Origin of the sequence: Anoxybacillus sp. FSL W8-0104, assembly GCF_038004465.1 — a bacterium.
In the GTDB taxonomy this organism is placed as follows: Bacteria; Bacillota; Bacilli; order Bacillales; family Anoxybacillaceae; genus Anoxybacillus; species Anoxybacillus flavithermus_G.
Genome location: NZ_JBBOQU010000001.1, coordinates 217,501 through 275,171, shown reverse-complemented (window position 1 = coordinate 275,171; position 57,671 = coordinate 217,501). Strand labels below are relative to the sequence as shown.

The window sequence follows — 57,671 nt, the reverse complement described above, 5'->3', positions numbered from 1 at the left end:
CACAATTTCCGATTCTTATGATGCCCGAAGTAAAGCAAACCTTGGGGGCGCAGTTATTAAGTTCCTTTTCGCTATCATTATGGGAAGGAATAGCCTATGCCCTTCTAAGCTTCATCATCGTCACCATCATCGGTTCGATCTGGTTTCATCGTTGGGAAGGAAATCAACCACATGAATGAAAGTTCACTGCTCCCTCTCAATGGGATGGTAAAAAAGGAGGTTTCAGAGTAACGATGAAAAACTCTATCTTACTCCTCATGTTGATTGGAATCCTCTTTATAGCAGGTTGTTCACTTGTCAGTAACTTAAAAAGGACAGCCACACAAAATATGGAGATCGATCGGAAATTACCAAAATACGAGTTGAACAAAGAAAATTTGCAAGAAATTCACTATCAAGGCCGAACGTACATGATTCAAGCAGCAAAAGTCGATCGGAATCAATTGAACAAACCGATCGGGAAAGTAGCGGAGACGATTACCATCAATGAGCATCATCAAATCTTGAGTAAAAAAGAGCTGCGAAAGATCGAAGTCATTCCCGATCAAACGGATGAAAAACGAACTCACTTGAACTTTGGCTGGGTATACAGCATCAAAGGCGTAAACCCAGATGAAGAAGTAGCTGTTACGGTGAACCACCAATTTTTGATTGCTAAAAGAAAATAAAGGCTTAGAGACTGTCAGCTAGGGAAAGAGAAATTCCTCCCTAGCTGCATTCTCCACTCTCGATAACGGCGGAAAGCCCATAAGATTGGATGATTAATCAGATAGCTCCTTAATATAAAATTCAACCGTCGCTCCACCTTTTTCATTGTTGTAGGCCCAAATTTCACCGCCATGATGATTCACAATTCTTTTAGCAATATACAGTCCTAATCCAACATGATTTTTATACTGCTTATCCTGGTAAAAAGGCTGGAACAACAAAGACGTATCGTTTTCTTTAAATCCCGTTCCTGTATCTGAACAGCGAAAATAGATTTTCCATTCATTCCCCTCTTTCTCATCATGTACTTCCAACTTAATTTCTCCGCTTTTTGTAAACCTCAGGCTGTTGTATAAAATATTGTCCAACACTCTCATTAACATCGCTTCATCAAGTATGTAAGATGATTTTTGCAAATTCACATCAAAGCAAATGTTTATCGATTTTTGATGGTAAACCATTGTTGAGATCTCTAGTTTTTTCTCCTCAAGGATTTGCCTTACATCCACTTCTTTTCCATTCAATGAGAAGTGGTCATTCTCTACTTTATAGAGCAACGACAAATTATCTGTCAACATGGTCATCTTCCCACAGTTTTTGCGAATAATCTCTAAATGGGGAGTGACATCAAAGTGGTCCAACTTTCTCAAATCTTGAATCAAATCAATTTGTCCTTGGATGACCGTTAACGGGGTTCTGATATCATGTACGATCGATGATACCATCATTTTTCGTTCGTCATCGGTCTTTGCTAAACGTTCCACCATTTCTTTCAGTGCACTGATCATGGTATTAAAGGAATCCTGGATCTTGATAAACTCTTTTCTTCTCAACCCCGAGACTTGAAAATCAAAATTCCCGCTTGCAATGTGATCCGAAGCCTGGAGCAACAATTTGACATTATGAAACAATGATTTGTACAGCCTAGATGTAAAGAAAATCAAATAGACAATAAAAAAGATCAACGGAGAAATAAACATCACAGCATAAATCAACACGGCTTCCAAGCGATTTTGATTGTTAATGATGAACCCAAAAGGCGCTTTCAACACATATACCGCCTGAATGGCGTTATCATGCTTCAGGGGAATGAACCGATACACATAGCTTCCTTTTACAATCTCACGGTTGATCGATTGACTAATATCCACTTGATCGTCTATAATTTCTCGATCACCATACAGATGCTTACCGCTGATGTCTACAACTTCTCCCTGTATCTTTTCACTGTAACGATGGATAGGGATTAATCTCCATAGCCATCAAGTTAAGCATTTGGGCCTTTGTACACCGTTAAAAACATGGTATCCTTTCTAGCGAATACTCTTCGTTAGAAAGGATTTTTTCTATGGAAAATCAAATGCAAGCATGGATGAAAACCATCCGCCAACTTTTCTCGCCTGAGACATTGACTCATCTTGCTCAAGAAACAGGATTTATCCAACGAAAACGAGCATTAACGGCAGAAGCATTTTTGACTCTTTGTGCATGGGGAGATGGCTCACTGGCACAACAATCACTCCAACGGTTATGTACGTCTCTCACGCTCCGCCATGACTGTTCCCTGTCCAGCGAAGGATTGAATCAGCGCTTTACCGAGCGAGCCGTGGCGTTTTTGCGAGAAGTGTTTTTCCTTCTCCTCCAACGACAACGCCCATTGCTTTGGTCCACCATCCAAACCTACCGGACGTGTTTTACTCGCTTGCGGATTTTGGATTCGACCAGTTTTTTGGTTCCTGCCGACTACGGGGAGGACTACCGAGGTTCCGTCTCATCAGGAGCGAAAATTCAGTTTGAATATGACTTGTTGTCTGGTGCCTGTCTTCAACTATGCGTTCAATCGGCCAATGACTCGGACGCCCGTTTTGCCTATCATGCCCAGCACACGATTTTGCCGAATGACCTATGTATTCGGGATTTGGGCTTTTTCTCCGTTGCCGCACTAACCGAGATCGACGCCCGAGGAGCGTATTATATTACTCGGCTCCGTTCCGATATGAAAGTGTATATCAAAGAGAATAGCCAGTGGAAGGAATGGGATTGGGAATCTCTTGGGAATCAATTAAAGGAAGGGGAATCAGTAGAAATGGAACATGTATACATCGGGCATGAGCGTTTGTATATCCCACGCTTGATTTTTCGACGTTTGACGGAAGAAGAATGGCAAAAACGGATGGCGTATGTGCGAAAAAGGGAAAAAAGAAAAGGGAAGGCGCTGACACGCCAAACCCTCGAACAAAAGAAATACCACATCTTACTGACTAATTTACCACAAGAGTCGTTTGATGGGCAACAGGTTTATGGGCTTTATTCTTTGCGGTGGCAAATTGAACTGCTGTTTAAAGCGTGGAAGTCCGTTTTTGATTTGGAGAAAGTGAAGAAGATGAAGAAAGAACGGTTCGAATGCCATGTATATGGGACGTTGATTGCCATTTTGGTGACTCAAACCTTTCTGTTTCAAGCTCGAACGTATTGGCAACAAACAGAAGGGATTCAAATCAGCGAACGGAAAGCACTAGATGTTCTCCAATCCTATTGGCAACAACTGCTTTTGCGCCTATCCAAGGAAGAAATCAGCCTTTCTTCTCCCCTCCTTCTATTGAGAAAACATGGAAGAAAGGATCGAAGGAAAGGAAAAGAAACGGCATCGGATCTCTTGGTTAAATTGGGTATTTATTGATTAGATTCATAAAAACGCCAAATAACCCTCTCCAAGAGGGTTATTTGGCATACCTAAAACATGTGGTATTCTTTTTCTTCAGCTAATGATCACAAACATTGCGTATGGACACAACGACCCTTAACACTAAACTTGACGGGTATGGGATTAATCTCCCCTTGAAAATCGCCTCTTCGTTTTCTTTCACCTTTTTTTCAATCAAATCCAAATCCTTCACGAAATAATTGGTCGGTTTCACCACATCGTTCGTGGTTAATGTCATAATCAAATAGATTACGCATAAATAGGTAACGGCTGAAGAGATCACTGTTGCCAACACTACCTTCACAACCAACAAGTAAAAATCTCGTTTGATTGTTTTATCGTTTTTCATTGCTCACATCCCATTTATAGCCGAGCCCATATAATGTTTGAATATAAGAGGTTTCTGGATCGACGTCCTTGATTTTTTTTCGAATATTTTTGATGCTTTCTGTAACCGTGTCTAACTGGCTGTCGGAGTCAATCCCCCATACTCGTTCAAAGATTCTTTCTTTGGAGAAAACGACCTTTTTATTGAGCATCAACAACTTCACAATCTCATATTCTTTTTTTGTTAACGGTAATTTCTTTCCTTTACAAAAGACTTCATTAGCCAAAAGATCAATCGTAATATTTTTAGAACTCAAAAGATATCTCTCGTTTGAACGAATCCGTTCTTCCCTTCTTAAATGAGAATCAATTCTCGCCTTTAACTCCTTTAAGCTGAACGGCTTGGTGATGTAGTCATCCCCACCGATCGCCAGAGCTTGAACCTTATCTTCCTCCAGCGTTTTAGCACTAACAAATACAATAGGGTAATCAACCCGATCACGAATGATTGTACACAGCTCCATTCCGTCAATTCCTTCCATCATGATATCCAACACAATCAAATCAAAATCGTCGTTTATCATCTTCAACGCTTCTACACCGCTGTGGACCGTTTCTACCTGATAATGATGAAGCTCCAAATATTGTTTAATGGTGCAGCAAATATCTTCATCATCATCAACGACCAAAATTTTCTTGTTATTCATCTTTTGATCCCCCATACAGTTGAATCTCATTTTAACCTATTCCATCCCCATATCATGGGGTAATCTCATAACACCGTTGCGTTGTTCATAGGTGCAATGTGAAGCTTTACTCTTTGTTGCTTTTTACTAAAAAATGCGCACGTCTTGAGTGACGCCCGGGTGAAAGACACCTCTTGTCTATGAACCTTTTCCAACATATTTGATCGATGACCGATTGATCGAACAACACCCTTTTTAGGGAGTTGTTCGACCGATCGGTACGCCAAGGTATGATGGAGCCCCCTCTGCGGCTTGCCTCTAACCATCGATCAGTCGGCTTTTCCATTGTATATAAACAACATTTAAACTTCAGATAATAAAAATGCACAATCCCAAGGCGTTTTTTTCGAGTTTTGTATAGCTAATATCGTCAATAAAATTCCCGCTGTTCCATCGATTAGTCCCACATAATCATAATATTTCGTGCTTCCTTCGCTCTCCTCAATATTTTTGAAGCCAAAAGGGAATTCCTCATTATAAAATTTTATTATATCATCGACTAATTTGCAGGCGGCTTCCTTAAAATCGCTGATATTCGTTTCTTCATAAAATCTGTTGCATATATACGCAACTCCCGATAAACCATGACAGAAGGAAGGAGAAAAAATGTTGTAAAGCCGTTTGCTTGCCAGTTTCATTCCGCTGACAGCACAATCAATGTATGATTGATTATTTAGAGTTTTACCTGCTATAAGTAACGAATAAGCAACACCAGGTCCGCATCCGGTTTTTGCCCGGCGTGGATGGCGAGCGTCTCCGGGCGGAAGGTTTGTTCATTGCTCATCGTTTCCTCTCCCCTCTTTGACCCTTCGAGATTTCATATCCTACTAAATCAATTGGTTTTTTCTTATAAAAAATCTATCATTCGATCACAACGTTTGTTAATTGTATTTTTTTAATAGTGCAAAAATTTTTATTGAAAACAGAGCCTGCCGGTGGGCAGGCCTCCTATTGTTTCATTATCGTTTTCCAATTTCCTCTACTAACAGCTTATTCACAAGCGGTGGGTTGGCTTGTCCTTTTGTTGCTTTCATAATTTGACCGACTAAGAATCCGATCGCACGGTCTTTTCCGTTTTTGAAGTCTTCGATCGATTGTGGATTCGCGTCGAGCACTTCTAACACAATTTTGCGCAACGTTGCTTCGTCAGAAATTTGCACAAGCCCTTGTTGTTTGACGATTTGCTCTGGATCGCCACCTTTTTCAACAAGCTCTTTAAAGATTTTCTTCGCAATTTTTGACGAAATCGTGCCGTTTTGAATGAGTTTAATCATGCTTGCAAGACTTTCTGGCGTTAACGCAATGTCATGTAATTCTTTTTGTTCTGCGTTTAAATAAGCAGATACTTCGACCATGAGCCAGTTTGAAGCAAGCTTTGGATCCGCACCATTTGCAACCGTTGCCTCAAAAAAGTCTGCCATTTCTTTTGTAAGCGTTAATACTTTCGCATCATACTCCGGCAAACCAAGCTCTTCGACATATCGCTTTTTCCGCGCATCCGGAAGTTCTGGAATGGACGCACGTACGCGCTCTTTCCACTCATCGTCAATATAAAGCATCACTAAATCTGGTTCTGGGAAGTAGCGATAGTCTTCCGAACCTTCTTTTGTACGCATTAAAATCGTTGTTTTCGTCGCTTCATCGAAACGGCGCGTTTCTTGCTGGATCACACCGCCAGACAATAAAATTTTCTCTTGGCGCTTCGCTTCGTATTCTAATCCTTGGCGAACGAAGTTAAATGAGTTTAAGTTTTTCAATTCCGTTTTCGTACCGAACTTGTCTGAACCGATTGGGCGAAGGGAAATGTTTGCGTCACAACGAAGCGAACCTTCTTCCATTTTGCAATCGGATACGCCTGTATATTGAATGATTGATTTTAATTTTTCTAAATACGCATACGCTTCTTCTGGTGAACGAATATCTGGCTCAGATACGATTTCAATAAGGGGCGTGCCTTGACGGTTAAAGTCAACTAGCGAATAGCCATCCCCTGTATGCGTCAGCTTTCCGGCATCTTCTTCTAAATGAATGCGCGTGATGCCGATTTTTTTCTTTTTGCCGTTCACTTCAATTTCGATCCAACCATTTTGTCCAATCGGTTGGTCGTATTGTGAAATTTGGTACGCTTTCGGGTTGTCTGGATAAAAATAGTTTTTCCGGTCAAACTTCGTTTCCGTCGCAATTTCGCAGTTTAATGCCATCGCTGCTTTCATCGCATATTCAACCGCTTGTTTATTCAGCACCGGAAGAACGCCCGGATACCCTAAGTCAATGACGCTCGTTTGTGTGTTTGGGGGCGCTCCGAATGCGTTTGGGCTACTTGAGAAAATTTTCGATTTCGTTTTCAGCTCGACGTGCACTTCAAGTCCGATGACAATTTCAAAATTCATCACTCATTCCCCCCTTACAACGTTGGTTTTTGTTTATGATAGTCTGTTGCTTGTTCGAACGCATGAGCGACGCGATAAATTGTGCTTTCATCGAAATGTTTGCCGATAATTTGCAAACCAACCGGAAGCCCGTCGACAAATCCGCATGGAATCGAAATACCTGGAACACCGGCAAGGTTTACTGGGATCGTTAAAATGTCGTTTGCGTACATTGTTAATGGATCGCTCGTTTTTTCACCAATTTTAAACGCTGGCGTTGGGGTTGTTGGTCCGATAATGACGTCGTATTTTTCAAAGACGTTTTCAAAGTCTTGTTTAATGAGCGTCCGCACTTTTTGCGCTTTTTTGTAATATGCGTCATAGTAGCCCGAGCTTAACGCAAACGTTCCGAGCATAATGCGGCGCTTCACTTCGTTGCCGAACCCTTCGCTGCGCGTTTGCTTGTACATCTCCATTAAGCTTTTTGCATTGTCTGTTCGGTAGCCGTAACGAACGCCGTCAAAGCGAGCAAGGTTAGCAGACGCCTCAGAAGATGCTAACAAGTAGTATGTCGCGAGCGCATATTTTGAGTGAGGAAGTGAAACTTCTTCCCACGTTGCGCCAAGGCTTTCTAAAACTTTTAGCGCTTGTAATACCGATTGGCGCACTTCGTCTGATACCCCTTCTCCTAAATATTCTTTCGGCACGGCAATTTTTAAACCTTGAATGTCACCTGTTAAGGCAGAAACATAGTCTGGTACGTCAACATTTGCGGATGTAGAATCCATCGGATCCAATCCAGAAATGACTTGTAGTAAGTATGCATTATCTTCAACGGTGCGCGTAATCGGACCAATTTGATCAAGCGAAGACGCAAACGCAACAAGCCCATAGCGCGATACGCGGCCGTACGTTGGTTTTAACCCAACAACCCCGCAAAACGCAGCTGGTTGGCGAATCGATCCACCTGTGTCTGATCCAAGCGCAAATGGCACTTCTCCTGCTGCCACTGCCGCTGCTGAACCGCCGCTAGAACCGCCTGGCACGCGCTCTAAATCCCACGGATTGCGCGTGAGTTGAAAGCCAGAGTTTTCTGTCGATGATCCCATCGCAAACTCGTCCATATTTAATTTTCCGATCGTCACTGCGTCAGCTTCGTTTAAACGCTCTACAACCGTTGCATCGTAAATCGGGTCGAAGTTGTACAAAATTTTGCTGGCACACGTTGTGCGTAGCCCTTTTGTCACAATGTTATCTTTAATGCCGATCGGCATTCCGAAAAGTAAACCAAATTCCTTTTCTGTTCCCAATTTTTCATCTAGCTCTTTTGCCTTCATGCGAGCTTGTTCTTCGTTTAACGTTAAAAACGCCTGTACTTTTTCTTCTACTTCGGCAATCCGTTTAAACGATTCATCCACTAAATCTGAAACGGAAATTTCTTTTTTATGTAATAAACTGTGCAGTTCAGATACACGATAATCAAACAATGACATATTCTTCCCTCCTTACTCTAAAATGGCTGGTACTCGGAATTGCCCGTCTTGATGGTCTGGTGCGTTTTTTAATACGTCTTCTAACGGAAGACCAGCTGTCGGTACATCTTCACGCATGACGTTTTTCATATTTAACACGTGCGACGTTGGCGGAACGTTTTCTGTATCCAGCTCATTTAACTGCTCCGCAAACGTAATAATGGCGTCTAATTGTTTCGCAAACATTGTCGCTTCTTCCTCTGTAATCGCTAAACGTGCTAAATGCGCGACGTGTTTTACTTGCTCGATTGAGATTCGTGACATATGTTTCACCTCCGATATTGTCGACCTTTCACAATACTATGATGATACCAAACTTTCGTGCAGTGAAGCAACATTTGCCATTCATTTTAGATGAACAAAAAAACGAGATGCCCAACTGGACATCTCGTTATCGTTGGGAAAACTGTTTCAATCGCTTCTTGTGTATAACCAGATCCAGGGTTTACCCCTTTTAAATTTTCGACAATGAAACAATATACATTTTTATCGTTTATTCGACATAAATCAAGCATTGACGAGAGAACAAATAACATTGTAGAATGAAAAAAATTTTTGAAAAACAACTCGTATAATTTCGGAAATATGGTCCGAAAGTTTCTACCAAACGACCGTAAATCGTTTGACTACGAGGATTGCTCCTCGTATCGAGTTGGGGAGGAGGAACATCTATGAAACAACTTGCAGTAGCTTCCAAAAGACAAATCGCTGATATTGTTGTGAAAAACGGAAAAATCGTCAATGTTTTTACCCACGATATCATCGAAGGAGACATTGCGATTACCGACGGAAAAATCGTCGGTATCGGTACATATGACGGGCATACGATCATTGATGCACAAGGAAAATACGTTTGCCCGGGTTTGATCGACGGACATGTTCATATTGAATCATCAATGGTTACCCCAAGCGAGTTTGCTCGCGTCATCGTTCCGCACGGCATCACAACCGCCATTACTGATCCGCATGAAATTGCGAACGTCTCGGGGACAAAAGGCATTGAATTTATGCTAAACGATTCGAATAACATTCCGCTCGATGTATATGTCATGCTGCCATCGTGCGTACCCGCCACCGATTTTGAACATGCTGGCGCGACATTGCACGCCGAACATTTAGCCCCATTCTTTTCCCATCCGCGCGTGCTCGGACTTGCAGAAGTGATGGATTATCCTTCACTTCTAGAAGGAAAGCAACCTATGCTTGCGAAACTAGCCGCTGCGATGGAAGCAAATAAACTGATCGACGGTCATCTAGCTGGACTGGATGAAACAGCTGTGAACGTATACCGAAGCGCCAATGTCCACACTGACCATGAATGTGTCACAATAGACGAAGCGATCGCCCGCATTCAACGAGGCATGTACGTACTAATTCGGGAAGGTTCGGTCGCAAAAGATTTAAACAAACTACTCCCTGCTGTCAATACGTATAACGCGCGCCGCTTTTTATTTTGCACAGATGATAAACATATTGATGAGCTTGTCACAGAAGGAAGTATCGATCATCATATTCGTCTAGCGATTCAAGCAGGCATGAATCCACTGACAGCTATTCAAATGGCGACATTAAATGCGGCAGAATGTTATCGCCTATATACGAAAGGCGCGATCGCTCCTGGGTATGATGCCGACTTTTTGTTTGTAGAAGATTTGCATGCATTTTCTATTACACACGTCTACAAAAAAGGGAAACTTGTTGCTCAAAACGGGCGAGCGACATTTTCGGTAGAAAAAACTAATTCAATCGACAAAGCCATTACGCAATCTATTCATGCGAAAGAAATAACGAAACAACATATACAAATCCCATTTCTTCATGGGAATAAAGCAAATGTCATTCAAATTATCCCAAATCATTTGCATACAAAACGGCTCATGACAGAAGTGGATGTTGAACACGGGGTCTTTCAACCATCGGTGGAGCGGGATCTGTTAAAGCTTGTCGTCGTTGAACGTCATCGTGGTCTTGGCGTTGGTGTTGGTATCGTCAACGGCTTTCAACTGAAAAAAGGGGCGATTGCGTCATCGATTGCTCATGATTCACATAACATCATCGCCACCGGAACGAACGATAACGACATCATCGTTGCAATTGAACATATAAAACATATAAACGGTGGACTTGCTGTTGTCGACAATGGACATGTGTTAGCAGACTTGCCGCTTGAAATCAGCGGTCTCATGACAGCGAAAAGGTTTGAAGACGTATTAGAACGACTGCAAAAGATACACGATGCTTTAATAACGATTGGAGCATCAGACGAATTCAATCCATTTATTACACTTGCCTTTCTAGCATTGCCAGTCATTCCAGAGCTGAAATTAACCGACCAAGGCTTATTTGACGTTTCATCGTTTCAATTTATAGACGTGGAAGCATAGGGGGATTTTTTATCCCTCTTTTTTGTCGAATGATGTTATAATATGGTTGTGTGCAAAGGAGGTGAGAAAATGAGCGAGCAATTATTGGAGAAAATTTTACTCGTCGTCACAGACATCCAAAAAGAGTTGCAGGACATTCGTGAAGAACAACAAGCCATTCGCGAAGAGCAGAAAACATTCCGTGAAGAAATAAACTCGTTGCGGGAGGAAATGAATGCATTCCGCAAAGAGCAGCAACTCATTCGCGAAGAGCAACAAGCATTAAAAAATGGACAAAAAGAGCTTTACGATCTTATGAACGCTCTTCTCCATCGTCAGGACGAAACGGACGCAAAGCTTGAAGCTTTAACAATGGATGTCCATCATATGCGCGGTGAAATGACAGCAATGAAACAAGAAATCCACGCACTAAACGAAAAAATTGACTCCCACTACAAACAATTCAACGAACGTCTCAACAACCTCCAACTTGACGTTGATTTCACCGTTCATAAAACAACGATGACGGAACGCGAACTTTTCAAAATGAGAAATCGGTTGTTTTCATAGAGAGGGCATTTCCCCATACCCGTCAAGTTTAGTGGTTAGGCATTGCTGTATCCCATGCGCAATGTCTGTGATCATTAGCTGAAGAAAAAGAATACCACATGTTTTAGGCATGCCAAATAACCCTCTTGGAGAGGGTTATTTGGCGTTTTTATGAATCTAATCAATAAATACCCAATTTAACCAAGAGATCCGATGCCGTTTCTTTTCCTTTCCTTCGATCCTTTCTTCCATGTTTTCTCAATAGAAGGAGGAGAGAAGAAAGGCTGATTTCTTCCTTGGATAGGCGCAAAAGCAGTTGTTGCCAATAGGATTGGAGAACATCTAGTGCTTTCCGTTCGCTGATTTGAATTCCTTCTGTTTGTTGCCAATACGTTCGAGCTTGAAACAGAAAGGTCTGAGTCACCAAAATGGCAATCAACGTCCCATATACATGGCATTCGAACCGTTCTTTCTTCATCTTTTTGACTTTCGCCAGATCAAAGATGGACTTCCACGCTTTAAACAACAGCTCAATTTGCCAACGCAAAGAATAAAGCTCATAAACCTGCATCCGTTTTTGTCATTCTTCTTCCGTTAGACGTCGAAAGATCAAGCGTGGGATATACAAACGCTTATGCCCGATGTATACATGTTCCATTTCTACGGCTTCCCCTTCCTTTAATTGATTCCCAAGAGATTCCTAATCTCATTCCTTCCACTGACTATTCTCTTCGATATACACTTTCATATCGGAACGAAGCCGAGTAATATAATACGCTCCGTGGGCGTCGATCTCGGTTAGTGTGGCAATGGAGAAAAAGCCTAAATCACGAATACATAGGTCATTCGGCAAAATCATGTGCTGGGCATGATAGGCAAAACGGGCGTCCGAGTCATTCGCCGATTGCACACATAGTTGAAGACAGGCACCAGACAACAAGTCATATTCAAACTGAATTTTCGCTCCTGATGAGACGGAACCTCGGTAGTCTTCCCCATAGTCGGCAGGAACTAAAAAACTGGTCGAGTCCAAAATCCGCAAGCGAGTAAAACACGTCCGGTGGGCTTGGATGGTGGACCAAAGCAATGTCGTTGGAGGAGAAGGAAAAACACTTCTCGCAAAAACGCCACGGCTCGCTCGGTAAAGCGCTGATTCAATCCTTCGCTGGACAGGGAACAGTCATGGCGGAGCGTGAGAGACGTACATAACCGTTGGAGTGATTGTTGTGCCAGTGAGCCATCTCCCCATGCACAAAGAGTCAAAAATGCTTCTGCCGTTAATGCTCGTTTTCGTTGGATAAATCCTGTTTCTTGAGCAAGATGAGTCAATGTCTTAGGCGAGAAAAGTTGGCGGATGGTTTTCATCCATGCTTGCATTTGATTTTCCATAGAAAAAATCCTTTCTAACGAAGAGTCATTAGCATTGCATAAATATAGTTAGAATTTTCTGTTAATTATTTTTTGTGAATTTGTGCCAAAAAGACAAAACCTAAAGAAAGGCGGCACTGTCCATTTGGTAAATATATACAGTTAAATCAGAGCGACAACGACAAAAGGGAGATTATGGACTGGCTCGCCCATCAAATTTTCGCAACCAAACATAAGCTGGTTTCCACAGAGCTCTCTTTAACCAACGAGTAATTCGAAGTAGGGATTTCTTACTTTTCATCTCCAATTGAATGAGAACATGTAAGCAATACGTGATAAGGGCTAAGAAAATTTGATTTTGAATAGCTGTTTCACTCATTCCATAAAAGTGCTTAATTTCTACGTGTTGCTTAAGCCATTTGAAAAAGAGTTCAATAGCCCAGCGAGATCGGTAAATACCACTTATCTCTTCTGCTTTTAAATCAAATCGGTTGGTAATTAAACGAAGTAAGTTCCCTTTTGTGTCCATAACTTCTAGTAGACGATAGACATTTTCAGTACGATTTTGTGTGGTACCAATATAGACCATTTTATCGGATAGAACGTGACAATCATCAGGAAGTGAAAATGTATAGACTTCACGAATGACTGCGTTTTTCTTCAGTCTTGAAACGAAGAAATAGCCATCATCTGTCATCCGGTCAAAACGTTCATAGTCCACATAACCGCGGTCAAACACATACATGGCTTCTTTATCATCCACTAGGACTTCGAGTTGATTTCGGTCATGTTCTTTTGCTGTCGTAATCACTGCTTTTTCAGGATAGACGGTGTCTTTATCCATGAAAACGAGCCGTAAGTGTAGCTTTACACCAGCTTTTGTTTTACGGAATTTTGCCCATTTATAATTGGTCAAATTCAACGGGAGTGTACTCGAATCAATGATTTTCAGTGGCATATTCTTTCCGTTTTTATAATGGTACCGTTGAATTTTCCAAACAAGATCCAAGAACAAATTTGCAAGAATTAGTGGGTTGATCTGATTGTTTTTTCGGGATAGCTGAGAGGCACTTATCGATTCAAATCCGAGTGCTTTTTGAAGATCTTCGTCTACAAGTGCATCACTCATTTCCTCTAAGCTCTTAAATTCGAGCAGTTGGGCTACCAATAAAAATTTAATATAGGCTTCTGTTGTCAGCTTTTTTGTGTAATAGTCCTGTTTCAATTCTTTGACTTGTTCGCTAAGTTTTTGAATATTTATGGGTGAAACCCATTTACCAAATGATGAAATTAGTGTATTCTTGTCCATAACAGTTATCCTTTACGATTGGATTTGGACAGGAACCACCTGTACTTCCATTGTAAAGGATTTTTTTGTTTCGAAATCAATAAAAAATTGAACATTCTTAGTATTTTGAATCATCAGATTTAATTACTGCAATGCTAGTGCGAAGAGTATTCGCTAGAAAGGATACCATGTTTTCAGTGGTGTATAAAAGCTCAATTTCTTAACTTGATGGCTATGGGATTACACTCATCCACACCCAGCCGTATGACCCGCAATGCAAGGGAAAAATCGAACGGTTCTTCCGCACCGTACAGACACGGTTTTATCCACTGTTGGAGCGGAATACGCCGAAATCGCTTGACGAGTTGAACGAGCATTTTTGGAAGTGGCTTGAAGAGGAGTATCATCGAAAACCGCACGCCTCACTGGACGGAAAAACGCCGCATGAGGTGTTTCAATCGCAAGTGCATCTCGTGTCGTTCATCGAAGATGACGATTGGCTGGATGCGATTTTTCTGAAACGGGGGCACCGCAAGGTGAAAGCCGATGGCACGATCACCCTGAATAAACAGCTATACGAAGTGCCGCCTCGGTTCATTGGGCAATCGATTGAGCTCCGCTATGACGAACGAGGCGTCTATGTGTACGAAGATGGCAAACGGGTGGCGGAAGCCATTCGGGTGCGTTTGGAGGACAATGCCTATGTGAAGCGCCACCGGTCGCCGTTTGCGGCGGTTTCGGCGAAGGAGGGCGAACAGGATGTATAAAACGTTTTATTCCCTCTCGCGGGAGCCGTTTGCGAAAGAAACCGACCCGTCCGAGGCGTATCAAGGGGCGGCGTTTCAAGAAGCGTTGCGGGCGCTGGAGTACGTGAAGCGAACCTGGGGGATCGGGCTGTTGATCGGAGAGCCGGGGGCGGGCAAGACGTTCGTCCTTCGGGCGTGGAAGGAATCGTTGTCCCCTTCGTTGTATCATGTGGTCTACTTCCCGTTATCGACCGGAGGCGTGATGGATTTTTACCGTGGACTGGCCTTGGGATTAGGAGAGGAACCGAAGTACCGCAAGGTAGACCTCTTCCGCCAAATCCAGCAGGCGATCGAGCGTTTGTATCATGAACGACAGATTACGCCGGTGTTCATTTTGGACGAGATGCATTTCGCAAAGGATGCCTTTTTACAGGACATCGCCATCTTGTTCAACTTTGAGATGGATTCGACCAACCCATTTGTCTTGATGTTGGCCGAGCTGCCCCATTTACAGGGGAAGCTGCGACTCAATCAGCACCGCTCTCTCGATCAGCGGATCATCATGCGATACCGGATGGGGCCGCTGGAGAAGGAAGAGGTGGCGGGCTACATCGAGCATCGGATGAAACAGGCCGGGGCGAAGCATCCGATCTTCACTCCATCGGCGTTAGAGGCGATTGCCCTGCAGTCGCGGGGATGGCCTCGGGTGATCAACACGTTGGCCACGACGTGCCTGTTATACGGGCATCAGCTGAAAAAGGACGTCATTGACGAAGAAGTGGTGCGCATGGCCGCAGAGGAAATGGGGTATTAGGACGAAAGGGGCCGAATCGGCCTCTTTTGTGCTTTCACTTTTCCATTTTCCATCGGTCCATCAGGCGCGCTGGAAATCTTCATCTGAAAGAGCGTGCAAACGTTCCGAAAGAATGTGCAAAATCCGGAACAATCCGCAAAAATTTTGCACATTAGAATCCATCTGAAATAATTTGAAAAAGTGATTCTGAAATAATGTGCTAATTTACAATAACGCTCGCATTCACCATGCCAACATGGTCAAGGAGTTTTTGCGGGAAGAAGGGCAGTGTTTTCACTTTCTTTCCCTTCCTCCCTATTCGCCATAGCTGAACCCGATCGAACACTCATAGAAATAACTGGGATATACAGTGATTGCCAATGTGTTTCACAAGGATCGCAACGATATCATTCAAGCCATTACTCGGTTTGTCCACTACATCCACGAACGTTCGGAGGAAGTGCTGCAGCGCTTAGGGTGTGCAGGATGACTGAGAAGTCAACTCTTCATGTTGCATGTATATAGTTCTTCTCTTAGGGTTTTATGATAAGAAAAAACTCTTTAAAACTTTTCTCTTTTTTGTTAAAATTATATAAAATAGTTTTTTTAATCTAGTTTCTAGAAAAAGGTGAAAATGTAAATGAAGAAAATAATTCTTCCTGTAATTTTATTCGTCAATCTTGTTTTTATAGTGGGTTACCTCATAGATACTGGGTTCCCCTTCGGTTCTTTATGGCTGGTATGGCTACCCTTTTTCGTTGCTGGTATCATCCTGTCCATTATGTTTCTGGTTCGTTATAGAAAGGAATCCAACGCTAGCCTATTTTTATCGCTTGCTGTCTTGTTAAGTAGCCTTAGTTCTTTAGGTCTTTGGAGTTTTTATTATTATTTAGCTCGTGTTATGGGAGGATAAGAGCACGAAAAGAGGCTGTCCCAAAAGTGTTCGCATAGCGTTCGCTTTTCGGACACCCTTCTTTTTTTCGCAAAAAAAGAAGAAAACCGTTCCTTTTTTGGTATAATAGAGTCGCCACAACCCTACCAAGAAAGGACGGTTTTCTTATGTACATTTATTATAACCGAGATCAACTCATTTTGCCAATGGATCTTGAGATTTTCATCCCGGAACATCATCTTTGCCGAATCGTGGATCTAGCAGTGGAACAAATGGATCCGGCTCTGCTCGCTTCTCTCTATCCTGGCGGAGGCCGCCCAGGCTATCATCCAAAAATGATGTTGAAAGTCATCCTGTATGCCTACGCCAATCGGATCTACTCCTCTCGCCAAATCGCCAAGCAATTGAAAGAAAACATTTACTTTATGTGGCTATCCGACCATCAAACACCAGATTTCCGCACGATCAACCGATTTCGGTCGGAACGGATGAAGGACGTCATTTACGAAACATTTTTCTCCATTGTCGATCTTCTGCGTAAAGACTCCCAAAAATTACCGCGGAATGGGAGGCTTATTTGTGCTGCCCACAATTTGAAAAAGTGGGCGGTCACGACCGATCCAACCAGGAAAAAACAGGATAAAATTCAGAAATAAGGAGAAATTCCTGCTTCAAAAAAGGAATAAATAACCAAATGGTAAGAAAAAGAAACAGAGGCTGTCCTCAAAAGGTCGGTTTAACGACCTTTTGAGACAGCCTCTTTTCAAACATTTAGCAAATGCTTCCTAGTTTTCCTTGAGAGCACAATAATCCAAACTCGGCAACCATCCACCAGCCCGGATCATAAGTAGCGTTTGCACAGAGATATAATTCGTAATCGCAACCATCGTCTCCTTTACCAAAATTAGCCCAACAACGATCGTGAGCTTGGCAGCATCGGTCTAATGCGTTAATTGGTGTTCCACTTCCACACTTGGCTCCACAGTACTTGTAGTAATAATATTTTCCACTACCAGAATCATAGAAAACTAAGCATCCCTCATACCAGGCTTCAGGTGCGATTTCATCTTCAGTTATTTTGTCAGCCCCCATTGGGTTTTTAAGCTCTTCTACAAACAAGAAGTAAGAAGCTTCAAAAGGAATTTCAAATTCAATTTCAACTGAATTATCTTTGACAATGGCTTTTCTGATTACTTTTTTTCTGTTTTTTAGAGCAGAGAAATGAGCTTTAATTCTAAACTCGTCCTCATCCTTCAAAGCCTGAATAATTGCCTCATCATTTAACTTTACAAATATAGCATCTATTGTTTTTCCGGTACCAAAAGTAAGTTTTAAAGCATCTGTTTCCTTTACATCTTTTACTGTATGTTGTCTTGAAATTTCGGAAACCAATAAAGCAAATTCATCACTGTTATTAAGCTCTTCAAGTAAAGCATTCTTACTTTCAGTTTCTAATTCCTTGCTTTTAATTAGTACGGCCATTCTAATATCCTCCTTTTTCATTTTTATGGACAATCACAATATTGAAAAGCTAGAGCTCCACTAGGTAGCACTTTAAAAGTTGCAGGACAGCTATCCCCATAATGGCAGCAACTACGATGTGGCGCACAAATCAATGAGGTAGAAGGAAGAATTATTTTTTTTTCATCCTGCCTTTTCATTATTCGTGTTCACCTCTCTTTCTCTCTATTAATAAAGGTGTATTTTCTTTTGAAAAACTCTAAAAAAGACAAAATTTTTTTTTTTTTGAGTTTTTTCTAGTTGTTTTCACCTATAAAGATAGAGAAAAAATGAGGGAGGTAATAAAAATGAGCTACTCAATTACGGTTTATACCAACCCGTTTTGTGGGCATTGTTACGCCCTTAAAGCATGGTTAAAGGAAATGGAAATAAACTTTATTGAAAGAGATATTGTTAATGACGTATCCGCAGCTCAGGAATTTAGAGAATTGGGACAAAAATATACTCCATTTACAGTTATAGAGACAGTTGGTGAAAGACACGAGATTTTAGGAGCTAATATCAAGAAAATTGCAAGAATCTTATCTCTAGATAAAGATGTGATTGTTTAAGTATGAGGGTGAAATCGTGGAAAAGATTGATGAGAAAATTAAAAAATATAATCAAATCAAAATTGATCTTCTTAAAATAGTTAAGTGTATTGATTGTTGTACGGAAGATGAAAAAGAACTTTACCAGAATATTGCCATAGAATACTCAAAGGAACTAAAACGTTTGAAGAAATCCATTGAGTCTGCATATGATGTAAAGATATGTGATTACTGTTTCTATTTAGACGAAAAGGAATAATACCAACAAAAAGTAGAGGACATACTATAAGACAATTTTGGGATGAAAAAAGCCGATTTTTCCTACGCTAATAAGGAATCATCGGCTTTTTTGTTTATTGGTAATAACTAAAAAGAGAGCTGCTAAGCTTGTTAGCAGCTCGTTTAATTGTAAAACTTAAATAACTTTTAAAATAATGTGTTAATGACAACCACAATATTGTAGAACAGACGTACCATCTGGAAAGTAATAAAAAGTTCCTGTGCAACTTTCGTTATTTATACAACACTTACGATCTTTATCACAATAAACTACAACTTGAGAAGTCACTTTGTTTTCTTTTTTGGTGTTATGTCTTTCCTGATTCATATTTTTCACCCCCCTTCCAAATGTAATGTTAGTGCTAATTAATAAAGATATAGTGAATAGAAAATAATAACTATTTTAACAATTTTTATATTATATATTTAGTTGGTAATGGCAACTTACATATTTTTCATTTTTTTATTACTTGTTGCAATTGATTAATTGCTTCCGTCAATGATTCTATTTTTTTCTCAAAACGTAATAGTAAATATACAGCCAATACTAAAGGAAAGCCAAAATTTCCGATTGCTTTAATAAACGTTTCGATTGGAGTATTTGTTATTGTTTCCATATTTTTATCTCCCCTTATAATTTAATAATTCCATTTCCTTGTGTTTTGCTAGAATAACCATTTAAAAATAAAGAATGAGAAGCTAAATATAGATATATTTGTTCAAAATTTATCGGTATATTTTGTGTTTTAAATAGGTTTAAAAGTAAAGCGATTGCACCAGTAACGTGAGGAGCTGCCATAGAAGTGCCAGAAAGTTTTGAGTAAGTGTTGTTAGGGAAAGTTGAGTGAATATCTTTTCCTGGAGCCAAAAAATCAATATTTATATTGGTATTGCTAAAGAAAACTGGATTAAGTTGCTCATCGATTGCTGAAACTTGAATTACTTCCTTATAAAAACCAGGATAAAGAATCTCATCTGTTATTTCTGAACCATCACCGTTATTTCCAGATGCAGCAACAATAAAAATGTTTTGCGAAACGGCTTTTTCTACAACATTTTTTAAATCCTTATCATCATTTGGTCCCCCCAATGAAAGATTGATAATATCGATCTTCTCATTGTTTTTACCTCGCCATTCAATAGCAAAATTAAGGGCTCTAATTAAGTTTTTATAATCTCCAGAACCATCTTTTCCGATTACTTTCAAAATCAACAATTTAGCTTTTGGAGCAACCCCGATAATACCGTTCTTATTAGAAGCAGCAATAATTCCTGCGACGTGTGTACCATGACCTGAATAATCGGTTATATTGGTTGGATCTCCATCATCATCGTTTGTGAAATTGAATCCATCTATAATGTTGTCGGACAATTCTTCGTGTTCTCTATCACACCCAGTATCAATCACCGCAATATTAATTCCTTGTCCTTTGAAAGAGCGATCCCAAAATGCAGGGGCATTGATTAAAGAAACCCCGTAATTGTCAAACGAAGAACGCGTATAGTTAGGGATTAAAATCTTCGGCATTTATATACCTCCTTTTGTTAAATAAGTGAAAAGAAAGGCAAAAAAATAAAAGGAAGTTGTTTGGGAAAATATGTATAAAATTACTGTTTTTTATAAGATAATAAGAACACACATTCCTTTTTTATTTTTTTGCAATTTTTTTCACTTTTAATAAAAAAAGGGGGAGAGAGTTTTGTTATCTAAAGAAGTTAATAACAGTGAAATTCGTTGTGAGGTAGAAAGATTAAAGGGTAACTATTCACCCCGATAGTAGTATGTAAAGAAGCGCAACACAAATAGGGCATCCCCGTAATAGAAAATGCCCTAAGTGGTAGAAAGAACACGATCGAGCGTGTCGCCTGTCAACAGAAGACATAACGAATCCCACACGTTTTTTTCGTGTTTCGTCAGTGTGGAAACGATACTTCTTGTGATACAAAAAGACTGGGCGAATGTTTCTTCGCGAAATGTACCCGAAATGTTCTCTTTCACTTTGACCATGCGAAGATCGCGTTCGGCTTGGTTGTTGTCAAAGGGAACATGCACTTCACGTAAGAAACGCAACGCTTCTTCCTTTCGTTTCTGAAGCCGTCGAACAAAAGCGAGTGCTTTTTTCGGAAGAGGCGTCGCCGTTTCCAATCGGTGTTGTGCTCTTTCTAGGATGCGATCATACACTCGTTCCCATCGTTTCGCTTCTTCTTCGGAAAGCGCACCGTGATGAGCTTCGACGGCCTGTTTGGCGGCTAACAGAAACGTCGTCATGCGCGATGCCCATATATGCCCTTGTTCGATGAAACCCTTCAATTCACGCAAATGATGGGCGTGACAAAGGGCATGGATGGCTTGTGTGTATTTCGTATACGTAACGAACCCATCGTGCATCATCGTCCCTTGATATCGCGGAAGAATCCCGATGTCATCGGTCGCTTTCTTTCCATGAGAAACGTGAGGAGCCAAGTACGTATATTTCGATGTACACGCGACATGCACCCATGCGAGTTTTCCATTGATGCGCAAACTCGTTTCATCGACATGCAGGATGTTGGATTCAAGTAAGGCGTCTTCGATGACGTCCATATTTGATTCCAGCGCTTCGCGTCCTCGTTTCACCATATTGGCAAGAGTTCCCGTACTAATCGAGTGTTGATATAACGCTTCGATTGTATCACTTAAACGCTTGTACGGGATCAATTGGATATGATGTAAATAAACAACGAGCGCCGTGAGCCGTGGACCGTATTGCACATGATTCGTGACATGGGATGGGAATTCGGCTTGTTGAACACATCGACAATGCGGACACGATTTCACTTCACGTTCATGTTGTGTCACCTCGATCGCCACAGGAGGGACATCAAACACTTGACGGATATCGACTTTGAACGGTTTGACTTCACGCAAAGAAGACCCACATCCTTGACACGTATGCACACGGTGGACGACACGATGATGTGGATGTTCCACTTGACGGAGCGTCGTTCCTTGATGTCCTTCTTGTCCGCCTGGCTTGTTGCCAGATGGTTGACGAGAAGAACGTGTGTTGGCAAAACGGTCAGAAGATGGGGGCAAATGGCTATTAGAGCTGTTTTTTTTCGTGCGTGCTTCCAGCTCTTGAACACGGTACTTCAGTTGTTCATTTTCTTTGCGTAGTTGTTTGTTTTCGTGACGCAAATGTTCATTTTCTTGAACGAGTTGATGAATGAGCTGTTTTTGTTGTTGAACTTTGCCGATTAAGCTTTCAACTGTAAATACAGCTTGTTGTACCGTCAACATGCGATTCACCTCCTTGTCTATCAGTATTCACATCATAGACAAGGAAAGAAGAAAATATTCAGCTCACTTTATGATGTGGCTGAATAGTTACATTAAAGGAACGTTTGCCTATAATATTAGAAAATCCCATTATAAAGGAGTTTTTAAAGGATAGCGATCATAGAGAAGTATTTTATAAAACGTTAGAAGATCCTAGTGTAAACAACGTACAGATGTTAGATGAAAAATTTAAAAAGTTTTATCGCTATAACCGCATCATTAGATATTTAATGGGCTTCATCCGTAGGTATCCCATTGATTATGACAAGAAGGTCAAATTGAGAAGTAGCAGATACCAGTTAATTATTGATAAACCCATAAATAACGGGAGAGATGATTCAAGGGTGTCAATGAGAGAAATGATCGTTGACAAGAGGGAATTACCTTTAGATTTTCTATTAACAAAAGAATACGAGAGGCAAGGTATTTTTTACATTAAAAATGAAGTTTTATCTAATGCCTTGCAAAGTTTAAACCCAAACCAACGTAAAATCCTATATCTTTACTACGAAAGAGGATTTAACAATAAAGAAATTGCTAGAATACTTGGACAAACAGAGCAAAATATTTCCTATTGGCATAAAAAGACGCTGAAACAGTTAAGGGAGAAACTAATTCATTAGACAAAGGAGTATGATATTCGTGGACGAAGAACGCAAAAAAGAAATTGAATTTATATTAAATTGGTTGGACAACGAAATAAAGAAACACTCTAAACAAACGGTATGGTATGAAAGGGAAGATCTTTCGCAGGATATGCGAATTAAAATAATTGAGAAGTTAAATGTACTATTAGAAGAAGAGGCTCCGGGATTTTTAGAATATGTTAAAAAAAATAACCCGTGGTGCTAGATAAACTTGATCAAGCATAAAAATAGCCCTTGCTGGCGGATCTCCAGTAGAATGAAAGTGTCACCCATCATTCGAAAGGAGAGATCCCCCATGCAAGAGCACTTTCATTTTACTACAGATCGAGCCAAACTTCAAAAACAATATGCCGCCATTTTCTGTTTTGTTTCTGCCCAACTGTCGTTGATTCAAATGTATCTTCATCGCCGCAACCGTCACTTGGTCAAGCAAGAAGACGAAGTGGTCATGGCGGTTCTGCTGGGCTTTTCTTCCGAACGAGCCTGGCATCGCTTTGTCACGGGAAATTTGTTCACAAACGGCTCGTTTCTTGAACGCTCCCGATACAACCGCCGCTGCCGAGCGCTTGGCTTCACGGTCAAATGGATTCGTCATGAACTGGCGAAACGTGGCCAACACCATGCTTATGCGGTTGTCGACAGCTTGCCTCTTCCGTTGTGCCATCCCGCAAGAATGCAGCGCGTCAAGTCGAGGGATCGCGGATATGGGGTATTGTGCTTCCAAAAAGCAATGGTACTACGGTTTCAAGCTGCATCTTCAAGTGACCAATCAAGGGCTGGCCATGGGCTTATGTTGTCGTGACGGAAGCGTCCTGCCACGACGTCAAAGCCGCTGAAACGGTGATGACTCAAATCCCTCATCCCTACAACTTTGGGGACAAAGGGTACATCAGCCACGCCCTTCGAGAAAAGCTGTACGAAGAACACCAAGCTGCGTTCTGGACACCGTCTCGACACAATCAAAAGCACGGCCCATCCAAGGCATGGGAAGAATGGATCAGGAAAAAACGCAAAGTCATCGAGACGGTGTTTTCGATTCTCGTAGACCAATACCGGATCACCGACATTCGAGTGAATTCCATGGCCGGGTTTGAAGTGGCACTCGATGGCATCTTGTTGGCGTATTTCTTGGTCACACTAGGGCCGGTTGAGCGCTGACACTCAACTAGCACCACGGGTTTTATATTATATTATTTGCTTTTAACCATTCTTCAAATAGCTTACTTCCGACTTCATAAGATAAATCATCTGCATCAACAGTAAAAATCTTGTAACCATATTTTTCATGGAAATCACACTTATCTAATATTTTTTTAACTAATGTAGTATCTTGTTCATTATCTAAAAAAACTACCCATTTATTTTCATTCTGAATTTTATATGCGGCTGCTTCTATATACATGCACCTTAAAACCATGACTTCTGTATGAACACCTTTTTTCATGGCTATACTGCTCCTAAATACTCATGTGTAAAAGGAGCGGAATTGGCATGAAACGTTTGAAAATCACAAATGATCACGGTTGGACACCTCGAACACTTCGGAAACAAGAACGGAAAATCAAAATTGAACGGTTATGGAAGTGGTTGAAAGATGAGGTGATTGCCAACGTTTTTCACAAGGATCAAAATGACATTGCCCAATCCATTACTCGCTTTGAACAGTACGTCTTACAACATCCAGATGAGGTGTTACGCCGCATGGGGTGTGCTGTGTGAATCAGAGAAGTTAACATGTCAATTTGGATATATATAAATCAACATTGTTCTCATAATATCCTAAATGAAGATGCCGATTTGGATCAAATTTCACGTTTATTCACTCCCTATAATTGATTTGATTACCATATGAAGTGATGTTTTTTCATATTAGGAGCTACATGATAATGTAGATAAGGTCCTTTTCCGTCAATATAATGATAATCTAATCTAAAGATAGGCTGTTTAGTTTTTTTGTTACGAACCTGAATAATTCTTCCACCACTTGGTCCATCAATAACATAATTATCTAGATTTTTTAAGGCTTTTTCGATATGGGGCCTAGCTACAGACCAGCTTTTTCCATTGCCTTTTTCCAGCTTTACTATATACATGCACCTTAAAACCATGACTTCTGTATGAACACATTTTTTCATGGCTATACTGCTCCTACATACTCATGTGTAAAAGGAGCGGAAAGGACATGAAACGTCTAAAAATCACAAATGATCACGGTTGGACGCCTCGAACACTTCGGAAACAAGAACGGAAAATCAAAGATGCTTCCCTTCGCGTTCGGGTGACCGCTGTTCGTCTTGTCATGGAAGGTCATCTTGGTAAAGATGTCGCGAAAATGGTCAACGTATGCCGTCAATCGGTTGCCCTCTACGTTGCACGTTTTAATCAAGGTGGGCTCGATCATCTACTCGATCGTCGCTTACCACCTGGCCGTGTGCCGTTTCTTACGGAAGAACAACAACAAGAAATTAGACAACTCGTGTTAACCACCACACCTGTGGATGCTGGTTGGGGCATCGCTTCATCATGGAACACGCGCATTTTACAATCTTACATTCAACAAACTTATGGCGTTTCGATGTCACGGGAAGGGATTCGTAAGTTGTTGCATCGTTTGTGTTTGTCATGGACACGTCCGACGTATAAGCTCGTCAAAGGAGACGCTAAGCGTCAAGCTGCCTTTCAAAAGAATTTGAATTTATAAAAAAAAACTAGTTACCGAGAATGTCACGCTGTTTTATGTGGATGAGGCACATGTTCGTGCTTATCAAGCGCTACGTACGACGTGGGCAGAAGTAGGAAATCAAAAACAAGTGCCAAGCTACGGTCACCATGCCCACGTTTCTATTTTTGGCGCCGTCGATGTTCAACAAGGCGATGTAGTGTTTCATCGTGCATCATCCGCCAATGCCGAAACGTTCCTTGACTTTTTGCGCCGATTGAAAGAGAGATATACGGACCGATTCCTCGTGCTTGTGTTGGACAACGCACGCATTCATCATGCCAAGATGGTACAAGCCTTTCTTGATGGCGAGGAAGGCGATGCGTTTCATTTCATCTTTTTGCCACCGTATTTTCCACAGTTGAACCCGATTGAACGGCTGTGGAAGTGGTTGAAAGATGAGGTGATTGCCAATGTTTTTCACAAGGATCAAAACGACATTGCCCAATCCATTACTCGCTTCGAACAGTACGTTCTACAACACCCGGATGAGGTGTTGCGCCGCATCAGGTGTACTGCGTGAACCAGAGGTTAAAATTTTAAATTGGATGTATATACCTACATTGCCTCTAATGTAATCGAGCACATAGTCTTCTCCCTACATAATATCCTAGTGCTCCCATATAAATCGGGGCTGCAAAACCAAAAGGAGGATAAAAAGGAAGCGTCGTAATCGTTGCGATCCCTAAAACAACAGCCCCATCCCATTTAAATCCCCATTTTTCATCGATAAAAAAAATGAGCGCCTCTGTTACCGCACATATAAACGGAACAGCTAGTACTGCAATTGGAAAAATGGCAATAAAGAAAGAAAAACCGCTAAATAATGAGAACGAAAGGGCAAACATGACAAACGACAACAAAACTCCTATTAAAAATTTTTTCACTCATTCTCCCCCTATTCTTCCAATTCACGAACTCGTTTTTTCATCTCTACTAATAATTGATCAAATAAATGAACGTATCGCTGGCGAATATGTTCATAAATTTCCATCGCTATTTGTTCATCGTATGTATGTGATGTCCTATTTCGATCTTCTAACATTTGAATCCACGCTTCTCCATCTTGAATAAGTCCTTCTTTAAATGCTTGTTTAATCGTTTTTCGCGGACTTGTCATTTCGTTGTTCCCGTTATATTCTAAGTAACTTTTCATCCATTTCCATGCTAGTTCGTACGCAAATTCAAATCGTTGAATTGTCGCGTCAAGAGCTAAGTCGTCTTTTTCCACATCACGCGCGATGCTTTGATGCAGTTTATTTAATGCTTTTTCAAAGTCAAATAGTTTATCCATGATTTTATTCATCGTCACAACGGCCTCCCCGCGTTCATTCGTTAAAAAAATTGTCTTTCCTTCGAGATCAATATACGATTTGAGCTTTTCATTGGTGATCTTTTCGTAATCAATAGCATCTACCGTATAAATGATATTTGCTTCCGCTAAATCGTCTTGAATGCGATACAGCTGCTCGTTATGGCTTCTAAACTTAATCGCAATATCGATGTCCGACGTTTCTTTATAATCGCCTCTCGCCCTTGATCCGAACAAAATCACTCTTTCAATGATGTCGGCATAATTTCGAAACACACAAATGAGGTTATAAAATGTTTGCTTTTTTAAGCCGTACATGTTTGTACTCAATCGCCCATCACCACCCACTTCTATATCATATGAAGGATGTTTTTCTTCATTATACCTTATCACTCTTATCTTACATATTTGAAACCCCTCTTAGCGTTTTCGCCAAGAGGGGTTTTTCCATTAAAACATTTCGGATACCGTTTTTGCTTGCATATGAAGAAGTAAGTAGTCTGGTCCACCTGCTTTCGAGTCTGTTCCAGACATATTGAACCCACCGAATGGATGGTAGCCGACGATGGCACCTGTGCAACCGCGGTTAAAGTAAAGGTTACCAACATGGAACTCCTCACGCGCTTTTTCAAGGTTAAAGCGGTTATTTGAAATGACGGCACCTGTTAAGCCATATTCGGTATTGTTGGCAATTTCAAGCGCATGGTCGAAGTCTTTTGCTTTCGTAAATGCCACAACAGGTCCAAAAATTTCTTCTTGCATAATGCGCGCTTTCGGATCAACATCGGCAAACACCGTCGGCTGAATGAAGAAGCCTTTCGAGTCGTCTCCTTCGCCACCTGTCATTAGCTTGCCTTCTTGTTTACCGATTTCGATATACTCCATAATTTTGTTGTACGCCGATTGGTCAATAACCGGTCCCATAAACGTGCTTTGTTCTTCTGGGTTGCCGACTTTTAATTGCTTCGTTAACTCGACGACGCGGTTTAATACGTGGTCATACACTTCCTCAAGCGCAACGACACGCGAGCATGCCGAGCATTTTTGCCCAGAGAAGCCAAAAGCAGATGCCACGATCGATTGTGCAGCTAATTCTAAATCTGCTTCTTTATCGACGACAATTGTATCTTTTCCGCCCATTTCCGCAATGACGCGCTTGAGCCAAATTTGTCCTGGATGCACTTTAGCCGCACGTTCATAAATGCGAATACCGACATCGCGAGAACCTGTGAAGCTAATGAAACGTGTGCGCGGATGATCTACTAAGTAGTCGCCTACTTCTGCGCCGCTTCCTGGAATGTAGTTTAATACGCCTGCTGGAAGACCTGCTTCTTCTAGCACTTCAACGAACTTATATGCTACGACTGGCGTTGCGCTCGCTGGTTTTAACAACACCGTATTTCCTGTGACAAGCGCGGCAACGGTTGTTCCCGCCATAATCGCAAATGGGAAGTTCCATGGTGAAATGACAACGCCAACACCAAGCGGAATGTAAAAGAAACGATTCGTTTCTCCTGGACGGCTTTCGACAGGGATGCCATCTTTCAACTTCAACATTTGACGTGCATAATATTCCATAAAGTCAATCGCTTCCGCTGTATCAGCATCCGCTTCTTTCCACGGTTTTCCTGCTTCTTTCACAAGCAATGCGGAAAACTCATGTTTACGACGGCGGACGATAGCAGCAGCGCGGAATAAAATGTCTGCACGCATTTCTGGCTTCGTTTTGCTCCACCATGTAAATGCCGCATCTGCTGTTTGCATCGCTTTTTCTGCTAAATCTTTATTCGCTTTCGCTACACGTCCAACAACTTCCGTTTTATTCGCTGGGTTGATCGAAACGATTTTATCTTCTGTCATAATGCGTTCGCCGCCAATCACAAGCGGATAATCTTGACCGAGATAGGCTTGCACCGTTTTTAACCCTTCTTCAAACGCTTTTTTGTTTGCTTCGACTGTAAAATCAGTAAATGGTTCATGTTTATAAGGTTGTACCATTTATAAGCCCCCTTCGTTGAGATTACAAAAGCGTTCCCACACACAATCCCATTCTAACGGATGGAGCATACATATTCAAATTTTTTATGGTTGATAGATGTGAACGAACGGCTCATTTTGATCTGGATTTTTTATAATGATGCTCTCCGGTCCACGCACCGAAGAAATGTAAACGGAAATCGGCATGTAATCAGGCATTTTCTCCATAAGAAGACCTGTGACATATTGCGTAAATCCGATGACTTCTGTCTTCCCGTAAAACTGCATCACAATATCAATTGTCAATTGTTGCAATTGGTCATCGCGATAAAACGCCCTGCCAATCACTCCAGTATAATTCGGGAAAAATTCTTCAATATCGGATTTTAAATTTAAAAATTTCACTAAATCATCGCGATGATTTTTTTCCGCTTCATCCGATGGAAACACATAATATTCTTCATTTATTTTTTCCCAATCTTGAATATCGTTACTTCCCTTATCAACATAACCAACCGCAAAAAAGTGTCCTGGAACGATAGACGATTTTGGTTGTTGCTCAAATAAACCAACAACAATTGGCACTTCCTTTAACCCATCGATTTGACGTAAGCGAGAAACAATTTCCGCCGCTGCTTTTTTCCCTTCCTTCTCCATATCGCTTTTTGAAATTTTTACTTCGCGTGGATATCCTTCTTCTGTTTCATAGTAATGAACAGAATTCATCGCAAGTCCGATGACAACCCCGCCTAATTTCACTTTATCGTTTCCCGTTTTCACTAAGTAGTTATGTTCTAAAATATGTGAAATGTAAAGGGGAGATTTTTTATTTTTTTCTGCATTTGTCCCTTCATTTCTTAGAGCAGGATTCAACCCTTCGCCATTTCCTTGTTTTCGTTTGAGCCACGACTCAATCGTCTTTCGATCTAAGTATTGTCCTTGTTGAAACAAATATTGTGACGGAGAAAACTTCGTTTGTGCAATGCGCATTAAACCAAGTTCAAATTCATCCATATCTAATCTTGTATTCACATTTTCAACGACAAGCCCGCGCGCCTCTCCAGGTTGAAAAGGTAAAATGGTGCGATAATACGAATTAGAAATGTTGTACTTTGGAATAATCGCCTTTTGTTTTTTATTATCTGTCTCTTGCACTACTTGCTCTTCTTGATTAAATTTTGGCGCGCATGCTGACAAAGTAAGAAGCATACAAGCAAGCAATATGATCCACTTTTTCATCGTTCACACCTGCTTTGATTGTTGTATTTCTTGAAGAAAACGCGCTTCATCCCAAATCGTAATACCAAGCTGTTTCGCCTTCTCTAATTTTGACCCAGCGTCTTCACCGACAACGATAACGTCTGTTTTTTTGCTGACGCTTCCTGTCACTTTTCCACCTAACGCCTCAATTGCTTCTTTTGCTTCACTCCGCGACATCGACTGCAACGTACCTGTTAAAACAAACGTCTTCCCAGCAAACGTGGAGCTTATATCGACTGTCTGTTTTGCTCCTTTATATGTCATATTGACACCATATGCCCGCAAACGTTCAAGCAACTGCTTCACTTCTTCTTTTGAAAAATACGTGACGATTGAATCCGCCATTTTTTCACCGATTTCGTGAATGGCCGTCAGCTCTTCTTTTGTCGCTTGTTGGAGTCGCTCCATCGTTTCAAAATGTTCCGCTAACGTTTTTGCCGCTTTTGCGCCAACATGGCGAATACCGAGACCAAACAATAAGCGCTCAAGTGAATTTTGTTTTGACGCTTCAATCGCTCGTAGTAAGTTTGTTGCTGATTTTTCACCCATTCGTTCTAATGCGACAAGCTCGTCTTTCGTTAATGTGTACAAATCTGCCACGCTGCGAACAAGACCATGCTCAAATAGTTGAGCAATGACTTTTTCACCTAGTCCGTCAATGTTCATCGCTTGACGTGAGACGAAATGAATCAGCCCTTCCCGAATTTGTGCCGGACATTGCGGATTCACGCAGCGGAGGGCCACTTCATCATCCAGTCGAACAAGCTCGCTTGCACATACTGGGCAATGGGTTGGCATATCGAATGGCTCTTCTTTTCCTGTCCGTCGCTCTGGTAACGAACGAACAACCTCTGGAATAATATCGCCTGCTTTTTTTATGATAACGTAATCGCCGAGACGAATATCTTTTTCACGAATGTAGTCTTCATTATGAAGTGATGCGCGTTGCACGATCGTTCCTGCCACACGTACCGGCTGCAAAATAGCTGTCGGTGTCACCACGCCTGTCCGACCGACACTTATCTCAATATCAACAAGTTGCGTGACAACTTCTTCAGCAGGAAATTTATATGCAATCGCCCAGCGCGGACTTTTTGCTGTCGCTCCAAGCTGCTTTTGCTGCGCAAATGCGTCTACTTTAATGACGATCCCGTCAATATCATACGGCAATGACGCACGCCGTTCATGCCACTGCTCGATGTAAGCAAGCACATCATCAATCGTTTCACATACTTGTCGCGCTGGATTTGTTTTAAATCCAAGCTCATCTAAATAATTAAGCGCTGCGCTATGTGACAAAATTCCGAGCTCTTCCGCGTTGACGACATGGTATGCAAATATGTCTAATTGACGAGAAGCAGCAACTTTCGGATCAAGTTGTCGAAGCGAGCCAGCTGCCGCGTTACGCGGATTCGCAAACAATTCCTCCCCGTTCATTTTTCTCTTTTCATTTAATTTTTCAAACGATTTTCGCGGCATATACGCTTCGCCACGCACCTCAATGGTCACTTGTTTCCGTAATCGAAGCGGCAACGAGCGAATCGTTTTTAAGTTTTCTGTAATATCTTCACCAGTCGTTCCATCGCCACGCGTCGCCCCTTGTACAAAATAACCGTCTTCATAGCGCAGCGACACCGCTAAACCATCAATTTTCAATTCACATACGTAACGCACATCGCCAACTTCTTGACGAACACGGCGATCAAAATCTCGCAAGTCTCCTTCATTGAAAGCGTTGCTTAAACTAAGCATCGGCACACGGTGGGTCACTTTTTGAAACGCTTCTAATGGGGCGCCACCAACACGCTGCGATGGAGAGTCCGGCGTTTTATATTGCGGATATTGCTCCTCTAACTCCATTAATTTCCTCATTAATTCATCATACTCAGCATCAGAAATAGACGGTTGATCTAACACGTAATATGCGTAATTATGTTTTTCAATTTGTTCACGCAATTCAGCAATTTGCTTTTCAACGTCGTGTTGTGCCACGTTTTTCATCCTTTCTACACTTTCGTAATCGGAGCAAATTTCGCCAATAGTCGCTTAATGCCAATTGGGCTTGAAAAAGCAACATCTAGTTCTTGATCGCCATCGTTTTCTTTTACACGAACGATTGTGCCAACTCCCCATACTTTATGACTTACCTGAATCCGTGATGGATTGACATCGACTTTGACTTTTTTGCTGGTTTTATGGATGTGTGATCCACCATTCCCTTTTTATGTTTAAAACAGATGTCATCTTCACTCTCAGAAATGAAATAAATATCTTTTTTAGGTATATAAACCAAAGAAAAAACAAAAAAGGACAGAGGGTTAGGATGAGTACAGAATTGCGAACAATCGTTCGTTATGCTCCTTCTCTCCATTTTATGTAAATGTTCAGTAGGGGCTCGCTATAGCCACTCCTTCGCGTCAGTTTCATCCAGATCTGTCGTGATCGGCGGACGAGTCGACCTGCCATCGTGATCACCGTCTGAATGATCGTCTTGATGCGGCGGCGTTTCACTTTATGATGTAATGGATGTCTCGGATCGCTTAATAGATCTTGTCCAATCAGGCGAAGAAGGTTGTACACGAATGCTCCCATGACTAACACGAGCGCATTCGTTTTCATCTTCCCTGATGGAAGTCGCTCTAAATCTAAGTCGCTTTTCAGTTCGCTATGAAACTGTTCGCATGTCGCATGATCGTGATACAATGCGAGCACATCACTCATTCGAACATGCTCGTATCCTTCGAGGCGCACCCAGTAGCTTTCGACTTCGTAATCAGGAACGAGCATCAGCTGTCCATTTCGTTCCATCGTTCGTTCCGTCACTTGGGTGACTTGAACGTACGTATACGTGTGTCCATCGATTGCTGCTGTCTGTGGAAGGCATAACTCATACGTTTGTACTCCTTCTGTTTGTCCATCATCGACGCGTCTGCCCTTTTGCGAAGCGATCTGGAACCAAAGCGCTTTCGATTCTCGGCGTAAGTTTCGCTTGATGACAAAGTCCACGTCTTCCTTTAGACATACGTGCACATTCGCTTCCGCATCGTTTCCTGCATCCATGCGGACAAGCAGACGAGACGAGGTCAGCGGACGAGCTCGACGGATAGCGGTAGTTAAAAACGAAGGCATGTTGTCTTGTACATGTTGTTTCCCTGGACGCAGCTCGGCATGAACGATATACCCTTCCTTCCCTGCGTACGCAAACAACGGCGTAAAACCGTCAAATCCTTTATACGTTCGACTCACTCCTTCTTTCTTCGTATCGGAGTTGTCAAATGGGGAAGCATCTATATCAAGGGGAAGCCATGTCGTTTTCCCTTTCGCCCAACAAGGGGACAAGGTAGCGTGTTGTCGAACCAACAGACGCATCGATTCCTCCCAAATGATTGCTTCGGTCATCGGAAGACAAGCGAGCTGATCGAGACGCTGTCGCAACGTTGGGGAGGAAGGCACGTGCTGAATCCCCATCGATGCCGAAAAGATATCGTCCTGACGATACGCTTCGATATGATCGAAATCCGTTTTTCCTGTGGCAAGCAAGCCAATCATCGAGCGAATGACATCGCTATGGGAAATGTGCACATCTCGACGAACCGTTGGGAGCCGAAGGGCGTTTACTCGTTTATCCAGCTTCGTTTGGTGCAGTAAGTAGCCCACGAGAGCAAGCCCAGCACTTGGAGTAATCGCTTCATCTGTCAATACAAACCGAATCGGGAAATCTTTCATCACATTCACCTACTTGATGAAGAATCGTCAACGTCGTTTTCCCTTATCGTATCAACGGTTTGCGACCATTGTAAAGATGTTTTGTCACGGATTCAGGACTTACTTTATCCCCCACGCGCCATTCCCCTTGCGAAGCAGTAGATGGACGCACGGATGCGGATGATTTTTTCACTCGTTTATGCGCATATTCAATCAATTCTTCAGGAATTTCATCAATAAAACGAGATGGGGCATTGACATGCGTTTGTCCAAATAACGTACGCATATGGGCGCGCGTTAAAAACAGTTCTTCTTCAGCACGAGTAATACCGACATACGCCAAACGACGCTCTTCTTCCATTTCATCTTCATCATTTAATGAACGGTTATGTGGGAAGATCCCTTCTTCCAGCCCGACTAAAAAGACGACAGGAAACTCTAATCCTTTAGCTGAATGGAGCGTCATTAAAACGACCGCATCATTTGTTTGTCCTTCGCTATTATTATCAAGCTGGTCGATATCTGCTACAAGCGCCAAGTCTGTCAAAAAGGCAACGAGCGATTTATCTTCGTTTACTTGTTCAAAATGTTGGGTGACAGATAAAAACTCATCAATGTTTTCAAGTCGGCTATGCGCTTCTAACGTTTTTTCTTCGCGAAGCATATCGCGGTAACCTGAACGATCGAGTACATCTTCAACAAGTTCGGTTACAGATAAATAATGCTGCATTTGGCTCCAATGATGAATTTGTTCGCGAAATTGTACGAGCGGTGCAGCGATGCGAGCGCTAATCCCCATTTCTTCAATGGAACCAAGCGCATCAAACATCGATATCCCTTGACTCGAAGCATATGCTGCAATTTTATCAATTGTCGATGCCCCTATGCCGCGTTTTGGAACGTTAATAATACGAGTTAAGCTAATGTCATCATTCGGATTCGCAATTAACCGTAAATACGCTAAAATGTCTTTAATTTCTTTTCGATCATAGAATTTTAACCCACCGACAATTTTATATGGAATGTTCGCCTTCAATAACATTTCTTCAAGCACGCGCGATTGCGCATTCGTACGATATAAAACCGCAAAATCTTTATACGTTCGTTTTCCGTCATCGACATATTCTTTAATTTTTCCAACGACAAATTGCGCTTCATCGACTTCCGTCATCGCTTCGTAATACACAAGCGCTTGCCCTTCGCTATTTTCTGTCCAAAGTTTTTTCGGTTTTCGTTGCGTATTATGTTCAATGACCGCATTCGCTGCCTGTAAAATCCGCTTCGTTGAACGGTAATTTTGTTCAAGCAAAATCACTTTTGCATTCGGATAGTCTTTTTCAAACGATAAAATGTTGCTAATGTCGGCACCGCGCCAACGATAAATGGACTGATCGGAATCCCCGACGACACATAAATTTTGAAAACGTTTTGCAAGCATGTTCACAAGCAAATATTGCGAACGGTTCGTATCTTGATATTCATCGACATGAATGTATTGAAACTTTCGTTGATAATATTCCAGCACTTCCGGAACGCGTTGAAATAATTGGATTGTCGTCATAATTAAATCATCAAAATCAAGCGCATGATTGCGCAACAATCGTTTTTGATATTCTTGATACACTTCCGCTACAAGCTTTTCATATGGGTTTGCTGCTTGTTCGGCATATTTTTCTGGTGTCACCAAATCGTTTTTCGCGCTGCTAATCGCACCTAAAAGCGCACGTGGATCATATTTTTTCGGATCAATATTGCGATCTTTTAAAATATGTTTTAACACCGATAATTGATCAGTCGGGTCTAAAATAGAAAAGTTCGCATGAATGCCAATGCGATCGATGTCACGTCGTAAAATGCGGACGCACATCGAATGAAACGTCGAAATCCATATATCTTCCGCTTGCTTTCCAACGATGCGCTCCACGCGTTCTTTCATTTCACGTGCGGCTTTGTTTGTAAACGTAATCGCTAAAATGTTCCACGGAGCAACGTCTTTTTCCGCCATTAAATAGGCGATGCGATGCGTTAATACGCGCGTTTTGCCACTTCCTGCTCCCGCCATGATTAGAAGCGGTCCTTCTGTCGTTTTTACCGCTTCTTTTTGCTTTTCATTTAATCCATCCAACAGCATATGTGCCGACATACTCATTTTTTTCACCACCAAAACATATGTTCTCTTTTTTATTCTCCATTTATGTTGATTTTCCTTTTACCGCTTCGACTGTTTGTAATGCCATTTGTAAATTTGTATAAATAGCGTTGCCAACAACAACTGTATCCGCCCACATCGCCATCTCTTTCGCTTGGGCTGGTGTATGAATGCCACCGCCATAAAACAAACGGGTGTGTTTTAGCGTCCGCTTTACTTTCTCGACAAGCCTTACATCTCCGTATCGCCCACTATATTCCATATAAAAGATAGGAAAATGATATATATGTTCCGCCATGCGAGCATAAGCGATGACATCTTCCGCTGTTACATTCGTTCTTGCACTCGTTAACGATGCCGCCTTACATTCCTCGTTTAAAATACAATACCCTTCAACAAACAGTTCTTCCCAATTGATTAAATCACCAAACTGTTTGACCGCTTCGTGATGTAAATCAATTAACCAAGTAAGATCGCGGCTATTGAGCACCATAGGAATGAAATAATAGTCAAATCCAGGTGTGACTGCCTCGATATTTGATACTTCTAGCGCACAAGGAACGGAAAAACGACGCACACGTGCAAGTAAGTCAATAACGTTTTCAAGCGTTACACCGTCTGTTCCACCGACGATAATCGCATCGGTACCTGATTCACATATTTGCTCTAACTGTTCGTCAGTAATGGCTTTGTTCGGATCTAATTTAAACACATGTCGCCATGTTGTCATCTCATTCATGTTTTTTCACCTCATCTCATTATAACAAAAATCATACCAAAACATCGTAAAAAGAAGCTGACTCACTGTGAGCCAGCCTCCTCCTTTTGTTCGTTATAAATGCGATCGAGTGCCATCGCATACGCATCATTTCCATAGTTTAAGCAGCGCTTTACGCGTGAAATCGTCGCTGTGCTTGCCCCTGTTTCTGTTTCAATTTTATGATACGTATATCCTTCACGCAACATGCGCGCTACTTCCAAACGTTGCGCAAGCGCTTGTATTTCATTCACTGTACATAAATCATCGAAAAAACGATAACATTCTTCTAAATCTTTTAATGACAAAATCGCTCGAAATAATTGGTCAAGCTCTCTGCCTCGCAATTTATTAATTTGCATATACGTCCCCCTATTCATATTGTACTTGTTTGAGATTTGGAACGACTTGAATCCATGTTTTACCTGGAACAAATCCGAGTGGAGCACCGCTTTTGTAAGGGAGAAGGCGCCCCTCAACATTTTTCCACTCTACTTCCTGTACTGTTCCTTTTTGGAATAAGTATCCTTTTCCACCTGATGTAAAGTCAATATCTCTCCGACCATAGTCATCAATAATTCGATGTGTTGCTTCAACAACAAACACATTTTCTACCGCAATAGGTGTATTCGTTTCCCGATCAACAGTCGGCTTGCCACCACTCGAACGAACATATTTCGTTCCATCATATGTATAATGAACGTGAGCATACGATCGTTTAGAATACACAACATCAATATTCGTCGCTTCTACAGCACGTGTCAAATCATTTGAGAAAAACGGCAATGGCTTCACTTCTTCTTCAAATGCATAGCCGTTTTTTTCAGCACCTTTTTTAATATGTTCAAAGGAAATGTACGAATTGTGCGGCGCTTTTCTCGTTCGATCTCGCCAAAATAACGTCCCATCGTAAAACAATCCATTGACGTGATCTACTGAACCAGACCGCAATAACCGTTGAGCCTCTGGACTCCATCCATGGCATACATATAACGCATGAAAGCCGTTGCTTAATTGAATAAAATAATCGCGCGCGCTCCGAACAGGTCCGATCACATCAGGCTGCTCACTTTGATAAATCGCTAACAGCCGCGTAATATCCCCTTCAGCAAGCGCCTCGTAGACGATATCTGCTTTATGTAACCCCGATTGCGGTCGGGCGGTAGGGTAGTTGTTAACCATAACCGCTACGACGCGTTGCATCGTTTTTTCACTCGCTGGCATACCCGTTAACGGGAACGTCCACATCGCTTCTTCTTTCCCTTGTTCATTCCCTTGTTCGATTGTTGTTGGAGGAGACCCCTTTTCTTTCATGTTTTGCTCTGCACGTTGACATCCAACACCAAACATAACCGCGAGCGTAATGAGCAACAAAAACAATAATCGCCGCAACATGAACCCAACCTTTCATTTTCGTCTCTTTTATATTTTAACGCATTATTGTCGGAAAGAGTACTGTTTTATGCATAACATCGTAAATTCCTTTCGGTGTAATGCGAATATACGGCAAATGTGTCGATGATAAAAAAAGCAAAGTGTAAATTGGATCCGCAAACGCATAACCGCGCGCTCGCAACAGTTCGCCGAGCGTTTTTTCTTCTTCCATTAACACTTCCATCGGTTTTGCCGACATTAATCCGCCTAAAGGAAGCGAAATTTCATGAATGATTTCTCCGTGTTCACAAAGGACAATACCGCCTCCGATTTGTTTCATACGTTCAAAAGCAAACAACAAATCACGTTTACTTTTCCCAATTAAAATAATGTCCCCTGTATTAGAGTACGAACTAACAAGTGCTTGCACATGTGTCGCAAACCCTTTTAATATAGTGTTTACACGCCATTTTCCGTTGCGATCAATAAGCATTAAAAAGCTTTCATCATGATCCGCTGATAGCTCATCAGCAGATGTATCAATCGAAATCGAATATGGCTTAATAATGACCGAGTTCTCCATATACATCCCTAACGGCATTGAAAACTGCAAATCATCCATCTGTAAATCCCAAGTCAGCGCAAGTGGCATAAGACCATGTGCATCCCATTCCATCGTTGAGAAAGCATGAACAGGAACGCCATCACGTTTGACCCATTGTCCGCTTGCTAAAACAGAAATCGGTGTCGGATTGGAAGCATGTTCAAGAATATTAATATGTGCAATACGCCCTGGTGTAATGCTTCCGTGCAAATGATCCATATTATAATAACGAGCGACATTCCACGTTGCCATGCTATATGCATCAATATCGCTTACTCCTTCTTGTAATGCAATGCGAATCATTTCGTCGATCATTCCATTTTCATAAAAAGCAGGGGTCGAACCGTCTGTCGTAAACATGCAATGATCGTAATGATGAATGCCGCATTGTTTCATCTCTTTAAGCAACGTCGGCAAATCAGGCCGAATGGATGAATGACGCAGCGATACGGTATACCCCTGCATCAACCGCTTATAGACGTCACTTCCGGTCATCGCTTCATGGTCAGCGTCCGCACCAAACAGTTTCATTTTCGTTAACGTGCGATCTGAAGCGCCCGGAAAATGACCTTCTACTTTTTTACCGAGCTTTTTCGCTTCCTGTATCCAATGGAGAATGAAATCGTCCCCTTCTAACAGCTTTGGCCATCCAGTTAATTCCCCAACTTGTAATACCGCATCATTTTCCAGCCAACTTTTCATGTTTTTATACGAAAAAAAATGCTCTTCTCCGTTCATTTCTGTCTGTGGATCCAGTCGGCACCACCAATACATCGTCACCGGTTGTTTTTCCATAGCGGACAAAAAAGAAAACGCTTTCTTTTTTGTTAACTGTAAAAAAAGGAATAGATTGTCATTAATAAGTGTTGTTGTACCGTGCTGTGCTGCATATTCCGCTAACGTATGGGGATTATATAACTGAAACGGATGAGCATGTGGCTCCATATAGCCAGCAACAAGCACTTGATTCGAGCAGTCCACTACTTCGCATGAATCGAGTTGCTTCGGTTTATTTGGACCGACATATACAATTCGGTCATCGCAAACCCAAACGTTTCCTTGTACCCATTGACGTACGTATGGATGTAAATACGTTGCGTTCATGAACACTTTTGTTGGCGCTTGCTTTCCGTCAACAACGGCAACGTGTCGGCGAATTTGTTCGTTTTTCCATCGATATCGTTTTTCCATCATGATCGCTTTCCTCCTAAATCGTACCATCGTCTATTCACATTTTAACGGATGAAAGCAAATTTCACAAACAAAAAGGAGGGAGAGTTTGAGTCAAGACTTTGTGGGAGATTTTTTTCTCGACCGATTTTTTTGGTTATATATGGTTTTATAAAATCGTTATATGTAAGCGCTTTTACTTACTCTCATCCTGTAGGTATGTGCGTTTTCTCTCGTTTTAAAAACCTTTCAATGCTTGCAATGCCTCGTAAATCGGTGTCCCTGAAGATTGGCGAAGGTATGGGATGTTATCTCGTACCACTTCTGTCATTTGCGTTTGCACGCGCTTCAGTGCCTTTTTCACGATCGTTTCTCGTTTCGTTTCTTCTCGTTCTTCCGCGCCATACATCACTCCATCGCGTGTCCGAATGAGTAACGTATCTTTTATCGCGACGATCGCTCGCAACATCGCTTCAATCCCTGCATCCCTCCAACTTCGACCGTTTTTACTTCGTTTCGCAAACACATGCATCGTTCCTTCCGCACTCCCCATCGCCCTCATGTTTGTCGTGTCAATCCCTTTTTCCTTCAACCATACGCGATAGTCACGTAAACATCCTGGTATCTCCTCGATTCGACGAACAAGCGCCTCGAGTTGCTTTTCCTTCTCCTCATGTTCTAACGTACCGATGGCACTTGTGAGTTCTCGTAACACACCTTCTTCATCCCATGATGCTAACTTCTTTCGAATCACCCGATATCTCGCATGACCTCGGAACAATTGACGAATCTCTCTTGCCACATGGAACCGATCAAGCTGAAAGTACCCCCTGTCCCCGAAATATTCTCGACACGCTGTAATCCATGGGGCTCCATCTCCATTGATGACCACCCAATCCTCAAACGGATCATAGCTGTATTCCTTCATCAGAAAATTCTCTACAGCTTCCCAAATCGGTTCATTCGTTTGATGAACCATATACCGTCGATTCACTAAGGATACGCGTTTCCCGTTTTTCTCCCATCCTTGGTGAATCGTGATGATCTTTTCTTCTTTTCCTTTGATGCGGCTTCGTTGACGTTTCACGTACAACCCGTCTGCTTCGATAAAAAACACGCGCCCTTTTTTCTCCATCGCACGGTGCCCTTCCACCTCTGCCTCGATGATGGACTGGCGAATCGTTTCGTGACTCATACATGCATACCCCACCAGCTTTTCAAGCGACTGCGCAGCCTGTCGATACGAAGAACCCGTCACGGCGAGATGAATCGCTGTCTCCTCTAATAGCGGACTCACTCCATGCGCCCCATCGAACTGGAGAAAGACATCGAGTAAAGACGTATACACCTTTTTTTCACGGTCAAAGTAGTAGTTTCGCTTCACTTCCACCTCTCCAAATAGCGTTTGGAGTCGGATCGTCCGCTTATCTTTGAGCGCATATCGTTTCTTGTCCCTCTGTTCTGCCAATGTGCGGTCGATCTCCTCCAACACCTGTTGAAGGAGATGACCATATTGTTTTTGCATATGTCTAAATAAAGACTGTTCGATCTCTTTTAATGTCAAGCCGTTTGTGATATAATCCTGCATGGGCTCCACTCCTTTCTTTGGTTGTATTTTTTTTTCACACTTACTACCTTACCAGGAGGAGAGCCCGTTTTTCATCTATTTTGCTTACATATCTGACAGGTTCCTTATTATACCAAATCAGGAACCTGTCTTTTTTTCTCCCACAAACATTTTACTCATACGGAGGGCCCTTCCACCTCTGCCTCGATGATGGACTGGCGAATCGTTTCGTGACTCATACATGCATACCCCACCAGCTTTTCAAGCGACTGCGCAGCCTGTCGATACGAAGAACCCGTCACGGCGAGATGAATCGCTGTCTCCTCTAATAGCGGACTCACTCCATGCGCCCCATCGAACTGGAGAAAGACATCGAGTAAAGACGTATACACCTTTTTTTCACGGTCAAAGTAGTAGTTTCGCTTCACTTCCACCTCTCCAAATAGCGTTTGGAGTCGGATCGTCCGCTTATCTTTGAGCGCATATCGTTTCTTGTCCCTCTGTTCTGCCAATGTGCGGTCGATCTCCTCCAACACCTGTTGAAGGAGATGACCATATTGTTTTTGCATATGTCTAAATAAAGACTGTTCGATCTCTTTTAATGTCAAGCCGTTTGTGATATAATCCTGCATGGGCTCCACTCCTTTCTTTGGTTGTATTTTTTTTTCACACTTACTACCTTACCAGGAGGAGAGCCCGTTTTTCATCTATTTTGCTTACATATCTGACAGGTTCCTTATTATACCAAATCAGGAACCTGTCTTTTTTTCTCCCACAAACATTTTACTCATACGGAGGGAGAACATGAAACAAAACATCGGTATCATCAATGCGATGATTCGCATCACATGCGGATTTACGATGCTAGCTTGGGCAACTGCCAATTTTTCTCGCAAACCGTGGCGTGAATCGTATATTTGGGTCATGATGCTCGCTGCGATGAAAATCGCAGAAGGTATCGTTCGTTTTTGTCCTGTGATGGCTTTGTTTGAACGATATCAATGCCATTGTGACAGCAACAATGAGAATGAGAAAGCGATTCCGATTGAGCCAGTTAACCCTTCGTAACAATAACCCCCTTGTATGCATACAAGGGGGGAAAGGAGAGAAAGTATGATTGCCGAATATATAACAGATACATTCTTTATTCTTATTCTTTTAATTGGCAGCATCGTTGCCCTTAGTTTTGTATACGTTCGCAAGCGACGTGCGCGATAGCTTTATTGCCAATATCACGTCGATAAAAAAGTTGAGCACAGTCAATGTTCTGAATTTGTTCATACACAAGACGTTGTGCTTCTTTCAACGTATTCCCACTCGCCACAACAAGGAGCACTCGTCCCCCGTCTGTTACCCACTCATCGTCCACACGTTTTGTGCCAGCGTGAAAAACTTGTGCTTTCGTTATACGTTCTAGACCACGAATAACAGCACCTTTTTCATATTGTTCAGGATATCCTTTCGCCGCCAATACAACCCCAATCGTTGCTTCGTCACTCCAATGCAACGTAACAGGCTTATCTTCTAAAAGTGAGACGATGACTTCAACGAGATCATTTTGCAAACGCGGCAAAATGACTTGTGCTTCAGGGTCACCAAACCGTGCATTAAATTCGATGACTTTTGGTCCTTCTTCCGTCGCAATTAATCCTGCATATAAAAATCCAGTAAATGAACAGCCTTCTTTCGTTAATGCTTTCACCGTCGGTTTGACGATCGTTTCCATCGCATCGTGAACGATCTGTTCGCTTATTTGCGGCACAGGAGAATACGCCCCCATTCCTCCTGTATTTGGACCTTGATCATCATCGAACGCTCGCTTATGGTCTTGGGCGATAACCATTGGATATACACGTTCTCCATGTACAAATGTCATAAGCGAAAATTCTTCGCCTTGTAAATATTGCTCAATGACAACTTGTACCCCCGCTTCACCAAACTTTTTGGCAACCATAATGTCATACAAAGCATGGAGCGCCTCTTCAACTGTCATCGCCACCGTTACCCCTTTTCCTGCTGCAAGCCCATCCGCTTTAATGACAATCGGAGCCCCTTGTTCGTGCACATATTGTACAGCTTCATCATACTCTGTAAATGTCGCATAGCTCGCTGTCGGAATGTTATATTTTCTCATCAAATCTTTCGCAAATGCTTTACTTCCTTCAATTCGCGCCGCCTGCTGTTTTGGACCAAAAATGCGTAATCCTTCCCTTTCGAAACGATCAACTACTCCTTCCAACAGCGGTGCTTCCGGTCCAACAATCGTTAAATCAATCGCTTCTTTTTTCGCCCATTGCACAAGCGCTTCGACGTCAGCCTCTAAAATCGGAACGCGCGTAGCGATTGCATTCATTCCATCGTTTCCTGGCGCCACGTATATGTGGGTCACGAGCGGGCTTTGTGCTACTTTCCATGCAAGTGCATGCTCTCGGCCACCACGACCTATAATGAGCACTTTCATCCGTTGCTTCCCCCTTAATGTTTAAAATGGCGAACGCCTGTAAATACCATGGCCATTCCATATTCATTAGCTTTTTGAATCGAATCTTCATCGCGAATCGAACCGCCCGGTTGAATAATGGCTGTGACTCCCGCTTGAGCAGCCACTTCAACTGTATCGCTCATCGGGAAAAAGGCGTCGGAAGCTAATACCGCTCCTTTCGCTTTCTCTCCCGCCTGTTCAATCGCAATGCGAGCAGCTCCAACACGATTCATTTGTCCAGCGCCGACACCAATCGTCATCCCGTTTTTCGCGAGTACAATCGCATTCGATTTGACATGCTTCACCACACGCCAAGCGAACGTTAAATTCGACCATTCTTCTTCTGTCGGCTGTCTTTCAGTCACAACTTGAATGTTCGCATCATCAATTGTATACGTGTCTTCGTCTTGAACAAGTAGTCCCCCACGTACCGATACGACAAATGGTTCTTTTTTCCGCTCTGCTTCAAAATCGACCGTTAACAGACGAATGCTTTTCTTTCTCTTTAAAATTTCTAGCGCTTGTTCTGTAAATGAAGGGGCGATGACAATTTCTAAAAAAATGTCATGTAATTTCGCAGCCGTTTGTTCGTCAACTTCACGATTAAGCGCCACGATGCCGCCAAAAATGGACGTTGGGTCGGCTTCGTAAGCTTTTTGAAACGCTTCAGCGATCGTCTTGCCAACGCCGACTCCACACGGATTCATATGTTTCACCGCTACCGCCGCTGGTTCAGTGAATTCCCCTACAATTTGTAAAGCTGCATTGGCATCGTTAATATTGTTGTAAGACAGTTCTTTTCCATGTAATTGCTTCGCTTTTGTAATAGAAAATGGTAAACTGAGCGGTTTTTCGTAAAATGCAGCCGTTTGATGTGGATTTTCACCATATCGTAACGATTGTTTCTTCACAAACGTCATCGTCATCGTTTCCGGATACGTTTCTCCAACGACGTTTGTCAAATATTGTGCAATCATCGCATCATACGCTGCAGTATGGCGAAATACTTTTGCAGCTAACGCCCGTCTCGTCTCAAGCAATACTTCGCCATATTGTTTTAACTGTTCAATGACTACATCATAATCGGCAGGATCGACAACAGCTGTGACGTAAGCATGATTTTTCGCCGCCGCTCTAAGCATGGTCGGACCGCCAATATCGATCTGTTCAATCGCTTCCATCAACGTCACGCTTGGCTTTGCAATCGTTTCTTGAAATGGATATAAATTAACAACGACAAAATCGATCGGCGTGATGCCATGCTCTTGCAGTTGCTGTTTATGTGTTTCGTCATCTCGCACAGCTAACAGTCCACCGTGAATATTTGGGTGCAATGTTTTGACCCGTCCGTCTAAAATTTCTGGGAAGTTTGTCACATCAGAAATGCTTGTCACAGGAATTCCGTGTTCTGCTAATACACGCTTCGTGCCACCTGTTGAAATGATTTCCACTCCAAGCTCAGCTAGTTGCTTGGCGAATGTGACAATTCCTTTTTTATTTGACACGCTAATAATTGCTCGTCTTTTCATTCTTTGTACTCCCTTTCTCCGTCAACAATTGTTGAATGACTTGCGGATACAACACATGTTCAATTTCATGAATGCGGCGCTCAACGCTTTCTAATGGTTCTCCGTCATCAATATATAGTGCCCGTTGCGCAATAATTGGTCCCGTATCCATTCCTTCATCAACGTAATGCACTGTAACCCCTGTCACTTTCACACCGTAGCGATACGCTTGGCCAATCGCATCTTTTCCTGGAAACGCCGGCAGAAGAGAGGGATGAATGTTTACAATTCTGTTCGGATATGCCTGTAAAAGCGTTGGACCGATAAGCCGCATATAACCAGCAAGAACAACTAAGTCGATTTCTTTTTGTTGTAGTTGTTGTAAAATCTCACGTTCAAATTGTTGTTTCGTTTCATATTGTTTAGGGTTAAAAACAAATATCGGCACGTGTTCACGCATCGCTCGTTCAATCACTTTCGCTTGCGGTCGATCACATACAAGAAGCGCCACTTCGGCTTGAATATCTCCTTTTTTTACGGCATCAACAATCGCTTGAAAATTCGTGCCGCTTCCTGAAGCAAAAATAGCTACCCGCTTCATTCGATTTTTCCCCCAGCAAACGATACACCTACTCCTTCTTTTACCCGACCGATAATGTACGCCTCTTCTCCACACGATTCAAGCAACTGCACAACGTCTGGCACAACATCGCTATCGACAGCTAATACAAAACCGATTCCCATATTAAAAATATTAAACATTTCCGTTCGTTGTAGCTGTCCATGTTGCTGTAAAAAGTTAAAAATCGGCGGAATCGGCCATGAACCGTAGTCTATTTCGGCTTGTAATCCTTTTGGCAACATACGCGGAATGTTTTCGATAAAACCGCCCCCTGTAATATGTGCCATCCCTTTCACACGAAATTGTTTTAATGCTTCAAGTACCGCTCGAACGTAAATGCGTGTAGGCGTTAACAACTCCTCGCCAAGCGAGCGAGAAAACGGTTCATACATATGATTTAACTGTAAATGAGCATCTTTTATAATTTTTCTTACAAGCGAATAGCCGTTGCTATGAAGCCCGCTCGAAGCCAAACCGATCAGCACATCGCCTGGAACAATCGTATCCCCTGTGACTACTTTCGTTTTTTCAACAACTCCAACCGCAAATCCAGCTACATCATATTCATCTTCACCGTACATGCCCGGCATTTCTGCTGTCTCTCCGCCAATGAGCGCACAGCCTGCTTCGACACAACCGTCGGCCATCCCTTTGACAATGTGCTCAATTTTTTCTGGCACCGCTTTTCCACAGGCGATGTAGTCAAGGAAGAAAAGCGGCTCTGCCCCTTGTACGACAATATCGTTTACGCACATCGCTACGCAATCAATTCCGATCGTATCGTGCCGATCAAAAGCGAATGCAAGCATTAGTTTCGTCCCTACACCGTCTGTTCCAGATACAAGGACAGGTTGTTTATACCCGAGCGAAGAGAGGTCAAACATTCCTCCAAAACCACCTAAGCTTCCAAGTGCACCGATTCGGGCAGTTTTGGCGACATGTTTTTTCATCCGCTCTACCGCTTCATATCCAGCTTCAATATTCACACCGGCTTGTTTGTACACATGTGCCAACATGCTCTCCTCCAATCTTCGTCGGATATTGTCCTGTAAAGCAAGCTAAACATTGCCCGCAGTTTGCTGAATCGTTTGGTCTTCCAATCGCTTGCAAAAGCCCTTCTGGACTTAAAAAAGCAAGAGAGTCCGCTTCAATGAGTTGTCGAATTTGTTCGATCGTATGTTTAGCCGCAATAAGCTCTTCTTTTGTTGATGTATCGATGCCATAAAAACATGGGTGCGTAATCGGCGGGGAGCTAATGCGCACATGCACTTCTGTTGCTCCTGCCTCTCGAAGCATGCGTACGATACGCTTGCTCGTCGTTCCACGCACAATGGAGTCATCAACCATGACGACTCGCTTCCCAGCGACGACCCCTCGAACAGGCGACAATTTCATTTTTACTCCTTGTTCCCTAAGTGCTTGCGATGGTTGAATAAACGTCCGTCCAACATACCGATTTTTAATTAGCCCCAACTCGTACGGAATACCTGTCGCTTCCGCATAGCCGATCGCTACTGAAATGCTTGAATCCGGTACACCTGTCACCACATCCGCTGCAACAGGGGCTTCAACGGCTAACTGTTTTCCTAAATTTTTTCGTGCTGTATGAATGTTAATGCCATCAACGTTGCTATCCGGGCGAGCGAAATAAATATATTCCATACTGCAAATCGAGCGGGGAACTTTAGGGGCGAAACGCTCAGAACGAATGCCTTGTTTATTAATCATAATGAGCTCTCCCGGCTCCACTTCTCGCTCATATGTGGCACCAATGACATCAAACGCACACGTTTCCGACGCTACAACGTACGCCTCGCCTAAACGCCCAAGCGATAAAGGGCGAAATCCATGTGGATCAAGAGCGATATACATTTCTGTTTCCGTTAAAATTAAAAAGGCAAAAGCGCCACGTAAATGCGACAACGCTTCTTTAATCCGTTCTTTTAAAATCGGTTCGCCACTACGCTTAATTAAATGAGCAAGCACTTCCGTATCAGAAGTCGTTTGAAAAATACTTCCTTGTTGTTCTAAACGAAAGCGCAACTCATCGGCATTTACTAAATTTCCGTTATGTGCAAGCGCTAAACTGCCGCCTTGGGAACGGAACAAAAGCGGTTGAACATTCGCATACCCGCCTCCGCCGGCAGTTGAGTAACGGACGTGGCCGATCGCAGCCATGCCCGTTAATTGTTCTAGTTCACCGCGACTAAACACTTCTGTGACTAAACCAAGCCCCTTATGAAATTGTAACGTTCCGTTGCCTCCGACAACAATTCCTGCTCCTTCTTGACCACGATGTTGTAAACTATGCAGTCCGTAATATGTCAACGTCGCTGCTTCCTCATGTCCCCAAATGCCAAAAATTCCGCATTCTTCATTTAATCCTTTGATTTCAGCAAGCATGGAATAGCTCCTTTCCATACGTTTCGCATTGTTTCTACTGGAACGTGGATGATACTCGTATCCTCATTCACCACATGAAGCATTTCATCGTTCGTCACTTCCCCAATACATATCGCTTGAACGAGCTGTTCAAACGCTTGACGATGTTCCTTTTTTACAGAAACGATAAAGCGTGATTGTGTTTCACTAAATAGTTCTGAAACGACATCACCTTGAATTGTCACACGTGCACCTAAACCTTGTGCGGTCATTAGACATTCCGCAAGTGCAATCGCCAAGCCACCTTCCGATATGTCATGCGCTGATGCTACTACTCCAGCTCGAATCGCGGTGAGAAGCTGTTGTTGTCGCTCTGCTTCCACATGTAAATCAATCGTTGGCGCTTTTCCAAAAATGCGACCTGTTAGCCATTTTTGTAGCTCGCTCCCACCAAATTCTTGCTTAGCTTCCCCAATGACATAAATCAAGTCGCCAGGTTGTTTAAATGCTTGTGTCGTAATATGACTAATATGTTCAATGACACCGACCATGCCGACAATTGGTGTCGGATAAATGGCTTCGCCGTTCGTTTCATTATAAAGCGATACATTTCCGCTAATGACTGGTGTTTCTAGTACACGACACGCTTCGCTCATTCCTTCTACCGCTTTTTCAAGTTGCCAAAAAATTTCTGGTTTTTCCGGATTTCCAAAATTCAAACAATCGGTAACGGCAAGTGGCTGAGCACCGGAACATACGATGTTGCGTGCTGCTTCTGCGATCGCAATTTTCCCACCGACTTCTGGATCTAAATATACGTAGCGAGAATTACAATCGGTTGTCATCGCCAGCGCTTTATTTGTGCCACGAATGCGTAAAACAGCTGCATCAGACCCTGGAGCAACAACCGTATTTGTTCGCACCATATAATCGTATTGTTCATACACCCATTCTTTACTTGCAATCGTTGGCTGACTTAATAATGCAAGCAACGTTTCTTCATAATCGTTAATCGTCGGTACGTACTCAATCGTTTGAAACTCACGATAATATGCTGGTTCTTGCGACGGCTTATGATATACAGGGGCATCTTTGGCAAGCGCATCAACCGGAATTTCGGCAACGACTTCCCCGCGGTGATACAAACGTAACATTTGATCATTTGTTACGCGACCAATCGCTTTCGCCTCGAGCCCGTATTTAGCAAATACATCTATAATTTCTTGTTCACGACCCTTCTGAACAACAAGAAGCATGCGCTCTTGCGACTCAGACAACATCATTTCATACGGTGTCATTCCTGTTTCGCGTTGTGGTACAAGATCTAAATTCAGTTCGATCCCAGAGCCTGCCTTGCTCGCCATTTCCGCCGATGAGCTTGTTAAGCCGGCCGCCCCCATATCTTGCATCCCAACAAGCGCATCGGAATGAATGACCTCTAAACAAGCTTCAAGAAGCAATTTTTCCATAAATGGATCTCCGACTTGAACAGCTGGACGTTTTTGTTCAGATTGTTCCGTTAATTCTTCCGATGCAAACGTTGCTCCATGAATGCCGTCACGCCCCGTTTTCGCCCCGACATACATGACCGTATTTCCAACGCCTGCCGCGATTCCTTTTTGAATATCTTCATGTCGAATCACCCCGACGCACATCGCATTTACAAGCGGGTTTCCTTCGTATGCCGCATCAAATTGCACTTCACCACCAACAGTCGGAATACCGACACAATTTCCATATCCCGCAATCCCTGCGACGACGCGCTCAAATAAATATTTCACGCGCGGTGACGTTAATTCGCCAAAGCGAAGCGAGTTTAATAACGCAATTGGTCTTGCCCCCATCGAGAAGACATCGCGAATAATTCCCCCAACACCTGTGGCAGCCCCTTGATACGGCTCAATCGCAGATGGGTGGTTATGACTTTCAATTTTAAATGCTACCGCTAATCCATCTCCAATATCGACAATACCAGCGCCTTCTCCTGGTCCTTGGAGCACATGTCTCCCTTCAGTCGGAAACTTTTTTAATACAGGTTTCGAATTTTTATAGCTACAATGTTCTGACCACATGACAGAAAAAATGCCCGTTTCTGTATAATTAGGCAAACGTCCAAGAATACGCTCAATCATCGCAAACTCTTCATCTGTTAATCCCATATCACGATACATCTTCTGTTCTTTAATCATTGTTGGACTTGGCTCAAGTAATAACGACATGTGCGTCCCTCCAATATGTCACAATTGATTGAAACAGTTTTAAACCGTCTGCCCCTCCAAGCAACTCATGAACAGCTCGCTCAGGGTGTGGCATCATACCAAGTACGTTCCCTTTTTCGTTCACGATGCCTGCAATGTTGAATAAACTACCGTTTGGATTTTCTCCCTCATAACGAAAAACAATTTGGTTATTAGCGATAAGCTGTTGTAACGTTTGTTCATCACAATAATAGTTTCCTTCTCCGTGCGCAATGGGGATTGTAAGCACTTCTCCTTGCTCGTATTGCGATGTAAACATCGTTTCGTTATTTTCGACACGAAGCTTCACCGGACGGCAAATAAACGTTAACGTATTGTTGCGTCGCATCGCCCCCGGGAGAAGCCCCGCTTCTAGTAAAATTTGAAATCCGTTACATACACCTAAAATCGGTTTCCCTTCGTCTGCTGCTTTTTTTATCGCTTTCATGACGTTGGAAAAGCGCGCAATCGCTCCAGATCGTAAATAATCCCCGTATGAAAAACCACCTGGCAAAAGAATAGCATCAAACTCATCTAAACTTTCTACATCATGCCAAACGTATTCAACATCTTCCCTTAATTCATCTGCAATCGCATGATACATGTCGACATCACAGTTGGAACCCGGAAATACAATGACCGCAAATTTCACTGAACGACGACCTCCTCAATTTCATAGCGATAATCTTCAATGACCGTATTCGCCAACAACTTTTCACACATATCTTTCACGAGTGCATCTATGTCGCGGTCACTTTTTTCTACCGTTAACTCCATGAACTTTCCAATACGCACATCTTGCACCTCATGATAACTTAAGCTATGAAGCGCTCCTTTTACAGCATTTCCTTGTGGATCTAATACATTTTCACGCAATGTGACATACACTTTTACTTTGTACATGATAATCCTCCTAATCGTTGTAAAAGTTTCGTATATGTTTCTGTTAAGTCGCCTAAATCACGACGAAATACATCTTTGTCAAATTTTTCTTTCGTGTGTACATCCCATAATCGACACGTATCTGGGGAAATTTCATCCGCCAACAATACCGCTCCCGTTTCATCTTTTCCAAACTCTAATTTGAAGTCGACAAGCTGTAAGTCACATGAACGAAATAAGGAAGTTAAAATGTCGTTAATGCGTAACGCCGTCTGTTTCATGTGCAAAAGCTCATCATGAGTGGCGAGCTGTAACAAAGCGATATGATCTTCCGTTAATAGGGGATCGCCTAAATCGTCATTTTTGTAGTAAAATTCTACAAGTGGTTTTTCAAGTACCGTTCCTTCCTCAAGACCAGTACGCTTCGACAAACTCCCGGCGACAATATTGCGGACAACGACTTCAAGGGGTATGATCGTCACTTGACGCACAAGCTGTTCTGTATCGGATATTTTACGGATAAAATGATTATTTACACCTGCTTCATGCAACAAGGAAAATAGTAAACTCGTAATTTCGTTATTTAATCGTCCTTTTCCGCTAATCTTTGCTTTTTTTTCACCGTTAAATGCAGTTGCCTCATCTTTATATTCAATCCATAATACACCCTCTTCGTTCGTCGCATACACTTTCTTCGCCTTTCCTTCATACAGAAGGTGTTGCTTTTCCATGTTCTCTCCCCCAGTTATACAGAATATTAGGAAATTTTCGTGTAAAGGTAAGGACGGCGCCTTACCTACTGCAAGCCAAGTCGCTCGAAAATCGTGTCGACATGCTTTAAGTGATAGTTGTAGTCAAAGCAATCAGCAATTTGATCCTTCGTTAAACGACTTGTAATTACTTCGTCTGCTTCAATTAACGAGCGGAACGACACTTGTTTTTCCCATGCTTCCATCGCCTTTGGTTGTACAAGATCATACGCTTCCTCACGCGTCATACCTGTGTCAATAAGCGCTAGCAATACGCGTTGTGAATAAATAAGTCCGAGCGTGCGATCCATATTCTTCTTCATATTTTCTGGGAATACGGTCAAGTTTTTCACGATATTTGTAAAGCGGTTGAGCATGTAGTCTAAAGCGATCGTTGCATCCGGTAAAATAATGCGCTCCGCTGACGAATGTGAAATGTCACGCTCATGCCAAAGCGGTACATTTTCATACGCCGTTAACATATACCCACGAATGACGCGAGCCATTCCTGTCATATTTTCTGAACCGATCGGATTCCGTTTATGCGGCATCGCAGACGAACCTTTTTGTCCCTTAGCGAAAAACTCCTCTACTTCCCGTGTTTCACTTTTTTGTAATCCACGAATTTCAACAGCAAATTTTTCAATCGATGTTGCAATTAAAGCGAGCGTCGCCATATAGTGGGCATGACGATCACGCTGTAACGTTTGCGTCGAAATAGGCGCAGGCTGTAAGCCAAGTTTTTCACATACGTACTGCTCAACAAACGGATCGATATTGGCATACGTACCAACAGCACCAGAAATTTTTCCAACGCGTACCGTTTCGGCTGCTTGCTTGAAACGTTCTAAATTTCGCTCCATTTCGGCATACCAAAGCGCCAATTTTAATCCAAATGTCGTTGGCTCAGCATGAACACCATGCGTTCGTCCCATCATGACCGTATATTTATGCTCAATCGCTTTTTCTTTTAATACAGCAATAAAGTTCTCTAAGTCACGCAATAAAATTTCATTTGCTTGTTTTAATAAGTATGATAATGCTGTATCAACCACATCCGTAGACGTAAGGCCGTAATGTACCCATTTTCGTTCTTCTCCTAGCGTTTCTGATACCGCGCGCGTAAAGGCAACAACATCATGGCGCGTCTCTTCTTCGATTTCTTTAATGCGCGCGATATCGAATGAGGCGTTTTGACGAATTTTTTCAACATCTTCTTTCGGGATAACACCTAACTCGGCCCATGCTTCACATGCTAAAATTTCGACTTCTAGCCAAGCACGAAAACGGTTTTCTTCCGTCCAGATTGCACCCATTTCTGGTCGTGTGTAACGTTCAATCATACGTTCATCCTCCGATCTGTCCAAATCGCAAATTCATCTATTTTTCGTTGGATCGCATCGACATCATCAGCTAACCATGTCACATGTCCCATCTTTCGCTTCAGCTTCGCTTCCTTTTTTCCATAAAAGTGGACGTGGGCGTCACGAAATTGGGCGATGTTTTGAATGACTGCATCCACATGTTCTCCTAAAATGTTGACCATAATTGTAGGTTTGAGCAACTCCGTACTGCCAAGCGGCCAATTACAAATGGCGCGAATATGTTGTTGAAATTGCGATGTGATACAACCGTTTATTGTATAATGACCTGAGTTGTGTGGTCTAGGGGCAAGTTCATTGACATATAACTGCCCATCTTCTGTTAAAAACATTTCAATAGCTAGTGTGCCGACAAGTTGAAAAGTTTCCGCTAATCGTCGAGCATACATCTCCGCCTGCGCAATGGTTTTCTGGCTAACTTGGGCTGGGGCAATCGTTTGATGCAAAATATTGTCGCGATGAATGTTCTCGACAACAGGAAACAGCTCTATTTCACCAGAAACGCTACGCACAACGATAATAGATAACTCTTTCACAAATGGAACCCATGCTTCCAATACACATTCACCGTAAGCGAGCAGCGAGCGCGCCTCGTGAATATCATCTAAACAACGAATGACCACTTGCCCTTTTCCATCATACCCTCCACGACATGTTTTCAATACAGCCGGAATGCCGATCTCCTCAATCGCCCGTTCCAATTGCTCTTCTTCCAGTATGAGACGATAAGGGGCAACAGGCAACCCGGCAGACTGAACTGCCCGTTTTTCTTTCCAACGATGCTGTGTAATAGAAAGCAGCTCGCTTCCTTGCGGCACATATCCCTTCTCTACTAATCGTTTCAACGCATCAGCATCAATATTTTCAAACTCATATGTCACAACATCGCTCACTTCGGCTAAATGACGTAACGCTTCTTCATCGCTATACGAAGCGACAATTTCAATGTCAGCCACTTGAGCACAAGGCGATTGCGGAGTAGGATCAAGAACCGCTACGAAAAACCCCATCTCTTTTGCAGCGATCGCCATCATTCTTCCTAGTTGTCCTCCGCCAATAATACCAATCGTTTGCCCCGGGACAATCGTTTTAATCAAGCTGATCACTACTTTCCATCACTTGTTTTCGAATCGCTTCACGCCGCATCCGCAATGCATCCATGTACGCCGGATCGTGCGTTCCGAGAATCGATACTGCAAGCAATGCCGCATTGACGGCACCTGCTTTTCCGATAGCCACTGTCGCTACTGGCACTCCTCCGGGCATTTGGACAATAGATAGTAACGAATCAAGACCATTTAGCGTTTTAGACATAACCGGAACACCAATAACAGGCAACGTTGTTTTAGCTGCTACCATTCCTGGCAAATGAGCAGCTCCCCCTGCTCCAGCGATAATGACTTTAATGCCGCGCTCTTCAGCTGTTTCAGCATACGTAAACATAAAGTCCGGTGTACGGTGAGCTGAAACAACTTTTTTTTCAAACGGAATATGCAATTCTTCTAATATATCACATGCATGACGCATCGTTTCCCAATCTGATTGACTTCCCATAATGACAGCTACAAGTGGCTGCATCCGTACTCACCTCTTTTTATAATCAGAAAAAAATCCAGAACAACGCCCCTCGACCATAAGGGAAAGCATCGTTCTGGACACATTTCTCCCATTGGGTGAAAAAAGCCAATAAGATCCTTTCCCTCATAGTCCAATAATTTACGGTTATTGGGTAGAGACTTTTGGGCCATATCCCCAAAATTATATGAGGGTTCAACAACGTATTCATTTATCTTCATCTTACCAGTCGTTTTTCAATCATGTCAACATAAAATCGAACATTTTTACACACAAAATAATTAATGTTCGGTTTTTACTTAAAAATCACCATTTCATCTTTTTCACCATATAGTAAAAAGAAAAAGAGAAAGGGGAGAAGCTTATGGATTGGACAAAGCAATGGGAAGCCTTTTTTACTCATCCATTTTGGAACTCATCAAATTCCTTTTCTTCCTATTCATCAGGCATCAATATGTATCGTCGTGATAATGAGCTACTTGTCGTCGCAGCGATCCCAGGGTTAGCACATGTACACGATGCAGAAGTGTACATTCATTATAATACATTAGAAATTAAAGCAAATGTTCAATTGCAGTTTGAAGGCTTTGAACTAATTGAAGAAGGAATTACACAAGAACCTTTTGAACGAGAGATACAACTTCCCTTTCCTGTAGGAGAAAAAGTGGAAGCTGTGTACGAGAACGGACTGCTATTTGTTCATCTTCATCGTCTCATCCCTGATCATATAAAAAGGAAGGTGGACATTAAATAAAAAATGAGCTAACCTATATCGGTTAGCTCTTTAACTATGGGGGAGAGGATTGTAAAAGCGTTAAACGCAAATACATGGACAAAAAAAGTTAGAGAACAAAACGGAGATGCCCTCTAACTTGCTATGTCCGCCCGGCAACGTCCTACTCTCGCAGGCGGTGTCCCGCCAACTACCATCGGCGCTGGAGAGCTTAACTTCCGTGTTCGGGATGGGAACGGGTGTGACCTCTCCGCCATCGTCACCGAGCAAACATGCTTTTTCGTTTCGCCTTTTTGGGCGTGAAGGATGATTCCTTCAAAACTAGATAACAGAACAGTCGCCTTCGCTTTTCGTGATGTCTAGCTTCGAACTAACATCCTCCTACGCCTTCGCTTTTTCCGTTCGACGTGCAAGCACGTCTTCGTCAAAAGCTCTCGGCTCCGTCGGACGTTTCCTTGGCTTCGCCAAGGACCGTTCTACGCTTTTCTTGTGTGCTTAGTTAAGTCCTCGATCGATTAGTATCCGTCAGCTGCACGTGTCGCCACGCTTCCACCTCGGACCTATCTACCTTGTCATCTTCAAGGGATCTTACTCGCTTGACGCGATGGGAAATCTCATCTTGAGGGGGGCTTCACGCTTAGATGCTTTCAGCGCTTATCCCTTCCGCACATAGCTACCCAGCTGTGCTCCTGGCGGAACAACTGGTACACCAGCGGTGCGTCCATCCCGGTCCTCTCGTACTAAGGACAGCTCCTCTCAAATTTCCTACGCCCGCGACGGATAGGGACCGAACTGTCTCACGACGTTCTGAACCCAGCTCGCGTACCGCTTTAATGGGCGAACAGCCCAACCCTTGGGACCGACTACAGCCCCAGGATGCGATGAGCCGACATCGAGGTGCCAAACCTCCCCGTCGATGTGGACTCTTGGGGGAGATAAGCCTGTTATCCCCGGGGTAGCTTTTATCCGTTGAGCGATGGCCCTTCCATTCGGAACCACCGGATCACTAAGCCCGACTTTCGTCCCTGCTCGACTTGTAGGTCTCGCAGTCAAGCTCCCTTCTGCCTTTACACTCTTCGAATGATTTCCAACCATTCTGAGGGAACCTTTGGGCGCCTCCGTTACGCTTTGGGAGGCGACCGCCCCAGTCAAACTGCCCACCTGACACTGTCTCCCACCCCGATCAGGGGTGCGGGTTAGAATCTCAGTACGACAAGGGTGGTATCCCAACGGCGACTCCACCTAGACTGGCGTCCAGGCTTCTCAGTCTCCCACCTATGCTGTACATGTCGCACCAACATTCAATATCAGGCTGCAGTAAAGCTCCACGGGGTCTTTCCGTCCTGTCGCGGGTAACCTGCATCTTCACAGGTACTATGATTTCACCGGGTCTCTCGTTGAGACAGTGCCCAAGTCGTTACACCTTTCGTGCGGGTCGGAACTTACCCGACAAGGAATTTCGCTACCTTAGGACCGTTATAGTTACGGCCGCCGTTTACTGGGGCTTCGGTTCGCACCTTCGCTTGCGCTAAGCGCTCCCCTTAACCTTCCAGCACCGGGCAGGTGTCAGCCCCTATACTTCGCCTTACGGCTTCGCAGAGACCTGTGTTTTTGATAAACAGTCGCTTGGGCCTTTTCACTGCGGCTCCCCTGGGCTATTCACCCGAGGGAGCACCCCTTCTCCCGAAGTTACGGGGTCATTTTGCCGAGTTCCTTAACGAGAGTTCTCCCGCGCACCTTAGGATTCTCTCCTCGCCTACCTGTGTCGGTTTGCGGTACGGGCACCTCTCACCTCGCTAGAGGCTTTTCTTGGCAGTGTGGAATCAGGCACTTCGGTACTTTAT

General features: G+C 42.7%; 57 protein-coding genes, 2 rRNA genes, 7 pseudogenes and 2 riboswitches (2 of these 68 only partly in view). Of the genes and pseudogenes, 21 read left to right on the top strand and 45 right to left on the bottom strand.

Translation table 11 applies throughout. From position 1 onward, the window contains the following. Together NST18_RS01560 and NST18_RS01555 are read left to right on the top strand one after the other, a co-directional pair. A protein-coding gene (locus NST18_RS01560) for a lantibiotic immunity ABC transporter MutG family permease subunit (RefSeq protein WP_004888811.1) crosses the window boundary here: on the top strand, positions 1–179 show its 3' end. 610 nt of this gene lie to the left of the window's left edge; the window shows 179 of its 789 coding nt (coding positions 611–789); its start codon lies beyond the left edge, outside the window; it ends in the stop codon at positions 177–179. A gap of 78 nt (positions 180–257) precedes the next feature. Continuing rightward, a complete protein-coding gene (locus NST18_RS01555; protein WP_340721151.1) occupies positions 258–668 on the top strand; it encodes a NisI/SpaI family lantibiotic immunity lipoprotein in 411 nt (136 codons plus the stop codon). Between the two features lie 93 nt (positions 669–761). Here NST18_RS01555 and NST18_RS01550 read toward each other — a convergent pair. Beyond that, positions 762–1,961 (bottom strand): annotated as a pseudogene (locus NST18_RS01550) (ATP-binding protein); the annotation flags it as partial. Positions 1,962–2,056: 95 nt separating this feature from the next. On the opposite strand from NST18_RS01550, the gene NST18_RS01545 reads away from it, so the two are divergent. Then, positions 2,057–3,388, top strand: coding sequence for an IS4 family transposase (locus NST18_RS01545; RefSeq protein WP_340720650.1), 1,332 nt, complete (start codon positions 2,057–2,059; stop codon positions 3,386–3,388). Between the two features lie 142 nt (positions 3,389–3,530). Here the strand turns inward: NST18_RS01545 and NST18_RS01540 are convergent. The 6 genes and pseudogenes from NST18_RS01540 to gatC all read right to left on the bottom strand — a co-directional run. After that, positions 3,531–3,761, bottom strand: a pseudogene (locus NST18_RS01540) (sensor histidine kinase); the annotation flags it as partial. Then, positions 3,748–4,446, bottom strand: coding sequence for a response regulator transcription factor (locus NST18_RS01535; RefSeq protein WP_004888808.1), 699 nt, complete (start codon positions 4,444–4,446; stop codon positions 3,748–3,750). The gene NST18_RS01535 and the pseudogene NST18_RS01540, both read right to left, overlap by 14 nt. Before the next feature lie 341 nt (positions 4,447–4,787). Continuing rightward, positions 4,788–5,144: a lanthionine synthetase LanC family protein gene (locus NST18_RS01530; protein WP_230456241.1), complete on the bottom strand. Its 357-nt coding sequence runs from the start codon at positions 5,142–5,144 to the stop codon at positions 4,788–4,790. 300 nt (positions 5,145–5,444) lie between these two features. Further along, positions 5,445–6,875, bottom strand: coding sequence for an Asp-tRNA(Asn)/Glu-tRNA(Gln) amidotransferase subunit GatB (gene gatB / locus NST18_RS01525; RefSeq protein ID WP_004888805.1), 1,431 nt, complete (start codon positions 6,873–6,875; stop codon positions 5,445–5,447). Between the two features lie 14 nt (positions 6,876–6,889). Continuing rightward, the gene (gene gatA, locus NST18_RS01520; protein ID WP_004888804.1) at positions 6,890–8,347 is read right to left on the bottom strand and encodes an Asp-tRNA(Asn)/Glu-tRNA(Gln) amidotransferase subunit GatA; all 1,458 of its coding nucleotides are present in this window, start codon (positions 8,345–8,347) and stop codon (positions 6,890–6,892) included. 12 nt (positions 8,348–8,359) lie between these two features. Then, positions 8,360–8,650: an Asp-tRNA(Asn)/Glu-tRNA(Gln) amidotransferase subunit GatC gene (gene gatC, locus NST18_RS01515; protein WP_004888803.1), complete on the bottom strand. Its 291-nt coding sequence runs from the start codon at positions 8,648–8,650 to the stop codon at positions 8,360–8,362. A gap of 283 nt (positions 8,651–8,933) precedes the next feature. Further along, positions 8,934–9,035: riboswitch (purine riboswitch) on the top strand. Positions 9,036–9,057: 22 nt separating this feature from the next. Here gatC and ade point away from each other — a divergent pair. Continuing rightward, on the top strand, positions 9,058–10,770 hold the full coding sequence (gene ade, locus NST18_RS01510) for an adenine deaminase (RefSeq protein WP_004888801.1): 1,713 nt from the start codon (positions 9,058–9,060) through the stop codon (positions 10,768–10,770). A gap of 42 nt (positions 10,771–10,812) precedes the next feature. After that, positions 10,813–11,319, top strand: a complete 507-nt coding sequence (locus NST18_RS01505; RefSeq protein WP_004888800.1) for a hypothetical protein — start codon at positions 10,813–10,815, stop codon at positions 11,317–11,319. A 160-nt stretch (positions 11,320–11,479) separates the two neighbouring features. On the opposite strand, the gene NST18_RS01500 is transcribed toward NST18_RS01505, so the two are convergent. The 4 genes from NST18_RS01500 to NST18_RS01485 form a co-directional block, all read right to left on the bottom strand. Further along, entirely contained in the window at positions 11,480–11,845 is a 366-nt protein-coding gene (locus NST18_RS01500; protein WP_230456151.1) for a transposase, read from the bottom strand. A 159-nt stretch (positions 11,846–12,004) separates the two neighbouring features. Next, positions 12,005–12,331 (bottom strand): transposase, encoded by a 327-nt coding sequence (locus NST18_RS01495; protein ID WP_231110097.1) that lies wholly within the window; start codon positions 12,329–12,331, stop codon positions 12,005–12,007. Beyond that, a complete protein-coding gene (locus NST18_RS01490) occupies positions 12,310–12,687 on the bottom strand; it encodes a hypothetical protein (protein WP_340721145.1) in 378 nt (125 codons plus the stop codon). The genes NST18_RS01495 and NST18_RS01490 overlap by 22 nt, the downstream gene beginning before the upstream one ends. 172 nt (positions 12,688–12,859) lie before the next feature. After that, the gene (locus tag NST18_RS01485; RefSeq protein WP_032101754.1) at positions 12,860–13,975 is read right to left on the bottom strand and encodes an IS4 family transposase; all 1,116 of its coding nucleotides are present in this window, start codon (positions 13,973–13,975) and stop codon (positions 12,860–12,862) included. A 215-nt stretch (positions 13,976–14,190) separates the two neighbouring features. On the opposite strand from NST18_RS01485, the pseudogene NST18_RS01480 reads away from it, so the two are divergent. From NST18_RS01480 to NST18_RS01460, 5 genes and pseudogenes are all read left to right on the top strand, one after another. Next, positions 14,191–14,721 (top strand): annotated as a pseudogene (locus NST18_RS01480) (integrase core domain-containing protein); the annotation flags it as partial. Continuing rightward, positions 14,714–15,514 carry an ExeA family protein gene (locus tag NST18_RS01475; protein ID WP_004888799.1) on the top strand — a complete coding sequence of 267 codons (801 nt, stop codon included), beginning with the start codon at positions 14,714–14,716 and terminating at the stop codon, positions 15,512–15,514. The pseudogene NST18_RS01480 and the gene NST18_RS01475, both read left to right, overlap by 8 nt. Positions 15,515–15,710: 196 nt before the next feature. After that, the gene (locus NST18_RS01470; RefSeq protein ID WP_178378766.1) at positions 15,711–15,821 is read left to right on the top strand and encodes a transposase; all 111 of its coding nucleotides are present in this window, start codon (positions 15,711–15,713) and stop codon (positions 15,819–15,821) included. 312 nt (positions 15,822–16,133) lie between these two features. Then, entirely contained in the window at positions 16,134–16,406 is a 273-nt protein-coding gene (locus NST18_RS01465; protein ID WP_035018403.1) for a hypothetical protein, read from the top strand. Positions 16,407–16,552: 146 nt separating this feature from the next. Further along, a pseudogene (locus tag NST18_RS01460) lies at positions 16,553–16,930 on the top strand (transposase); the annotation flags it as partial. 226 nt (positions 16,931–17,156) lie between these two features. Here NST18_RS01460 and NST18_RS01455 read toward each other — a convergent pair. Beyond that, the gene (locus tag NST18_RS01455; RefSeq protein WP_340721143.1) at positions 17,157–17,888 is read right to left on the bottom strand and encodes a hypothetical protein; all 732 of its coding nucleotides are present in this window, start codon (positions 17,886–17,888) and stop codon (positions 17,157–17,159) included. A 305-nt stretch (positions 17,889–18,193) separates the two neighbouring features. On the opposite strand from NST18_RS01455, the gene NST18_RS01450 reads away from it, so the two are divergent. Both NST18_RS01450 and NST18_RS01445 read left to right on the top strand, forming a co-directional pair. Then, complete coding sequence (locus tag NST18_RS01450; RefSeq protein ID WP_035018401.1) at positions 18,194–18,457, top strand: glutaredoxin family protein; 264 nt, start codon at positions 18,194–18,196, stop codon at positions 18,455–18,457. A 16-nt stretch (positions 18,458–18,473) separates the two neighbouring features. After that, positions 18,474–18,695: a hypothetical protein gene (locus NST18_RS01445; RefSeq protein WP_035018400.1), complete on the top strand. Its 222-nt coding sequence runs from the start codon at positions 18,474–18,476 to the stop codon at positions 18,693–18,695. Positions 18,696–19,170: 475 nt separating this feature from the next. Here the strand turns inward: NST18_RS01445 and NST18_RS01440 are convergent, their stop codons facing one another. From NST18_RS01440 to tnpC, 3 genes are all read right to left on the bottom strand, one after another. Beyond that, positions 19,171–19,332 (bottom strand): YvrJ family protein, encoded by a 162-nt coding sequence (locus tag NST18_RS01440; RefSeq protein WP_004888796.1) that lies wholly within the window; start codon positions 19,330–19,332, stop codon positions 19,171–19,173. Positions 19,333–19,346: 14 nt separating this feature from the next. Then, positions 19,347–20,243, bottom strand: a complete 897-nt coding sequence (locus NST18_RS01435) for a S8 family peptidase (RefSeq protein ID WP_004888795.1) — start codon at positions 20,241–20,243, stop codon at positions 19,347–19,349. Between the two features lie 303 nt (positions 20,244–20,546). Beyond that, a complete protein-coding gene (gene tnpC, locus NST18_RS01430) occupies positions 20,547–21,995 on the bottom strand; it encodes an IS66 family transposase (protein WP_192948782.1) in 1,449 nt (482 codons plus the stop codon). Between the two features lie 104 nt (positions 21,996–22,099). Between tnpC and NST18_RS01425 the strand changes: the two genes are divergently transcribed. The 3 genes and pseudogenes from NST18_RS01425 to NST18_RS01415 all read left to right on the top strand — a co-directional run bounded on the left by NST18_RS01425 (position 22,100) and on the right by NST18_RS01415 (position 23,839). Next, on the top strand, positions 22,100–22,657 hold the full coding sequence (locus NST18_RS01425) for a sigma-70 family RNA polymerase sigma factor (protein ID WP_192951142.1): 558 nt from the start codon (positions 22,100–22,102) through the stop codon (positions 22,655–22,657). A gap of 19 nt (positions 22,658–22,676) precedes the next feature. Then, complete coding sequence (locus tag NST18_RS01420) at positions 22,677–22,886, top strand: hypothetical protein (protein ID WP_004888793.1); 210 nt, start codon at positions 22,677–22,679, stop codon at positions 22,884–22,886. Positions 22,887–22,976: 90 nt separating this feature from the next. Continuing rightward, positions 22,977–23,839, top strand: a pseudogene (locus NST18_RS01415) (IS982 family transposase). 22 nt (positions 23,840–23,861) lie between these two features. Here the strand turns inward: NST18_RS01415 and NST18_RS01410 are convergent. After that, positions 23,862–24,125 carry a DUF3986 family protein gene (locus NST18_RS01410; RefSeq protein WP_004888791.1) on the bottom strand — a complete coding sequence of 88 codons (264 nt, stop codon included), beginning with the start codon at positions 24,123–24,125 and terminating at the stop codon, positions 23,862–23,864. A gap of 47 nt (positions 24,126–24,172) precedes the next feature. Between NST18_RS01410 and NST18_RS01405 the strand changes: the two genes are divergently transcribed. Beyond that, a complete protein-coding gene (locus NST18_RS01405; protein WP_004888790.1) occupies positions 24,173–24,400 on the top strand; it encodes a hypothetical protein in 228 nt (75 codons plus the stop codon). 122 nt (positions 24,401–24,522) lie between these two features. On the opposite strand, the gene NST18_RS01400 is transcribed toward NST18_RS01405, so the two are convergent. Then, on the bottom strand, positions 24,523–24,816 hold the full coding sequence (locus NST18_RS01400; RefSeq protein ID WP_231106942.1) for a hypothetical protein: 294 nt from the start codon (positions 24,814–24,816) through the stop codon (positions 24,523–24,525). 47 nt (positions 24,817–24,863) lie between these two features. On the opposite strand from NST18_RS01400, the gene NST18_RS01395 reads away from it, so the two are divergent. After that, a complete protein-coding gene (locus NST18_RS01395; RefSeq protein WP_004888789.1) occupies positions 24,864–25,382 on the top strand; it encodes a helix-turn-helix domain-containing protein in 519 nt (172 codons plus the stop codon). Positions 25,383–25,419: 37 nt separating this feature from the next. Next, positions 25,420–25,923, top strand: a complete 504-nt coding sequence (locus NST18_RS01390; protein WP_230456148.1) for an IS630 family transposase — start codon at positions 25,420–25,422, stop codon at positions 25,921–25,923. 46 nt (positions 25,924–25,969) lie between these two features. On the opposite strand, the gene NST18_RS01385 is transcribed toward NST18_RS01390, so the two are convergent. The 14 genes and pseudogenes from NST18_RS01385 to NST18_RS01320 form a co-directional block, all read right to left on the bottom strand. Next, positions 25,970–26,287, bottom strand: a complete 318-nt coding sequence (locus tag NST18_RS01385; RefSeq protein ID WP_004888787.1) for a hypothetical protein — start codon at positions 26,285–26,287, stop codon at positions 25,970–25,972. A gap of 11 nt (positions 26,288–26,298) precedes the next feature. Further along, entirely contained in the window at positions 26,299–27,030 is a 732-nt protein-coding gene (locus NST18_RS01380; protein ID WP_035019098.1) for an HI0074 family nucleotidyltransferase substrate-binding subunit, read from the bottom strand. 132 nt (positions 27,031–27,162) lie between these two features. Beyond that, the gene (pruA, locus tag NST18_RS01375; RefSeq protein ID WP_004888785.1) at positions 27,163–28,710 is read right to left on the bottom strand and encodes an L-glutamate gamma-semialdehyde dehydrogenase; all 1,548 of its coding nucleotides are present in this window, start codon (positions 28,708–28,710) and stop codon (positions 27,163–27,165) included. An 84-nt stretch (positions 28,711–28,794) separates the two neighbouring features. Then, complete coding sequence (locus tag NST18_RS01370) at positions 28,795–29,928, bottom strand: CamS family sex pheromone protein (protein ID WP_004888784.1); 1,134 nt, start codon at positions 29,926–29,928, stop codon at positions 28,795–28,797. 3 nt (positions 29,929–29,931) lie between these two features. After that, entirely contained in the window at positions 29,932–31,950 is a 2,019-nt protein-coding gene (ligA, locus tag NST18_RS01365; RefSeq protein WP_035018398.1) for an NAD-dependent DNA ligase LigA, read from the bottom strand. Between the two features lie 5 nt (positions 31,951–31,955). Next, a pseudogene (locus NST18_RS01360) lies at positions 31,956–32,090 on the bottom strand (hypothetical protein); the annotation flags it as partial. A gap of 211 nt (positions 32,091–32,301) precedes the next feature. Next, entirely contained in the window at positions 32,302–33,675 is a 1,374-nt protein-coding gene (locus tag NST18_RS01355; RefSeq protein ID WP_088223330.1) for an IS1380 family transposase, read from the bottom strand. A gap of 172 nt (positions 33,676–33,847) precedes the next feature. Continuing rightward, positions 33,848–35,803, bottom strand: a pseudogene (gene pcrA, locus NST18_RS01350) (DNA helicase PcrA); the annotation flags it as partial. A 43-nt stretch (positions 35,804–35,846) separates the two neighbouring features. Beyond that, the gene (locus NST18_RS01345) at positions 35,847–36,542 is read right to left on the bottom strand and encodes a heptaprenylglyceryl phosphate synthase (protein ID WP_004888781.1); all 696 of its coding nucleotides are present in this window, start codon (positions 36,540–36,542) and stop codon (positions 35,847–35,849) included. Positions 36,543–36,604: 62 nt separating this feature from the next. Further along, positions 36,605–36,922: a YerC/YecD family TrpR-related protein gene (locus NST18_RS01340; RefSeq protein ID WP_004888780.1), complete on the bottom strand. Its 318-nt coding sequence runs from the start codon at positions 36,920–36,922 to the stop codon at positions 36,605–36,607. A 10-nt stretch (positions 36,923–36,932) separates the two neighbouring features. Next, positions 36,933–37,955, bottom strand: a complete 1,023-nt coding sequence (locus tag NST18_RS01335) for a DUF3048 domain-containing protein (protein WP_004888779.1) — start codon at positions 37,953–37,955, stop codon at positions 36,933–36,935. A gap of 34 nt (positions 37,956–37,989) precedes the next feature. Then, on the bottom strand, positions 37,990–39,732 hold the full coding sequence (locus NST18_RS01330) for an adenine deaminase C-terminal domain-containing protein (RefSeq protein ID WP_004888778.1): 1,743 nt from the start codon (positions 39,730–39,732) through the stop codon (positions 37,990–37,992). Positions 39,733–39,946: 214 nt separating this feature from the next. Then, positions 39,947–41,296, bottom strand: coding sequence for an ISLre2 family transposase (locus NST18_RS01325; protein ID WP_340721139.1), 1,350 nt, complete (start codon positions 41,294–41,296; stop codon positions 39,947–39,949). A 155-nt stretch (positions 41,297–41,451) separates the two neighbouring features. Then, complete coding sequence (locus NST18_RS01320) at positions 41,452–41,907, bottom strand: UPF0236 family transposase-like protein (RefSeq protein WP_445290559.1); 456 nt, start codon at positions 41,905–41,907, stop codon at positions 41,452–41,454. A gap of 172 nt (positions 41,908–42,079) precedes the next feature. On the opposite strand from NST18_RS01320, the gene NST18_RS01315 reads away from it, so the two are divergent. Then, a complete protein-coding gene (locus NST18_RS01315) occupies positions 42,080–42,343 on the top strand; it encodes a YgaP family membrane protein (RefSeq protein ID WP_004888777.1) in 264 nt (87 codons plus the stop codon). Between the two features lie 15 nt (positions 42,344–42,358). Continuing rightward, positions 42,359–42,493 (top strand): EYxxD motif small membrane protein, encoded by a 135-nt coding sequence (locus NST18_RS01310; RefSeq protein ID WP_329401973.1) that lies wholly within the window; start codon positions 42,359–42,361, stop codon positions 42,491–42,493. Here the strand turns inward: NST18_RS01310 and purD are convergent. The 12 genes from purD to purE form a co-directional block, all read right to left on the bottom strand. Next, positions 42,456–43,736 (bottom strand): phosphoribosylamine--glycine ligase, encoded by a 1,281-nt coding sequence (gene purD / locus NST18_RS01305; RefSeq protein ID WP_004888775.1) that lies wholly within the window; start codon positions 43,734–43,736, stop codon positions 42,456–42,458. The two genes, NST18_RS01310 and purD, sit on opposite strands and share 38 nt — an antisense overlap. Positions 43,737–43,750: 14 nt before the next feature. Next, a complete protein-coding gene (gene purH / locus NST18_RS01300) occupies positions 43,751–45,286 on the bottom strand; it encodes a bifunctional phosphoribosylaminoimidazolecarboxamide formyltransferase/IMP cyclohydrolase (RefSeq protein ID WP_340721138.1) in 1,536 nt (511 codons plus the stop codon). Beyond that, positions 45,264–45,866 (bottom strand): phosphoribosylglycinamide formyltransferase, encoded by a 603-nt coding sequence (purN, locus tag NST18_RS01295; protein WP_192948598.1) that lies wholly within the window; start codon positions 45,864–45,866, stop codon positions 45,264–45,266. The genes purH and purN overlap by 23 nt, the downstream gene beginning before the upstream one ends. Continuing rightward, positions 45,863–46,900, bottom strand: coding sequence for a phosphoribosylformylglycinamidine cyclo-ligase (gene purM / locus NST18_RS01290; RefSeq protein ID WP_192948599.1), 1,038 nt, complete (start codon positions 46,898–46,900; stop codon positions 45,863–45,865). The genes purN and purM overlap by 4 nt, the downstream gene beginning before the upstream one ends. Continuing rightward, on the bottom strand, positions 46,863–48,290 hold the full coding sequence (gene purF / locus NST18_RS01285; protein ID WP_192948600.1) for an amidophosphoribosyltransferase: 1,428 nt from the start codon (positions 48,288–48,290) through the stop codon (positions 46,863–46,865). Before purF ends, purM begins: the two co-directional genes overlap by 38 nt. Beyond that, on the bottom strand, positions 48,266–50,488 hold the full coding sequence (gene purL, locus NST18_RS01280) for a phosphoribosylformylglycinamidine synthase subunit PurL (protein WP_340721136.1): 2,223 nt from the start codon (positions 50,486–50,488) through the stop codon (positions 48,266–48,268). Before purL ends, purF begins: the two co-directional genes overlap by 25 nt. Beyond that, on the bottom strand, positions 50,472–51,158 hold the full coding sequence (gene purQ, locus NST18_RS01275) for a phosphoribosylformylglycinamidine synthase subunit PurQ (RefSeq protein WP_004888769.1): 687 nt from the start codon (positions 51,156–51,158) through the stop codon (positions 50,472–50,474). The genes purL and purQ overlap by 17 nt, the downstream gene beginning before the upstream one ends. After that, the gene (gene purS, locus NST18_RS01270) at positions 51,155–51,409 is read right to left on the bottom strand and encodes a phosphoribosylformylglycinamidine synthase subunit PurS (RefSeq protein ID WP_003398656.1); all 255 of its coding nucleotides are present in this window, start codon (positions 51,407–51,409) and stop codon (positions 51,155–51,157) included. The genes purQ and purS overlap by 4 nt, the downstream gene beginning before the upstream one ends. Then, entirely contained in the window at positions 51,397–52,119 is a 723-nt protein-coding gene (gene purC / locus NST18_RS01265) for a phosphoribosylaminoimidazolesuccinocarboxamide synthase (protein ID WP_004888768.1), read from the bottom strand. The genes purS and purC overlap by 13 nt, the downstream gene beginning before the upstream one ends. Positions 52,120–52,184: 65 nt before the next feature. Continuing rightward, positions 52,185–53,480, bottom strand: coding sequence for an adenylosuccinate lyase (purB, locus tag NST18_RS01260; protein WP_064221414.1), 1,296 nt, complete (start codon positions 53,478–53,480; stop codon positions 52,185–52,187). After that, positions 53,477–54,625, bottom strand: coding sequence for a 5-(carboxyamino)imidazole ribonucleotide synthase (gene purK / locus NST18_RS01255; RefSeq protein WP_004888766.1), 1,149 nt, complete (start codon positions 54,623–54,625; stop codon positions 53,477–53,479). Before purK ends, purB begins: the two co-directional genes overlap by 4 nt. Then, positions 54,609–55,097, bottom strand: a complete 489-nt coding sequence (gene purE / locus NST18_RS01250) for a 5-(carboxyamino)imidazole ribonucleotide mutase (protein ID WP_004888765.1) — start codon at positions 55,095–55,097, stop codon at positions 54,609–54,611. The genes purK and purE overlap by 17 nt, the downstream gene beginning before the upstream one ends. Positions 55,098–55,203: 106 nt before the next feature. Next, positions 55,204–55,305, bottom strand: a riboswitch (purine riboswitch). 153 nt (positions 55,306–55,458) lie between these two features. Here purE and NST18_RS01245 point away from each other — a divergent pair. Continuing rightward, positions 55,459–55,848, top strand: coding sequence for an Hsp20/alpha crystallin family protein (locus NST18_RS01245; protein WP_004888764.1), 390 nt, complete (start codon positions 55,459–55,461; stop codon positions 55,846–55,848). Positions 55,849–55,977: 129 nt separating this feature from the next. On the opposite strand, the gene rrf is transcribed toward NST18_RS01245, so the two are convergent. Continuing rightward, positions 55,978–56,094: ribosomal RNA gene (gene rrf, locus NST18_RS01240) — 5S ribosomal RNA — on the bottom strand. A 228-nt stretch (positions 56,095–56,322) separates the two neighbouring features. Beyond that, positions 56,323–57,671: ribosomal RNA gene (locus NST18_RS01235) — 23S ribosomal RNA — on the bottom strand (it continues 1,577 nt past the right edge of the window).

Bases quoted from the DNA above. Each gene is read 5' to 3' on its own strand.
- NST18_RS01555 (WP_340721151.1), top strand. From the start codon at position 258: ATGTTGATTGGAATCCTCTTTATAGCAGGTTGTTCACTTGTCAGTAAC.
- NST18_RS01545 (WP_340720650.1), top strand. From the start codon at position 2,057: ATGGAAAATCAAATGCAAGCATGGATGAAAACCATCCGCCAACTTTTC.
- NST18_RS01535 (WP_004888808.1), bottom strand. From the start codon at position 4,446: ATGAATAACAAGAAAATTTTGGTCGTTGATGATGATGAAGATATTTGC.
- gatB (WP_004888805.1), bottom strand. From the start codon at position 6,875: ATGAATTTTGAAATTGTCATCGGACTTGAAGTGCACGTCGAGCTGAAA.
- gatA (WP_004888804.1), bottom strand. From the start codon at position 8,347: ATGTCATTGTTTGATTATCGTGTATCTGAACTGCACAGTTTATTACAT.
- gatC (WP_004888803.1), bottom strand. From the start codon at position 8,650: ATGTCACGAATCTCAATCGAGCAAGTAAAACACGTCGCGCATTTAGCA.
- ade (WP_004888801.1), top strand. From the start codon at position 9,058: ATGAAACAACTTGCAGTAGCTTCCAAAAGACAAATCGCTGATATTGTT.
- NST18_RS01505 (WP_004888800.1), top strand. From the start codon at position 10,813: ATGGTTGTGTGCAAAGGAGGTGAGAAAATGAGCGAGCAATTATTGGAG.
- NST18_RS01490 (WP_340721145.1), bottom strand. From the start codon at position 12,687: ATGGAAAATCAAATGCAAGCATGGATGAAAACCATCCGCCAACTTTTC.
- NST18_RS01485 (WP_032101754.1), bottom strand. From the start codon at position 13,975: ATGGACAAGAATACACTAATTTCATCATTTGGTAAATGGGTTTCACCC.
- NST18_RS01475 (WP_004888799.1), top strand. From the start codon at position 14,714: ATGTATAAAACGTTTTATTCCCTCTCGCGGGAGCCGTTTGCGAAAGAA.
- NST18_RS01465 (WP_035018403.1), top strand. From the start codon at position 16,134: ATGAAGAAAATAATTCTTCCTGTAATTTTATTCGTCAATCTTGTTTTT.
- NST18_RS01455 (WP_340721143.1), bottom strand. From the start codon at position 17,888: ATGAAAAAGGAGGATATTAGAATGGCCGTACTAATTAAAAGCAAGGAA.
- NST18_RS01450 (WP_035018401.1), top strand. From the start codon at position 18,194: ATGAGCTACTCAATTACGGTTTATACCAACCCGTTTTGTGGGCATTGT.
- NST18_RS01440 (WP_004888796.1), bottom strand. From the start codon at position 19,332: ATGGAAACAATAACAAATACTCCAATCGAAACGTTTATTAAAGCAATC.
- NST18_RS01435 (WP_004888795.1), bottom strand. From the start codon at position 20,243: ATGCCGAAGATTTTAATCCCTAACTATACGCGTTCTTCGTTTGACAAT.
- tnpC (WP_192948782.1), bottom strand. From the start codon at position 21,995: ATGTTGACGGTACAACAAGCTGTATTTACAGTTGAAAGCTTAATCGGC.
- NST18_RS01410 (WP_004888791.1), bottom strand. From the start codon at position 24,125: ATGAAAAAAGGTGTTCATACAGAAGTCATGGTTTTAAGGTGCATGTAT.
- NST18_RS01405 (WP_004888790.1), top strand. From the start codon at position 24,173: ATGAAACGTTTGAAAATCACAAATGATCACGGTTGGACACCTCGAACA.
- NST18_RS01400 (WP_231106942.1), bottom strand. From the start codon at position 24,816: ATGAAAAAATGTGTTCATACAGAAGTCATGGTTTTAAGGTGCATGTAT.
- NST18_RS01395 (WP_004888789.1), top strand. From the start codon at position 24,864: ATGAAACGTCTAAAAATCACAAATGATCACGGTTGGACGCCTCGAACA.
- NST18_RS01380 (WP_035019098.1), bottom strand. From the start codon at position 27,030: ATGTACGGCTTAAAAAAGCAAACATTTTATAACCTCATTTGTGTGTTT.
- pruA (WP_004888785.1), bottom strand. From the start codon at position 28,710: ATGGTACAACCTTATAAACATGAACCATTTACTGATTTTACAGTCGAA.
- NST18_RS01370 (WP_004888784.1), bottom strand. From the start codon at position 29,928: ATGAAAAAGTGGATCATATTGCTTGCTTGTATGCTTCTTACTTTGTCA.
- ligA (WP_035018398.1), bottom strand. From the start codon at position 31,950: ATGAAAAACGTGGCACAACACGACGTTGAAAAGCAAATTGCTGAATTG.
- NST18_RS01355 (WP_088223330.1), bottom strand. From the start codon at position 33,675: ATGAAAGATTTCCCGATTCGGTTTGTATTGACAGATGAAGCGATTACT.
- NST18_RS01345 (WP_004888781.1), bottom strand. From the start codon at position 36,542: ATGAATGAGATGACAACATGGCGACATGTGTTTAAATTAGATCCGAAC.
- NST18_RS01340 (WP_004888780.1), bottom strand. From the start codon at position 36,922: ATGCAAATTAATAAATTGCGAGGCAGAGAGCTTGACCAATTATTTCGA.
- NST18_RS01335 (WP_004888779.1), bottom strand. From the start codon at position 37,955: ATGTTGCGGCGATTATTGTTTTTGTTGCTCATTACGCTCGCGGTTATG.
- NST18_RS01330 (WP_004888778.1), bottom strand. From the start codon at position 39,732: ATGATGGAAAAACGATATCGATGGAAAAACGAACAAATTCGCCGACAC.
- NST18_RS01325 (WP_340721139.1), bottom strand. From the start codon at position 41,296: ATGCAGGATTATATCACAAACGGCTTGACATTAAAAGAGATCGAACAG.
- NST18_RS01320 (WP_445290559.1), bottom strand. From the start codon at position 41,907: ATGCAGGATTATATCACAAACGGCTTGACATTAAAAGAGATCGAACAG.
- NST18_RS01315 (WP_004888777.1), top strand. From the start codon at position 42,080: ATGAAACAAAACATCGGTATCATCAATGCGATGATTCGCATCACATGC.
- NST18_RS01310 (WP_329401973.1), top strand. From the start codon at position 42,359: ATGCATACAAGGGGGGAAAGGAGAGAAAGTATGATTGCCGAATATATA.
- purD (WP_004888775.1), bottom strand. From the start codon at position 43,736: ATGAAAGTGCTCATTATAGGTCGTGGTGGCCGAGAGCATGCACTTGCA.
- purH (WP_340721138.1), bottom strand. From the start codon at position 45,286: ATGAAAAGACGAGCAATTATTAGCGTGTCAAATAAAAAAGGAATTGTC.
- purN (WP_192948598.1), bottom strand. From the start codon at position 45,866: ATGAAGCGGGTAGCTATTTTTGCTTCAGGAAGCGGCACGAATTTTCAA.
- purF (WP_192948600.1), bottom strand. From the start codon at position 48,290: ATGCTTGCTGAAATCAAAGGATTAAATGAAGAATGCGGAATTTTTGGC.
- purL (WP_340721136.1), bottom strand. From the start codon at position 50,488: ATGTCGTTATTACTTGAGCCAAGTCCAACAATGATTAAAGAACAGAAG.
- purS (WP_003398656.1), bottom strand. From the start codon at position 51,409: ATGTACAAAGTAAAAGTGTATGTCACATTGCGTGAAAATGTATTAGAT.
- purC (WP_004888768.1), bottom strand. From the start codon at position 52,119: ATGGAAAAGCAACACCTTCTGTATGAAGGAAAGGCGAAGAAAGTGTAT.
- purB (WP_064221414.1), bottom strand. From the start codon at position 53,480: ATGATTGAACGTTACACACGACCAGAAATGGGTGCAATCTGGACGGAA.
- purE (WP_004888765.1), bottom strand. From the start codon at position 55,097: ATGCAGCCACTTGTAGCTGTCATTATGGGAAGTCAATCAGATTGGGAA.
- NST18_RS01245 (WP_004888764.1), top strand. From the start codon at position 55,459: ATGGATTGGACAAAGCAATGGGAAGCCTTTTTTACTCATCCATTTTGG.